This window comes from Dyella sp. AD56, assembly GCF_002878475.1.
In the GTDB taxonomy this organism is placed as follows: Bacteria; Pseudomonadota; Gammaproteobacteria; order Xanthomonadales; family Rhodanobacteraceae; genus Dyella.
This window is the reverse complement of sequence record NZ_NRDP01000017.1, coordinates 1-56251: the sequence shown is the minus strand read 5'-3', so window position 1 is coordinate 56251 and position 56251 is coordinate 1. Positions and strand designations below refer to the sequence as shown.

Below are 56251 nucleotides of genomic sequence, written 5' to 3'. Positions count from 1 at the left end.
GCGCGCTGACCGTCTGCTCCATCAGCACGCCATCGCCAAGGAAGAAGCCGACCGCCAGCAGACCGCCGCACAAAGCGCCAAGGCGCAGGTGGCCTCCACCAACGCCGCGCTCGACGCCGCCAAGCTCAACCTCAACTTCACCGAGATCCGCGCGCCGATCGACGGCCGCGTGAGCAACGCCCTGGTGACGCCGGGCAACCTGGTAACCAGCACTGATGTGCTGACCAGCGTGGTGAGCGTCGACCCGATCTACGCCTACTTCGACGTCGACGAGCACAGCTACCTGAAGTTCGATCGTCAGCGTCGCGAACACGGCAACTCGCCGCAGATCTCGATGGCGCTGGCGGATGAGAAAGGGTTTCCGCACACCGGTCGCGTCGACTTTGTCGACAACCAGCTGCGCGCCGGCAGCGGCACCATCCGCCTGCGCGCCGTGTTCGACAACGCCGACGCCAGCTACACGCCGGGCCTGTACGTCCGCATCCAGCTGCGCAGCGACAGCCGCCAGCCGCGTGCGCTGGTCGACGACCGCGCCATCGGCGCCGACCTGGGCAACAAGTACGTGTACGTGGTCGACAAGGATCGCAAGGTGGAATACCGCCGCGTGGTCACCGGCCCGCTACTGGACGGCCTGCGCGTAGTTACCGAAGGTCTGGACGCCAAGGACACGGTGATCGTCAACGGCCTGCAGCACGTGCGTCCGGGCGTGGAAGTGAACCCGACCAAGGTAGCCATGGAAACGCGCAGCCTGGATCCGAACAAGCAGGTAGCGATGGCAGGCGTCGCCAGCGGCAACAAGGCGGCGCAGCAGCAATAGCGATTCGTCATTCCGGCGCAGGCCGGAATCCAGTAGCGACAACGCATGAAGGTGCTCGCACGTATGAGCACCATCGCTACTGGATCCCGGCCTGCGCCGGGATGACGGCTTAGATGGTTGGTTAGCAAGAAATGGACGCCCTCTCTCGTTTTGAGCAGAGGGCCAGGGCCGCTTTGTCTCCGCATATAGCGAACAACGCACCCGTTAGTCCCCGCCTCGCGCGGGAATGGTGCTTAAGAGCAACCAGGACGAATGCAATGAAACTCGCCCAATATTTTGTGGACAGGCCAATCCTGGCTGGCGTCCTCTCCGTGCTGATTGTCATCGCGGGCAGCATTGCGCTGTTCAAGTTGCCGATCAGCGAATACCCCGAAGTCGTGCCGCCGACCGTGGTGGTGCGTGCTTCCTATCCCGGCGCCAACCCCAAGGTGATCGCCGAAACCGTCGCTACACCGTTGGAAGAACAGATCAACGGCGTGGAAGGCATGCTCTACACCAGCTCGCAGTCCACCAGCGACGGCCAGATGACGCTTACCGTCACCTTTGCGCTGGGCACGGATCTGGACAACGCACAGGTGCAGGTACAGAACCGCGTCGCGCAGGCGCAGCCGCGCTTGCCTGAGGAAGTGCAACGCCTTGGCGTGACCACGCAGAAGAGCTCGCCCGATCTCACCATGGTGGTGCACCTGATTTCGCCGGATCAGCGCTACGACATGCTGTACCTGTCGAACTATGCGCGCCTGCACATCAAGGATCAGCTCGCCCGCCTTGATGGCGTGGGCGATGTGCAGATCTTCGGTGCTGGCGAGTACAGCATGCGCGTTTGGCTCGATCCGGATCGCCTGGCGACACGTCAGCTGACCACGGGTGACGTGGTGCATGCGATCCAGGAGCAGAACATCACCGTGGCGGCGGGTGCGCTGAATGCGCCTCCTGGGCCGACCAATGCGGCGTTCCAGCTCAACATCAACACGCAAGGCCGACTGATCACCGAGGAAGACTTCCTCAACATCATCGTGCGCAAGGCCGCCGACGGCTCCTTCGTGCATCTGCGCGATGTGGCCCGTGTCGAACTGGGTGCCAACAGCTATGCGCTGCGCAGCCTGCTCAACAACCAGCCGGCCGTCGCACTGCCAATCTTCCAGCGTCCAGGCTCCAACGCCATCCAGATCTCCGACGAAGTCCGCGGCCTGATGGCGGACCTGAAGAAGGATTTCCCGCAGGGCGTCGACTACAAGATCGTCTACGACCCGACCGTGTTCGTGCGCGGTTCGATCGAGGCGGTGGTGCATACGCTGTTCGAAGCCATCCTGCTCGTCGTGCTGGTGGTGATCCTGTTCCTGCAGACGTGGCGCGCATCGATCATCCCGCTGGTCGCCGTACCGGTGTCGCTGATTGGTACGTTCGCGGTGATGTTGATGGCGGGCTTCTCGCTCAACGCGTTGTCGTTGTTCGGCCTGGTGCTGGCCATCGGTATCGTGGTGGATGACGCCATCGTGGTGGTGGAGAACGTCGAGCGTCATATCGAGCATGGCCTGTCGCCGAAGGAAGCCACACGCAAGGCGATGAACGAAGTGACCGGGCCCATCGTGGCCACGGCGCTGGTGCTGTGTGCGGTGTTTGTGCCGGCGGCGTTTATCAGCGGCCTGACGGGTCAGTTCTATCGCCAGTTCGCGTTGACCATCGCTATCTCCACGGTGATCTCGGCCTTCAACTCGCTCACGCTAAGCCCGGCGCTGTCGGCCCTGCTGCTGCAGGAACACGGTGCACCGAAGGACAAGCTGAGCCGGTTTATCGATCGTGCGTTCGGCTGGTTGTTCCGTCCGTTCAACCGCCTGTTCGTCACCAGCGCAAACCGTTATGTGGGTGGCGTGAAGCGCATTCTGCGTTCGAGCGGCATTGCACTGGTCATCTATGGCGGCCTGGTGGTGCTCGGCCTGTTCGGCTTTGCTCACGTACCGACCGGCTTCGTGCCGCCGCAGGACAAGCAGTACCTGGTGTCGTTCGCACAGTTGCCGGATGCCGCTTCGCTGGATCGTTCGGAAGACGTGATCCGCCGCATGAGCGATATCGCACTCAAGCAGCCGGGCGTGGAGAGTGCCGTCGCGTTCCCGGGCTTGTCGATCAACGGTTTCACCAACAGCACCAACTCCGGCATCGTGTTCGTGACGCTCAAGCCGTTCGAGGAACGTCGCGATGCATCGCTGTCGGCCGGTGCGATTACCGCGGCCCTGCAGCAGAAGTACGCATCCATCCAGGATGCCTACATCGCGATCTTCCCGCCCCCGCCGGTCAATGGCCTGGGCACCATCGGCGGTTTCCGCCTGCAGGTGGAAGATCGTTCGGACGCAGGTTTCGAGGAGTTGTACAAGCAGACCCAGGGCTTGATCCAGGCGAGCGCGAAGGTACCGACGCTGGCAGGGCTGTTCTCCAGCTATCAGGTGAGCGTGCCGCAGATCGATGCGGACGTGGATCGCGAAAAGGCGAAGGCAGAAGGCGTGGATCTGGCCGATGTCTACCAGACCATGCAGGCCTACCTCGGTTCGCTCTACGTAAACGACTTCAACCGCTTTGGCCGTACCTATCAGGTGAACGTGTCCGCCGAACCTGGCTATCGCCATGAAGCGAAGGACATCCTGCAACTGAAGACGCGCAGTGCCACCGGTGAAATGATTCCGCTGGGATCATTCCTCACCGTGAACCAGACCGTGGGCCCGGATCGCGTGCAGCACTACAACGGCTACCCGACCGCCGAGATCAATGGTGGACCGGCACCGGGCTTCAGCAGTGGCCAGGCACAGGAAGCGATCGAGAAGCTGGCGGCGGAGAACCTGCCGAATGGCATGACCTTCGAATGGACCGAGCTGACCTATCAGCAGATCCTTGCCGGCAATACCGCGGTGCTCGTGTTCCCCTTGTGCGTGCTGTTGGTGTTCCTGGTGCTGGCCTCGCTGTATGAAAGCCTGCTGCTGCCGCTCGCGGTGATCCTGATCGTGCCGATGGTGCTGCTGTCTGCCATCTCCGGTGTGTGGATGTCCGGTGGCGACAACAACATCTTCACCCAGATCGGCCTGATCGTTCTCGTTGGCCTGGCGTGCAAGAACGCGATCCTGATCGTGGAGTTCGCTCGCGAAGCGCAGATCATCGAAGGCATGGACCGTACACAGGCCGTGCTGGAAGCGGCTCGCCTGCGACTGCGCCCGATCCTGATGACGTCGTTCGCTTTCATAATGGGTGTAGTGCCGCTGGTGACGTCGCATGGTGCCGGTGCGGAGATGCGCCACGCGATGGGTGTGGCGGTGTTCTCAGGCATGTTGGGTGTCACTTTCTTCGGCCTGATCTTCACCCCGCTGTTCTACGTGATGGTGCGCGGCTGGAGCGAACGCATAAGCGAACGCCGCCGCGCCCGCAAAGCCACCCGCGACGTGCAGGCCGGCAACCTCATCGAGGAGCACTGATATGTCTTTCTTCAAGAACCTCAGAACCTCACTTCTCCCTCTCCCCACCGGGGAGAGGGCTGGGGTGAGGGGCCAATCCGGCGATAACCTCGCAACGGGCGTTGGCTTCATGGACCTCGCTGCTGGCACAACTGCCGCCTGCCGCCCGGCTTCACATCGCTCGGCAGCCAAGAAAGTGACCGCCATAGCCGCCGCCATCATGCTTTCCGGTTGCGTCAGCGTGGGCCCGGACTACCACGCACCGCAGGAAAAGCCGGTGGCACTGCAAGGCGTCAACACGCAGGAGTCCACGCAGACCTTCCAGGCGCAGTGGTGGAAGCAGTTCAACGACCCGACGCTGGATGCCCTTATCCAGCGCGCGGCGGCGAACAGCCCTGACCTGAAGATCGCTTTTGCACGCCTGCGTGAATCACGTGCGCTGCTTGGCGTGGCCAAGTCGCAGCAGATACCGGACGTGGAAACGGTCGCGAACTATTCGCGCAGCCGCCAGCAGCAGCCGGGTTTCACCGACAACCGCGTCACCGCCACCAGCTATCAGGCCGGTTTCGATGCGAGCTGGGAGATCGACCTGTTCGGTGGTGTGCGTCGCTCGGTGGAAGCCGCTCGCGCGGATGCCGGCGCCAGCGAAGCCTCGCTGCAGGATGCACAGGTCACACTGTTCGCTGAGGTTGCCCGCTATTACTTCGACCTGCGTGGCGTGCAGCTACGCATCGACGTTGCCAACCGCGATATTGAAAACCAGCGCGAGACGTTGCGTCTCATCCACGCCCGTAATGACATCGGCACGGTGTCGGAGCAGGACGTGGCCAGCGCCACAGCGCGACTGAACTTCGTGGAAGCGCAGTTGCCTACGCTGCAGACGCTAGCGCAGAACGACACGTCGCGGCTTGCGGTATTGCTGGGCGAGCGCCCGGGCGAATTGGATGTCGACCTGTCGCCGCAGGGCTTCAAGCCGATCGACGTGGCGCTGGATATCGGCAACGCAGGTGACGTGCTGCAGCGTCGTCCAGACGTGCGCGTGGCCGAGCGCGAGCTTGCCGCTACCAATGCACGCATTGGCGTAGCCAAGGCTGACTACTACCCGCACATCACGCTGGGTGGCTTCCTCGGCTTCCTCGCCGGTCGCAGCAACGACTTCGGTGGACCGCAGTCGCGTGCATGGTCGATTGCGCCGAGCATCTCGTGGTCTGGCCTGAACGTGCAGCGCGTGCGCTCCAACGTGAAGGCGAGCGAAGCGCGTTCGGATGCTGCGCTGGCGAACTACCAGCGCACCGTGTTGCAAGCAGTGGAAGACGTGGACAACGCTATTGTTGGCTACAACCTGCAGCGCGATCGCGTGATCAAGTTGCAGGATCAGGTGACCAACAGCCGTCATGCCGCCGATCTGGCGCGCATCCGCTACAACGAAGGTGCCGCCGACTTCCTGCAATTGCTCGACGCAGAGCGCACGCAGCTGGAAGCGGAGGACTCGCTCGCCGATGCACAGGCGTCGATCAACCTGCGCGCGGTATCGGTGTACAAGGCGCTGGGCGGTGGCTGGCAGGCTTGCACCACCGAGCGTTGCGACCAGCTGGCCGCGACGCCATGAGCGCAGTGGCGTTTCCGGGGAGGCTATCGCGACGCCGCACGCTCGCACCCGAACCGGAACCGTCACAACGCGTGGCGCTAGTGAGCGGCGGGAATCGCGGATTGGGCTTTGAAATCTCGCGGCAACTCGCTGCCGCTGGTGTCACGGTGCTGCTTGGTGCGCGCAAACCGCTGCTCGGCGAGAAGGCGGCACGGCAACTACGACGCGAAGGCGGCACCGTGGTATCGGTGCCGCTGGATGTTACGTCCGCCGAGAGCGTCCGCGAACTCGCCGCTCGCATCGACGGTGAACATGGCCGCCTCGACATTCTGGTTAACAACGCTGGCGCGTATTTCGACGTCGACAACCAGGCCTCGTCCGTGGACATCGATCTCGTGCGGCAGGCACTGGAAACCAATCTGCTCGGGGCGTGGCGACTCACGGAAGCCATGCTTCCGCTGATGCAACGCCACGGCTACGGACGTGTCGTGAACGTCTCCAGCGGCTGCGGTGCCGCCGACAGCGACGGCACCAGTTGCCCCGCCTACCGCGTATCGAAAGCGGCGCTCAACAGCCACACGCGCATGCTCGCGACAGAGCTCGCCGGCAGCGGCATCCTGGTGAACGCGGTGTGCCCGGGTTGGGTCGCAACGGATATGGGTGGCCATGGCGGCCGCCCTGTCGCCGACGGCGCCGCGGGTATCGTATGGGCAGCCATGCTGCCATCGCGCCCTGCGATCAATGGCGGTTTCTTTCGCGATCGTCAGCGCATCGATTGGTAAAACCACACCCGCGCGGCCCACGACTGACTATCCGCCGACCGCCACGAGCAACCGCTCGTGGCGCGGTGGATACCGGTTGTCACAGAAGTGGCGACGACACATGAGGCCAGCTCTACCTTGATGCACGGTTCCAGATTCGTGCGCGTCCGGGAGAGTGACTGTCATGTGGCAACAAATGATTTGCGTGGTGTTGTTGGCGATCTCGCCGCTGATGGCGCCTCTGCCCGCTGATCCACCCGTGCCAGCCCTCTTCCTGGCGGGTGATCTCGGTGACAGCGCTTCGCCTGCGTTTACGCCGGACGGCGGTACGGTCTATTTCATGCGTGGCACGGACAAAGGCGCGGCGGTGATGGTCTCGCACCGCATCAACGGCCAATGGTCGGCGCCCATGCCGGCCCCTTTTTCCGGACATTGGCGTGACGGCGATCCGTCCATGGCGCCCGATGGCTCCTATCTGCTGTTCACCTCCAATCGGCCAGCAGCCCCGGATGGCCAGCCCATCGATGCAGTGCATAACGGAAAGGTACTGACAGGCCAGGGCTTGAACCTATGGCGCGTCGACCGGAAGGGTGATGGCTGGAGCGAACCCGTACGGCTCCCCGCTACCGTGAACACCTGCAACAGCAGTTTCGCCCCCAGCATCGCGGCAGATGACAGCATCTACTACATCGGCTGCGCGCCCGACGGTGTGATCCGTCCGCTTCGCGCCACCCATGAGAACGGCCAGTACCAAGCGTCGTACGCGGTCGCAGTGGGTGACAAGGACGCGCAGGTCCGCGATGTCGCCATCGCGCCGGATCGCTCGTTTATGGTCTTCAGCATCCGACACGATCCCAAGCAGCCGTATCGGCTGGCCATTGCGTTCCATACCGCGCACAACTGGAGCGAGCCGCAGGACCTGGGCGACACCGTCAACGGTGGCACTCACAGCATGGGCTCGCAGCTGGGCTGCGATCATCGGACACTGTATTTCTCGAGCGATCGCGCCCTGCCAGCGTCGGAGCCCGCGCACGGTGTGACCAGCGACGACCACATCTGGCGCGTCTCACTGACACCGTGGCTCGCCGCGCACGGCCTGCCGTCACCCAGCGTGCCACCGTCCTGCGTCATCGGCTGATGGCCGGGCACGCCTTCAGGCACTGTTGCCGTGGCGATACCGCGTTCCACACTGTGGCGGTTTGTTGCTGCGGCCTGCGCCGGTGAGGCTTCCATGTCCGACCTGATGACTGCGCCACGCTGGAAGATCTGGGGACTGGTCTTCGCCTTCTGGACCCTGCTGGGCTTGTCCTATACAGCCAGCTCGGTCATGTCCATGATCAGCGAAGGCGAGACATTCAACTGGATTCGCCCGCTTACCTGGAACCTCACCAACGCCTATCTATGGATGCTGCTCACGCCAGTAGTGGCATGGTTGGGGCATCAGGGTAGCCGGAGCTGGGGCCGCTTCTGGGCCGTGCATGCACCCGCCAGCATCTTGCTCGCAGCGGCCGAGGTAGCGCTGGTGCTGTCCATTTACTGGACCCTATGCGGGCCGCCGATGTCGCAGCCTCATATGACCTTCAGCGCCTTCGCGCGCATTCAGTTTGCCTATAACTTCCACCTGAGTTTGCTCACTTACGGCGTGATGCTGGTGGTGCTTCGCGCCATCGATTCGCAACGGCGACTACGCGATGAGCGGGTGCGCAACGCGCAGTTGGAAACGCAACTGGTGCAATCGCAGCTGCAAACCTTGCGCGTGCAGTTGCAACCCCATTTCCTGTTCAACACGCTCAATGCCATCTCCGCTCTGGCGCTGGCCGACCCGGTGCAAGCGCGGCAGATGATCGCCCGCCTGAGCGACTTTCTCCGGCTCACGCTGGAAGAACGTCACGCACAGCAGGTGCCGCTTTCGCGGGAGATGGAATTTCTCGACTGCTATCTCGGCATCCAGCAAGTGCGCTTCCAGGATCGCCTGACCACGCATCTGGACGTATCCGTCGACACGATGCGGGCCATGGTTCCCAACATGATCCTGCAGCCCCTGGTGGAGAATGCACTCCGCCATGGTCTGCTCGACAAAACGGAACGCGGCACCCTGCAGATCGCCACGCGGCGCGACGGTGACGCACTAGTGCTGCGCGTGGACGACGATGGCATCGGCCTGCCGCCTGATGGCGCGAAGGAAGGCATCGGAATCGGCAGCACGCGTGCGCGGCTGGATATGCTATTCGGTGACGCTGCCACCGTGGACATGCGACGCAGGGAAGAAGGCGGCACGCGCGTCGAGCTGCGTTTTCCGTTCCGGGAGTGTGCAGCATGAACAGTCCCGCCATCCGAACGCTGCTCGTCGATGACGAGATGCTGGCCCGCCTGGCGATACGGCAGGCGTTGGCGTCCCACACCGATGTCGCCATCGTCGGCGAATGCGCCAATGCGACGGAGGCTCGGCAGGCCATTGAGGCGCTTGATCCCGACCTGCTGTTTCTGGATATTCGGATGCCAGGCGTGGATGGCTTCCGGCTTCTTCAAGGGTTGAAGCGCGATCACCCACCGATGGTGGTGTTCGCTACGGCGTTTGGCCAACACGCCTTGCGCGCTTTCGACGCAAATGCGATCGACTATGTGCTCAAGCCCATCGATCAGGAACGTTTCGATCAGGCCATGGCGCGCGTACGTCGCCATTGGCGAGGGCTGCACACGAGCGAAGCCGCGGCTACCGCAGCGCCCGCACCAGCGTCGCCTTACCTGCAACGACTTAGCGTGCAGCAGGGTGAACACATTCGCGTCGTCGCAGCCCAGGACATCGACTGGATGCGGGCGGACGGCAACTACGTGCATATCCATGCGGGAACTACGCACTATCTTCATCGCGAGTCGTTGCGGCATTTGCTCGGGGTGCTCGATCCGGGTCGATTTCTGCGCATCCATCGCGGTACCGCGGTGAACGTGGACCGTATCCGTGAGGTGCATCCGCTATTCCAAGGCAATGCCGAGGTGGTGTTGCAGGACGGTACCCGGCTCAACCTCAGCCGACGCTTCCGCATACAGGCCCGCCGCGCACTCGGCATGGCCTAACCGCCGATACGCGAGCCTCGACCGCTTATCACCGCCCGCCAGCCGCTGGTCACAGGTCTGCTGCGTTGCGCGGAATCGTGATGCACTCTGATGTCGCTTCACCGTCCCCAGCTCGAAGGAGTGCCGTGCATGCTTTCCAAGTCGTTCGCCCTGATAACGTCCATAACTCTCGCACTCACAGCCACCCGTGCGGTGGCCGGTGAACTCGTGGGGGCCGGCGTTATCTCCACCGGACTACAAGAGACGTCAGCAGCACTGAGTTCCGATAACAACACGCTGTATTTCATGCGCTCGGATTTCGCCGAGAAGGACGACACCATCCTGCTCACCCATCGTCGTGGTGATGGATGGAGCACGCCCGAAGTGGCGTCGTTCTCCGGCCAATGGCACGACTCCGAACCGGCCATGTCGCCCGATGGCAAGCGCCTGTACTTCGTTTCCAACCGACCACCACACGCGGGCGGCACGCCGGTGATAGCCGAGATGGGCGGGCACACCTTCATCGGTACCAATCTTTGGTACGTCCCGCAGCAGTCGGACGGTCGCTGGGGCATGCCCATGCACGTCGATGGTGCGCTCAATGATGGTGCGATGATTTATAACCCGTCGATCGCGGCCAATGGCGATATCTACTTCTCCGCGCATCGACCTGATTCGGGCCAGGCGTACCAGATCTATGTCGCACGACGGACGGCAAACGGTTACGCCGACCCGGAGCGGGTCGACCTGGGCAGTGTTGATCACAATCGCATGGATCCTAGCGTCGATCCGCAGCAGCGTTTCCTCGTCTATGCAGGCAACGAGGGCGATTCGCTCGGCAGCGCGGATATCTACATCGCCTTCCGCGATAAGAGCGGGCACTGGAGCAAGCCAGAGCACCTTCCTGGAGACGTCAACAGCGCGTCGCTGGAGAACGCGCCTTCGCTCGGTCGCCGCTTTGGGGAGCTGTACGTCTCCAGCAATCGGCAAGGCGAGGTTCATTTCCCCAAGACGCAGGACGACGCCACATCGCTCCAGCAACGACTGCAGGAGCCACTCAACGGCTCACGCAATCTCTGGCTGTTCGATATCAGTGATGTGCTGCGGGCGCATGGCATCGATCAATAGAACGAGCTTGCATCACAACCCAAGCAGCTAGGGATGCTGGCCAGCAAGCCAATCGCTTGCGGTCTTCCGCACTTCGGCCAGTGCGGCAGGATCGGCGGCCCATTGATGGGTCATCCCGGCAGGTCGTACAAGCTGTATTTGTTGCAAGTGTTCGCCATAGAACGGCTTGAGGTGATCCACCAGTTGGTTTGCCGCGCTCGAATCGATAACCGAGTCATCGGTTCCCTGCAGAAAAAGCAGTGCCGGTCGATGTGCGGCTATCTCCGCCACATGGTCAACGGCGTCCGTTTCGTGCGCCAGCTCCCGCGATGCGGGCGACCACGCATAGGTCTTGCCGGTCGCCTTCTCATAAGCCTGTATCGACGCGCTCAAACCGGTCGATGCATTGATGAATACCGCTGCGTCGATAGCGACTTTGCTTTGCGAAAGCGCATCGAGCGCCGCCGCGCCACCAGCAGAGAAACCGACCAGCGCAACCGGAGCGCCTCGTTGCACGCACCCGTTCTTCTGCAGCGCAGTCACCACGTGCGGCAGCTCATCCGCGGCACCGACCACCACGGGTTTAAAGACCAGCAGGCCCACATCTTCCGCCTGGCGTCGCCCGACTTCCTTCATGCCACCGTCGGGTGTACGCGCGCCAAACAACGGCAGCCCCAAATAGACCTTCACCGCGCCCACGTCATCGAGTGGCAGGGCGTCCATCATCGCCCGCTCGCTCGCAGGCGGACCGAAACCATGCCAGAGGATGATCGGTGGTCTGCTGATATGCGTAGGTATGCGGAGTATCGCGGGCACGCCGGCCAGCGTCGTTTCCTGCACCAGCGGGCCATCGTTATTCGTTGGAAGGGAACAAAGTGGCCGCGGTTCAGCGGCGGATACTTCAGCGAGTACGGCTGGGCTGACACACGCCAGCAGCAACGCAACGGCCCTCGCTCCCATCGTCCACGGCTGCATGGCGTTGACCTATCCCGAACATGATGTGCCGCGAGACTACAGCGGTTGGCGATACACGATAAACCCCGACTTCTGGGCTACTTTGTCGTAGAGCTGCATCGCCGTTGCATTGGTTTCGTGTGTTTGCCAGTACACGCGCGACGCGCCGGATTCGCGCGCCCGCGCGTAGACTGCTTCGATCAATGCGCGACCCACGCCCAGACCGCGGGCTTCAGGCACAGTGAAAAGGTCTTGCAGGTAGCAACTGTCCGCGGGATTCGTCGTACTTCGATGGAACAGGTAGTGCGCGAGGCCGAGTAGCTGGCCATCTCGTTCGGCCACCAGAGCATGCATGGCTTCACCGGGATCAAGGAAGCGCAGCCACGTGGTGCACGTGACGGCCTCCGGCAAAGCGGTGTCGCCGCTACGGCCATAGAAGGCGTTATAGCCATCCCACAATGGCCTCCAGGCAGCGAAATCCTGCTCGGTCACAAAGCGGATGGCCAACGGCGTGTTCAGCGCTGCACCATGCGGGCGAACCAACGCCAGCCGCGCACGCGTTCGGCTACGAGCTTGGCGCTGGTGAGCATGGGCACGGCGAGCAAAGCGCCAGGAATGCCCCACAGCCATCCCCAAACGAGTAGCCACAACAGGATCGCGATGGGGCTGAGCCGCATGCGATGCCCCTGGATAAACGGCGTAACGAGGTTGCCTTCGAAGGCGGTGATCCCAGCGAATGTAAGTGCCGGCAGCAAGGCGGCGCCCGCCTGGTTGAAGTTGAGTAGCCCCACCACTGCAAGCACAGCGGTGGTGCTGATCGCCCCGACGTACGGAATGAAGTTGGCAAGCATGGCCACGGTGCCCCACAGCAGCGGATCGGGCATGTGGTACAGCCACAACATGCCAGCAGTTACTGCGCCGAGGGCCACGTTGATCAGCGTGGCGGTGAGAATGTAGCGCGAGACTTCGTACTGGATGCCGCGCACCACCGATACGGCGTGCCGCTTGTAGCCGAAGCTGGGTGAAGCCTCGACCAGTCGCCGCAACATCAGGTCGCCGTAGACGAGGAAGAAGAACACCAGCAGCACCACCGTGAGTACGCCCGCCAGCACTTTAGGCGTGGTGGCCACTACGTCCCAGATGGTGATGGAGAGGGGCGATTGCGCCGTGCCCTGCACGCGTGTCGGGCCGGTAAGCCCCTGCGTGGCTCGATTGGCGGCCTCCAGTGGCTGCAGCGCGTTGTGCAACTTCGGCATGAAGCTGCGAATGGCCGTTGGCGCCTCATGCACCCAGCCCAAGGCGGGCTGGGTGAGCATGCCCACGCCCGCGCCGATGGCCGCGATCAGGCCCACCATCAGCACGCTTGCGCCGAGCCAGCGTGGAATGCCGAGATGCGCGCAGCGCGCGACGACGGGATTCAGCGCAAGGCCGATGAATGAGGCCAGCACCAGGGGGATCAGCAACTGGCTGGTGATCGTCACCGTGTAGAGCAACGCCAGCGCCAGAAAGATATTGAGCACGATGCGGATGCCCCGCAGATGCCGGCGCGCGCTCTGTGTTCGTTGCACGCGCAGCAGGTTCAGCCGCGGCTCGCGAGGGGGCACCATGGCTTGCACGGGCAGATCCCGCTGCGCCGCGTCGCCTTCGGCGACCGGCGGCATTGGCGTGTTCATGTGGGCTCGCCGGTGTCCTGCATGAACTCGGCCACCATGCGCATGGCCTGTCCGGCGACCTCGGCAGCGGTGCCGCTCAATAGCGCGCCCAAGCCCGGCACACGCAGTGGATGCACGTTGAGCTGGCCGAGCACGAAGCCCGCGCCCGCCGCCACGCTCACGGTGGCGAGGGGATAGCGCTGACCGCGCGACAGCAGCGCCTGCGCCGGCTTGGCCAGTTCCTCGCGAGCTTCCTGCACGCGGCCTTGCGCATGGCGTACGGCGTGCAATTGCTTGATGAGGCTCATGGCTGGTCCTTCGGGCGGGACTCGCCCTGCGGATCGGGACGACGCAGGGTCTGCTGCATCATCGCATTCCATTCGCCCCGCGTCGCCGGCAAGGTCATCCAGTGCATGCACCGGCGGAACAACAGTAACGCGCCGCCGAGGAAAGCCAGCTCCACCACCGCCAACGATGCCAGCGCCCAGGTCCAGGAACCAAACCATTGCGCCAGCAACCAGCCAATCAGACCCAACAGGGTCAAACCCAGGCCCACGCCCGCTACGGTGGCGACAAGCCCCGCAACGAGCAGCCAATGGACAGCGCTGCGCGCCAGCCCCAGTTCCGCTGACAACAGTTTGAGCTGAGCCCCGAACAGCTTCTGGAAAGCACGGCCGAGGCGGCCGATGTCGTCCAGCAGGCCGGGGGGCGCAGGGGGTGGCGTCTCGTCAGGCGAGGCGGGCGCGTCATCGCGTCCGGTCTGGTCCATCCGCTGTCCTCGGCTTCGCTAGGGGTATCAGCGGCGAAGTATGCGGCCAAGCAGCCAGCCGGCGCCAAGGGCGATAGCTACCGACTGCACGGGTTTCTCACGCACGTAGTCGCGCGCAAGCTCCAGCCATTCGTCGGCGCGATCGACGGCACCGTCGTAGGCGTCGCGACTGCGCTGGCGATACTCATCGGCCTTCTCGGACGCACGCGAGGCGGCGTCAGCGGCCTTGTCCGTCGCGCGGTGCAGGCCTTCCTCGACATGGTCGGCCGCGCGTTCAACGGCCTCCTTGGTGTTCGTCACGGCATGGGTAGTGGCCTGCTTGATGCGCTCGGCACGTTCCTCGATGCGATCGGCGGGCGTGCCATCTTCGTGCGCCTGGACTTGCTTGTTCATGACGTTCTCCGTTGAAGCGGACATTCACTGTAGCCAAAGTAGTCAGCCGAGCGCATCGGGCAATGCCGCTCTGTTGCGCCAGCGCTCAGCTTGCGCGACGAAAGAACGCAATGATGGCCAGGATCAGGAAGACGACGAAAAGGATTTTCGCAATGCTCGCGGCCGCGCCGGCAATGCCGGTGAAACCAAACAGGGCAGCAATGATGGCGATGACCAGAAATACCAGGGCGTAGTGGAGCATGATGCGATCCTCTCAGCGGACATGACATCGTCCGACCATCATTCATCCACAGCGCATGCCTCGCGAGCGTGAAAATGACCTGAGTCCGGGCTGGCCTTTGGTCACTGTTCACGCTCGCGCCAGCGCCGTTCAGGCCGCTGCCGGATTTATCGCATAGGTCCCCATGATCTCTGCTTCGGCCAGTACATGACCGTCCATCGCCGCACGCAATTCGTTTACGGTGAAACCATCGGCAAGTCGGAGACTGTCCACATCGAGCGCGTAAATGCGGAAGTGGTAGTGATGAATGATGGAGTCGTTCCACGGCGGGCACGGGCCATCGTAGCCAAGGTATTCACCACCCATGTCGGTGTCGCCCGCGAACCAGCCGGTGTAGTCGTTCTTGCCTTGCACGCTACCGGGCGGCCCATACGGCGCGCGCTTGCCGCGCGGCACGATACCGTCGCTACACGCGCCTTCGGCCAGCTCGCCGCACTCCACCGGGATGTTGGCCATCAGCCAATGGACGAACTCCACGCGCGGCAGATCGGCCGGCACGATGCGCCCTTCCTTGTTCACGTCGTCGGGCTTACTGGGCACATCGAAATCGAGGCAGATAAGCACGAACGAACGCGTGGCGTGCGGCGCATCTTTCCACGCAAGGTGCGGGCTGAGATTGTCCGACAGAGCAAACGGTTCGCCGCGCTTGCCGAAGGCGAGTCGCGCTGGCATCGGCTGCCCATGTTCGAAACTATCGCTACGCAGTTGCAAGGTCGTTCTCCTGGATAAATGTCGATGAATTCAGCGGCAGCATGGTGCCGCCGCGTCAGGGCTTTTCGTAGGTGACGCGATACACCGCGCCGGCGAGATCGTCGCTTACCAGCAGACTGCCATCGGGCAATGGCTGCACGTCGGCCGGACGGCCCCACGCCTGTTCGTTCTGCTGGAAGCCGTCCAACAGTGGTTCGTAGGCGGTGACCTTGTCGCCGTTGAGGTGCACGGTCATCACGCGATAACCGGATTTCTTGGTGCGGTTCCACGAGCCGTGCTCGGCGATGATGATCGCGCCCTTGTAGCTGGCCGGAAACTGCGAACCTTCATAGAAGCGCATACCGAGCGAGGCGACGTGTGCGCCCAGCTTGTAGACAGGCGGGGTGTAGTCCTTGCAGTTCTTGCCCTGGCCAAATTCCGGGTCGAGCGTGTCGCCCTGGTGGCAATACGGAAAGCCGAAGTGTTCCCCGGTATGCGACAGGCGGTTCAGCTCATCGCTGGGCATGTCGTCGCCCATGAGATCGCGACCGTTGTCGGTGAACCACAATTGCTTCGTCTTGGGTTGCCAGTCGAAGCCAACGGTATTGCGGATGCCGTAGGCGACGTCTTCCAGCCCGCTGCCATCGGCGTTCATGCGCGTGATCTTGGCGTAGTCCTTACCCTTGTCGCAGACGTTGCATGGCGCGCCAATGGGCACGTAGAGCTTGCCGTCCGGACCGAAGGCGATGAACTTCCAGCCATGATGAGTTTCAGTGGGAAACTTGTCGTAGATCACTTCCGGCTTCGGCGGATTGTCGAGATGGTTCTCGATGTCGCGCAACACCAGGATCTTGCTCACTGCCGAGATGTACAGGTCGCCGTTCTTGAATGCCACGCCCACGGGCAGTTGCAGGCCGCTGGCGATCACCCGCACCTTGTCGGCGTGACCGTCGCCCTTGCTGTCAGTGAGCGCATAAACCTTGCCGGCGCTGTTGGAGCCGACGAATACCGTGCCCTTGGCACCTAGCGTGATCTCACGCGCATTGGGTACCTGGTCGGAATACACCGCGACATGGAAACCCGGTGGCAACGTGAGCTTGTCCAGTTGCGGTGAGGCCAGCGCCGCCTGGGCGATGAACAATCCAAACAAACTAAGGATCAACTTACGCATGGAAGGCACTCCATGGAGGGAGTTCTGAAGCGTAGCGCCATGGCGGCTACGGCGAAACGTTCTAGGGCAGATCCGGCAACGTGTAATGCAAATCGTACGAATGCACACCGTTGGCGATATTGACCGAAAGCGTGCCCGCGATACCGGCCAGTTCCCCGGCACCCGAGTCTGGCACGATGGCGATGGTCAGCGCGGGCGTGCCCCGGTGCATGGTGCCGCAATGTTGCAGCGCGAAACTGCCCTGACGTCCGTGCACGCTGGCATTGACCCGCTCCATCGCCACGTAACCCACCGAACCGTCGACAGCCGTACCCATAGCAAGCATCTGTCCTTTGCCGTGTCCCTGAATATCGCCGTGGAACTGCTTGTCGATGGCCATGCGGCCCACGCTGGGATCGCCCACGCCCTCCTGTGTTGGCTGCGGCGTGATCTTCACGTCGAAGGTGCCTTTGGCGTGCATGGGCATGTCTCTTTTCCTTCGGGCAAGGTAAGCGCTGGGCCGGATGATGCGATACTGGCATGACAGCCGGCGCGTCCCGATACACGATGGGCGCGTGTCGGTGAAAGCGTGGTGCATTCCCGGCGGGAACGTCTGTTGTCTACGACTGCGCAGCGATGACGTTGAAACGCGCCGCGATGTACTCGTCGGTGAAGCTGCTCATGTCCCAGCCGCGGATAAAACCGCAATGGCCGCCATAGGGGGAAATATCCAGCTCGATATTGGCGGGCAATTGCAGCTTTTCGAACGCGTCCACAGGAATGACAGGATCGTCGCGCGCGGTGAGGATGGTGCACGGTACGTGCATGTTTTCCAGCGCGCGGCCAGCCACGGAATAGCCGTCCAGATAGGCTTCGAGCGAGCTGAAATCGGTATGCCGTGCCACCAGCGCCGCAGTGAGCCCACGCAGGTTCTGCTTGAGCTCGGCAAGCTCGAAATACTGCCGCTGTGGGAACGCTGCCTGCTTGGCCTGCAGGGAACGCCGCCACTTATGCATGAAATACGCCTGGTAGAACCACGGCGCCGAAGCTTCCAGCGAGAACAGGCCCTCGCCCGGATCAACGATCGGGCACACTGCCAGCGCGTAGCTCAACGGCAAGCCCACCGCCGGTGCGCGCATGGCCGCGCGCAGCGCGAAGTTGCCGCCCAGCGAAAAACCTGCCAGCGCCATGGTCCGCGCAGGGAAACGCTGCGCGATGTCGCCTAGCGCATGCACCACCTCGTCGATGCGGCATGAATGGAACAGCGCCTCGTTGAGGTGGTGGCTGTCGCCGTGATCGCGGAAGTTCAGGCGGAAGATGTCCCACCCGTCGGCCAGCAGGCGACTGCCGGTCTGCAGGACATAGGTGGAATCGACGCTGCCTTCCCAGCCATGGAACAGTACGGCCAGGCCACGCGATTCTGGCTGCGCCTTTTGCGCGGTGTAGGCACCGGTGAGCCGCACGCCATCACCGCCATCCACCGTTACAGGCTGTGAATCCTGCAGCACCGTCTGTGCAGCCTTGGGCAGCAACAGGCGACGCACGCCGCTGGACGACAGCATGGTCTGGATATGACCACTGCGCAGCGGCCTTGGCGGCAGAAAATCCTTTCCACTGGGTAGCATCATGCTTGGCTGTTGTTGCTCGGCTTGTCTTCCAGCGCCATTGCAATGCGCTCACGCGCGGTTTCCGCCATGCGGCGGCGCGCATCCGGCGTGGACGGCACGGGCTCGAGGAAATGCACCTCGGCATCCAGCGGTGCCTCGCCCAGCAGGCGGAGGAAGTTCTGCATGAAGTTTTCGTGGTCGCGGAAACCGGCGTCGATCACCCGACGGCCATCCCGCGCAAAGCGCAGCGCCACCGGCTGAGCAGGCACTTCGGCATCGAGCGCTGCCTGGAAAATGCGCGCATGGAAGACGCGCAACACACCGTTGTGACCGGTGCCGCCCTCCGGAAACACCGCCACCGAACGGCCACCGCGCAGGCGGTCCACCATGACCTGCATCACCGCCGCCAGCGAATGATTGTTGCCGCGACGATGAAAGATGGTGCCGCCCGACGCAGCCAGCCAGCCCACTAGCGGCCAACTGGCGATTTCCGCCTTGGCGACGAAGCAGGCAGCGCGCTGGCTGTGCAGCAGCTCGATATCGATCCAGGAGGTGTGATTGGCGACGAACAGCACCGGGTCGGCCAACGGTTTACCGACTCGAACCGAACGCAGTCCGAAGATGCGCAGCAACGCGGTAGACCACCAACGGATGGTGCGATGCGCAAAGGGCTCGCGACCGTTCTTCATCACCTCGTCACGGCGCCAGGTCAGCACCAGTGAACAGAGCACGATGCCCAGCACTATGTGCAGCAGCAGCAAGGGCACTCGCCAGAAGTAGCGCAAGGGTCGCATCAGATCTCGGCGGGCGGGGGCGGTGAGGGAATGGCTATTCATCAGTACCGGTTAGTTTAGCGTTAGTCGCCGCCTGCGTCCCCGCGCCACAGGGTCAACGTTCCAACTGGCCCAACGGCAACGCCGAGGAGTGCTTTACCGTGCGGAGTACAAAGCTGGAATTGACGTCCGCTACGCCTGAGGCGTTGAGCAGCCGATCCAGCAGAAAGCGGGAAAAGTCCTGAAGATCAGCCACATAGACGTGAATCAGGTAATCCATGTCGCCAGTCAGCGCATAACAGGACACCACTTCGGGCCAGCCGTTCACCAGTTCCACGAAACGCTCGACGGCAACGCTCTCGTGCTTGGTCAGCTGCACGCGGACGAAAGCCTGCAGGCCCAGGCCCACGGCCTGGGGGTCCACCTGCGCGGTGTACCCCACAAGGACGCCGTCCCCCTCCAGCTTCTGAAGCCGGCGCAGGCACGCCGAGGGGGAGAGGCTGACTTTGTCCGCCAGCTCCGCGTTGGTGATGCGCCCGTCCGACTGGAGGACGGTCAGAATCCGTAGATCAGTACGATCCAGAGTAACCATGGCAATAAATCTCCATAGATACGTAGAGAGGAACAAGATTATTGCGCAACAAGCCTGAATTGATGCAACAAAACAAGCATCGTGCGCAGCAATCAGCCTATGCTGACCTGGTCCAAGCAAGCCGGCTTACGCCAGGAGCACGCCATGAGCACCACACCACGCCGCGTAGAACATCAGCAAACCGATCGTGGCTATGTGCCGGTGTATGCCACGGGCGTCGTGGACCAACCGTGGGCGAACTACTCCGCCACCGATCACGAAGTGTGGGACACCCTCTATAAACGCCAACGCGACCTGCTGCCGGGCCGCGCCTGCCAGGAGTTCATGGACGGCGTGGAGCGCTTCGGTCTTGGCGATGGCGGCATCCCGAAATTTGCCGACCTGAACAAGGTGCTGGGCGCCACCACGGGCTGGGAACTGGTCGCCGTGGAAGGCCTGCTGCCGGATGAGGTGTTCTTCGACCACCTCGCGCATCGCCGCTTCCCAGTGAGCTGGTGGATCCGCAAGCCGGACCAGCTCGACTACCTCAGCGAGCCCGACCTCTTTCACGACCTGTTCGGCCATGTACCGCTGCTGCTCAACCCCGTTTTTGCCGACTACATGCAGGCCTATGGCCGCGGCGGCATGAAGGCGTTCGCGATCGGCCCCGAAGCGCTGATGAATCTGACGCGCCTGTACTGGTACACGGTGGAGTTTGGCCTGATCAACACCAAGGACGGCATGCGCATCTATGGCGCAGGCATCGTGAGCTCCAAGGGCGAGTCGATCTACTCACTGGATTCGGCGTCACCCAACCGTATCGGCTTCGGCCTGGAGCGCGTGATGAGCGCACGCTACCGCATCGACACGTTCCAGCAGACTTATTTCGTGATCGATAGCTTCGAACAGTTGTTCGAGGCGACGCGGCCAGACTTCACACCGATCTACGCGACGCTCCGCGAGACGACCGCGCACGCAGCCGGCGACGTGCTAGACAGTGACCGCGTGTTTACGCGAGGCAATCGCGAAGGCTGGGCGACCAACGCCGACACGTGATCGCCATAGATCCACGATACGAAACGAAGAAAAGCCCGCCACCGTGCGGGCTTTTTCTTTCTTGCGTGTACGCCTGCGTCCGAATGCCCTACGACGGCATGATCTGGATCAAAAGCCAACAACGACTTCCTAACGACCATGACGCTGTCCCCAACGAAAACACGATGGAACAATGTCATGAAAGCCCTGCTTCCCTTCGCTCTTGCTGCCACGCTCGGTGCACTCGCCGTTCCTGCTGCCCATGCGGACAGCAACGACTCCTGGGTCGTACGCATCGGTGGCGCCGTCGTCGCGCCCAAGAGCAATAACGGCACCATCGCCGGCGCACGCGCGGACGTGAGCAGCAGTACGCGGCCCACCATCGACCTTGAATACATGTTCACCCCGAACTGGGGTGTGGACGTGCTCGGTGCCTCGCCGTTCCTGCATGACATCAGCCTCGCCGGCCTGGGCACGGTGGCTCGCACCAAACAACTTCCGCCCACCTTCGGCATCAATTACCACTTCATGCCGAACGCAGCTTGGTCGCCGTTCCTGGGCGCAGGCGTCAACTACACCAACTTCTTCAGCACGCACGCCACCGGCGCGCTCTACGGCAACAGCGTGAGCATCGCCAACAGTTGGGGCCCCGCTGTGCGCGCTGGCTTCGATCTGAAGATCTCGGAGAAGTGGCTCGCCACGGTGGATGTGCGCTGGGCGTACATCGAGAGCGACGTAAAGGTCGACAACACCAAGGTGGGTACCGCCAAGATCGACCCGATCGTGTTCGGCGCCAGCATCGGCTACCGCTTCTAATAAAGGGGAGACCCGTCGGCAGGGAAGCCGCAGGGCCCTTCGCGAGAAGGGCCCTTTTTCATGGCGTTGATGGCGGGCTAGCCGCGCTTCCACTCGTCGACGGTCAGCACCTGTGCGATGCACTTGCCGTCCCACCGATACATCAGGTGTTGCGCCTGCACGCAGGGCGCGACGCGATCGGGATAGAACACGGCCACGCATTCGCCATTGGCATGACGCACGCTGTCATAGACGAGTCCATCCGAGCCTTCCTTGCGCAACTTGCGCGCGAGCGCGACACCGGCAGCGTAATCATCCGGATCGTGCTCGGCTTTCCATCCCCCACGAAGATCGTGCAGCTTCGCCTGGATGCTGGTGCTGTAGCAGCGCATCTCGATATCGCACGGTGGTTCGGCGGTGGCCGCGAGGAACAGCTCGCGGTGGTAGACGGTTTCCTCCACCGCCGTCGCTACGCTGTGAGCGGCGTAGAACACGCCCCACGTACCATCGGAAAAGCGGCTGCCCTCGGGATTGAGATGGGTGAACGCGGCCATCACCGGCGTTGTGCCCGGGCCGCTGATGCGCCGATCCGGCGGCACCAGATGCAGGTCGCCGATCTCAGTACGCAGGCGCGGATTGGTCATCGCCTCGATGGCATACAACGCTTCGAGATCGCCCGGTTCAGCGATGCGATCGAACACGCCGATAGGCGGAAAACGGCTGGGAACAATGCGATAGGCATGGCTCCAGCGGATGCGTTTGAGCGGTGGAATGTCGGCCATGACGTGGATCTCTCACGCGATCTGCCAGAAGGAGCAAGTATGGCGGAGAGGCGTATCGTGGGTTGCGACGTGGGGCGCAGGGCCATTGGCCAGCGCGGTGATTGAGTGGCGAGCATAGACGCGGCGCCGCCGTCGCGCACAAGGTGCGCTCCTGCGAAACGGGTGATCAGCCGCGTTGCGCGTCGAGGTACTGACGTACGACGTAAAGGTCGGCGACATTACCGGAAAGCATGCGTTCCAGCGCCGAGCTTCCGCTGAACAATGTGGCCTTGTTCGCGCGGTGCACCCAGCCATCGGCCTGACCGGGATCGGGAAACAGAATCTGCAGATCCTTGAAGATACCTAGCAGGTAGCTGATGCGCTCCAGTGTGTCGCGCCCCAGCGTGCCGCTCTGCAGCCGCTTCCACTTATAGAACGTCGACTCCGGCGGGTCGCCCAGCAGACGGCGCTGGTCGGCAATCCGCAGGTTCCATCGCTCGGCGATGTTGAAGAAGGCACGCAGCGCCGGGCCGCCGAGATCGGTGGCGGGATGGCTTTCGGGCTGGAGATGAGCCGCCATGATTCGACTCTCCCTATGAAGTTGGGATCAACTTTACTTCATTGGTGCATTTTTAGCCAGTGGGCTGGTTATCAGCCGTTCGGCCAGTACAGACCCCATTTTCACCGCCGCATACTCCGCCCTACCCTAGCCGGGAGGAAACGCCATGCGTCGCCGAGCCATTGCCGCCTCGATCCTGTTGTCGCTGGTCACCCTGAGCGCATATGCCGAGGTGAAGGAAGCCACATCCGACCACCTGCTGATCCTGGACAGCCGCACCATCCACGCGCCTCCAGACAAGCTATACGCAGCCCTGACCGACGTCGGCCACTGGTGGAACAGTGAGCACACCTATTCCGGCGACGCCTCGCACCTCAGCCTGAAGGCCGAAGCGGAAGGCTGCTTCTGCGAGCGCTGGGATGGCCAGAGCGTGGAGCATGGGCGGGTGATCTGGGCGGCGCCCGGGCACGTGCTGCGGCTGGATACGGCACTCGGTCCGCTGCAGTCGATGGCGGTCACGGGCGTGATGACCTTCACCCTGAAATCCACGCCCGGCGGAACGACGCTGCAGTTCGAATACCGCGTCAACGGCGCCAGCGGAAGCGCGCTGGACAAGGTAGCTCCCGTCGTCAACGAGGTGCTGACGGATCAGCTACAGCGCTTGCAACGCTATGCCGAGACCGGCGCGAAGCCCTGACGCGCCGGCCGACATCATTCCGGCTCAGGTCCGGAATGATGTCGTGATCAGATGGAGTTACTTCTTGCCACCCTTATCTTTCCCACAGTCACACCCGTAATCCGGCTCCGGGCCACCATCGGCGATAAAGCGCTCAACGCGCTTCTCCAGCACCGGCAGCGGCACGGAGCCGATCTGCAGCACGGTGTCGTGGAAGTGGCGGATGTCGAACTTCGGGCCCAGTGCCTGCTCGGCCTTCTGACGCAGCTCCAGGATCTTCAGGTAACCCAGCTCATACGACAGCGCTTGCCCCGGCCAGCTGATGTAGCGATCGACTTCGTTGGCGATCTCGCGATCGGATAGCGCGGTGTTCTGCGTCATGAAGTCGATCGCCTGCTGACGCGTCCAACCGAGATGATGGATGCCGGTGTCGACCACCAGCCGGCACGCGCGCCACATTTGGTAGGTGAGGTAACCAAAGCGCTCGTAGGGCGTCTTGTAGATGCCCATCTCGTTGCCGAGGTATTCCGAGTACAGGCCCCAGCCCTCGCCGTAGGCGGAGATGTAGCCCTCACGGCGGAAATCTGGCTGGCCGTGCTGCTCGGCCGCCAGCGACAGCTGCAACGAATGACCCGGCATCGACTCATGCAGGGTCAGCGCGGGCATGTTGTAGAGCGGACGCGACGGTAGGTCGTACGTGTTCACCAGATAGGTGCCCGGACCACCACGGCCGGAGGTGTAGTACGGCGCAATATCGTCCGGCACCGGCACGATGGCGAAGCGCTGGCGCGGCAGGCGGCCGAACTCCTTGCCCAGTTGCGCGTCCACTTGCTTGGCCACCCAGGCGGTGCGCATCAGCAGCTCATCCGGTGTCTTGGCGTAGAACTGCGGGTCGGTACGCAGGAAATGCAGGAAGTCGGCGAAGCTTCCCTTGAAGCCCGTCTCCTGCATGGTCTTGACCATCTCGGCGTGGATCTTCGCCACTTGCTCCTGGCCCACCTTCTGGATGGTGTCCGGGTCGAGATCGAGCGTGGTGTATTCGATGATCTGCTGGCGATACCACGCCTTGCCATCGGGCATGGCTTCAGCGGCGAGCGTGGTGCGCGCCTTGGGCACGTATTCGTTGCGAAAGAAGGTGAGCAGGTTGGCGTAGGCCGGGATCACCTTGCCGCTGATGGCCTGCTTCGCCTGCTGTTGCAGCTTGGCGGCATCGGCGGCGGGCATGGTGCTCGGCATCTTCTTGAAGGGCTCGTAGAAGCTGCTTTGTGTGGGGTCCTTCAGTTCCGACACGGAGGCGATGGAGACATCGCGTCCCTTCAACACTTCCTTGGGCACGGTGAAGCCGCGCGCCAGACCGTCGCGCATGTTGTCGATCTGTTGTTGGAAATACGCCGGCACTTCGTTGAGGCGGTCGAGGTAACGCTGATAATCCTGCACGGTGCGCAGCTTGTCGCTATCCAGCACATAGCCAAGCTCGCTCCAGAACGCGGAGTCACTGTTGAACGGCATCTGCCACTGCTTGAACTTCTGCGCCGCCAACTGATTCTGGATCTGCGCGCGATACACCGCGTAGTTCACCTGCTCTTCGGGCGACAGCTGCTTTACGTCGATGCCGTCGAGCTCGTTGGAGACCTTCTGCCAGTAGTCCTGACGCTTCTGCTGGTTAGCGGCATCCACGTTGTCCAGGCGCGAACCGTTGGGCTGCGCTTCGCCCGAGGACGAAATGCCGGACTGGCCATTGCGCCACGCCCACTCCTGCTCGTAGATCTGCTTGAAGCGTGCATCGGCGCTGGAATCGGCCCAGGCCGGGGCGGCAAGGGACAGCGTCACGGCTGCGGCGAGCCAGGTCGTGCGGAGAGCGTTCTTCACTGCGGGTTTCCCTTTGGCAACGAGGTCATCGGCGATGCCGACACGGCATCCTCCACGCTCCAGTCTTCCAGCGCCTGTGGCGGAAGCTGGGGCAGCGCCATGCGCGACAGGGCGTCGCGAGCGTCGTCCTTCAATCGTGCCACGCGCAGCTCAATGCTGCGCGCAGCCAACCAGGTGGCGAAATCAGCGATGGCTTCGAGCGAGGTGCCGTCCAGATCAGGGCTGACTTCCAGACTCAGCACCACCCGCTTGAGCCCCTGGCAGGCCTCTACCCGCTGGCGTGCCTGCGCCAGCATGGCTTCGGCGTTGACGAAGAACAGGGGTTCTTCCGGCCGCACGATCAACATGCCCGGCACCTGCAACGCGCCGGGATGCTGCCCGATATCGATGAAATCATGGCCATCGGCAAGCCGCCCCAACACGCTGAGCCGTGGCATGGCCAACTGGCGCAGCAACATCACCAGGCTGAAGGCGATGGCGCATAGCAAGCCGTTGAGGATGCCCAGCGACAACACCGCCACCACCGCCGCGAGCAGCACCAACCGGTCGCGATGCCAGCGCAGGTAGGGCGTGAACACGGAGAGGCGCAATGACTTGCTCACTGCGTGGATCACGATGGCCGCCAGCACCGGCTGGGGGATGCGCTCGATCCACGGCAACGCGAGTAACACCAGCACCAGCACACTGCCCGCACCAATCAGCCCCGCCCACCGCGACTGCGCGCCCGCCGCCTCGTTCGCCGAGGTGCCCGAATAACCCGCACCCACCGGCATGCCATGCAGCGCACCGGAGACGACATTGGCCACGCCGAGCACCAGCAGGTCACGGTTTGGATTCACCGTGTCGCCATGCTTGAGTGCGAACCCGCGGATGGAGCTGTACGACTCCGCGTAGAGGATCAGCAACAACGCGGCTGCCAGTTCCACACTCGGCAACCACTGGCCGCTCTGCGGCCATGTCGGCCAACCCAGATCAACAGCCAGCCGGATCGAACCCGTCAACGCCACGCCATGCGCTGCCAGCCAGCCCGACGACGCCACACCCAACGCAATGGCGACCAGACTGCCCGGCAACCGGCGAAACCGCTCACACACAAACAGCAACGCCAGCGCGACGACACCCGCGCCAATCGCTGCCACATTCACTTGCGGCAACACCTTGGCCAGCTGCAGCAGCAACGCCGGCACGAAATCACCATGCACGTCCGCCACGCCCATCAGATGCGGCAGCTGCTTCAGTGCGATGACGCAAGCCAACCCGAAGGTATAACCCCGCAGCACAGGGCGGGCGATCAGATGCGACAGCCCACCTAGCCGCGCCGCACCCGCGATAAGAAAACAGACACCCGCCATCAGGATCAGCGTGGCCGCCATCGCCACGCGGGATACGTTGTCACCCCCTCCCAGCGCCAGCGTTCCCGCCGCCAGCACCGCCGCGGATGAGGATGTGGCGGAGACGATGGCATAGCGGCTTTGCCCAAGCAGACCATACGTCGCCAAACCCACGAACAAAGCAATGACGCCCGCCTGCGGTGGGAGGTTGGCGATACCGGAATAAGCCACCGCCTCTGGGATCAACAGGCCAGCAATGGAAAGCCCTGCCACCAGATCGAGATGCCAGGTGGGCGGGGCCTTGGCGGCGGGACTGGCAGTGGATGTCATGTGTGGCTCCGGCTTGGGTGCGCGGAGTGAGGGTAGCGGATTGGTGAGGGGGCGTTCTCTGAGTTTTTAGGGGGCGGTGTTTGGGGTGTTGAGCGATGCGCGCAGAACGCCCCAGTTCTGCTCCCTCTCCCCGAAGGGGCGAGGGAGCGAAAACACCTAACTGTCCATCCCTTCGTAATACCCCCGCATCGCCTCCAGATAAGCATCCAGATTGCGCCCCTTCATATCCCCAAACCGCTCCCCCGTCACCGCACAATCAGCAATCCGATCCGGCCTGAAATTGCGGAAGCCCACGCGCAAACGACACCACGTACCGAGCGTCCACTTGCCACCCCAGAACGCCAGACACAGCGGCTCAACCTCGCGCGAAGAAGTTCGGCCCGCTTCATCGCTGTAATCCAGCCGCAGCACCTGACCATCCGTAATGGCCGCGTTGAGACGGTCAATCAGCGCAGCGAATTCCGTCTTGCTCTGGTCACGCCAGATCGGCGCATAGATACGGGTGCGCGTGGCGCGCTCGCGCAAGTCGGCGGGTAGCACGGCTTCAATCTTGAGCAACGCCGCCTGCGCGCTTTCGGCGAGCTTTTGACCGGCAAAGGCGCGCACGAAACGCGTACCTACCACCAGCGATTCGAGTTCGTCGGCGGTGAACATCAGCGGCGGGATGTCCGAACCCTTGCGCAGCAGATAACCCACGCCCGCCTCGCCCTCAATGGGTACGCCGGAGAGCTGGAGATCGGCCACGTCGCGATAGACGGTGCGCAAGGAGACACCGAGCGTGCCAGCAAGCTGACGCGCCTGCAGCGCGGTACGACGCCCGCGCAGGGCGTGGATGATGAGGAAAAGCCGGTCGGCGCGACGCATCCGTGGATGATGGCGGAGTGGCGAGCGCAGGGCCAGCGCCGTGAGTCATGGATGGCTATATGCATGGCGAAACTGGCGAATCGTTCACGCGCCGCAGGGACACCGTCACTCCCGCGTAAGCGGGGAGAACGACGACGGTAGCCTGCGCACGGCGACATCGTTCACGCCGCCTGCGACGCCGCCAGCTGTTCGTCGAGCGCCGCAGCCCTTTGCATGGCAGGCCGCGACGTGACGCGTTCAACATAGGCCACGATGACAGGGAGCTCCGGCACCAGCTTGAACATCGTCATCCACTTCAGCGCCGTACCCCACAGCACGTCGACGGCCGTAAAGCGTTCGCCCAGCATGTACGGTCCGCGCTCCAGTTGCGCCACGAGCGTGTTGAACATGGTGTCCCAATCGCCATACGGACTCGTCGACAGTGGCACAGGTTCGCGCTTCATCGCACGATCCACTGCGGCAGGTTCAAAGCACGAACCGTAGAACACCATCCATCGCAGATACGGCCCACGCAATGGATCGTCAAGCGCAGGCGCCAACCCCCTGTCGGCGTACAGATCGGCGAGATAGAGAAAAACCGCCGGTTGCTCGGTGACGAGTTCACCGCGATAAGCAATCGCGGGCACCTTGCCCATCGGGTTGATGGCTGTATACGGCTCCGCGCGTTGCTCGTTCTTCTTGAAGTTGAGCACGTGCAGGTCGTAGTCCACACCAAGCTCTTCGAGCAACGCGCGGGTACCGCCTGAGCGGCTGTTTGGTGCGTGATAGAACGTGATGCGTGATGTGGTCATGACGTGGTTCCTGTCGAGTTATTCACAGGTTGACTGAGTTATTCACAGGTAGCTGGTGACGGCTGGCTTGTTCCACCAGTTGTTGTCGCGTCCATCCGAAAAATTCACCGGTGCGGCGGCCCAATCTTCATCGCTTACGTCGTCCAGGCAGGTGACGTTGACGGCAACGTACGCGCCGCCAATCTGTTCCACGTAGCCATGATGGAACGAGTGCGTACCGCAGTGGCGACAGAACAGGTTGTGTGTGCTGTCCGTGCCAAACTGGTAGTCGACCAGTGCGTCCTCTCCACTCAGCAGGCGAAAACTTTCCGGCTTGGTCCTGGCACCCCAGAAGCGCAGCTTGCGGCAGATGGAGCAATTGCAGCGGCCGGTGCCTGCAGACAAGTCCAATTCGGCCTCGTAGCGGACGGCGCCACAATGGCAACTGCCCTGGTGGATGCGAGTCATGCGCGAACTCCTCGTAGTGTCGTTGGTGCGGCGGGCACACGCTGTGCCGCCACTTCCTTCCTTGCTTTGACTTTGGTGCCCTGCGTGGCCTCCGGCGTACTGGCCGGCAAGCGGTATTGCCCATCCATCAACAGGCCGCGCATGTACAGGGGCCGATAAGCCATCAGGATCTTTCCAAGCGGGAATGCCATGACGTCCTCCTCGTCACTCGTTACGCTGCCACGGCTGTGGCAGCTTCGCCCGCGCACCACGGCGGCGGCAGGGCGTGCTTGAACAAACGAAACCAATGCTCCCGATCGCTCGGGTTGTAGAGGTCCAGCGTGCGGATCACTTCGCGGGCGAACTCCACGCTGCCGAGCTGACTAGCGGTGATCACCCCGCCGTCGCTCACCGCGAGCACGTTGGCGTCGTATTGATCGGCGCCCGCATACCCAGGCACGTGAGTGCCGATGTGGCCCGGATAGCTACCGGTATGACGGCAGGCATCCAGTAGCCCGGCCCGGGCCAACACCAGCACACCACTGTCGACGGCGGCCACCGGCGCTCCGGCCGCGTGAATGCGTCGCGCCGCGGCCACCGCTTCCTCGCCATGTCCGTGTTCCCACAGATAGCCGCCGGGCACGATCAACAGCGCCGCGCGCTTGAGGTCCAGCTGATCCAGGGTCAACTCGGGCGCCACGCGCAGGCCGCCCATCGAGAGCGCCGGCTGCATGGAAAAGCCCACCGTCTTCAACTGCCATTCGCCCGGACGGCGGATCTCGCAGAGCGCATGCGCCGCATGCCAGTCCGCATAGCCGTCGAACACCAGGAAATACACCGTATCGCGCATGAGACTCCCTCCTTAACTGACAGGAAGGAGTGTGAGCACCCCCTACTGCCAACGTGTTGTCAGCAGGGGTGACCATGAGCCGCTCCGAATGATCCCGTATGGGTCGCGCTCCTACACGGGGCTGACGCGGGTGGCTTGCCAGAAAAGGTTTTCTGTACCGTTAGATGAACTAACTGGTCACACTTTGTACTGACAAGCGGCGGGGTCCCCCGGACAATAGGGGTCCCTTTGTTTGCGGGTTTGCCATGAAGTCCATCTCGCTCATCCAGTTCCTCATTGAGGAACGCCGCGCCGGCCGCATCAACGCCGAGCTCTCCCTCCTGATCGAAGTCGTGGCGCGCGCCTGCAAGCGCATCGCCGTGGCCACCAACAAGGGCGCCCTGGGCGGCGTGCTGGGCGAGGCCGGCACCGGCAACATCCAAGGCGAGGCGCAAAAGAAGCTGGACGTGATCTCTAACGAGATCCTGCTGGAAGCCAACGCCTGGGGCGGTCAGCTCGCCGCCTGCGCCTCGGAGGAAATGGAAGACCCGCAGCCCATCCCCGACATGTACCCCAAGGGCCATCACCTGCTGCTGTTCGATCCCCTGGACGGCAGCTCCAATATCGATGTGAACATCTCCGTCGGCACCATCTTCTCCGTGCTGCGCTGCCCGGACGGCGTCACCGAGCCGAAGGCCGAGCACTTCCTGCAGGAAGGCACCACACAGCTCGCCGCCGGTTACGTGGTCTACGGCCCGGCCACCGTGTTCGTGCTTACCTTTGGCCACGGTACGCACGAGTTCACGCTGGAGCGCGAAGTGGGCAGCTTCGTCCTGAGCCGCCGTGACATCCGCATTCCGGAAGAGACCGCCGAGTTCGCCATCAACATGTCGAACCAGCGCCACTGGGAAGCACCGATGCAGCGCTACATCGGCGAACTGCTCGCCGGCCAGGACGGCCCACGCGGCAAGGATTTCAACATGCGCTGGGTGGCCTCGATGGTGGCCGACGTGCATCGCATCATCACCCGCGGCGGCGTGTTCTTTTATCCGCTGGACGCCAAGATCAAGTCCAAGGGCGGCAAGCTACGCCTGATGTACGAAGCCAACCCGATGGCCTTCATCATCGAGCAGGCAGGCGGTGCAGCCACCACCGGTCGCCAGCGCATCATGGAGATCCAGCCCAGCGGCCTGCACCAGCGCGTGCCGGTGTTCCTGGGTTCGAAGAAGGAAGTAGAAGTGGCGACGCATTACCACGTTGAAGCAGACGGCGCGCAGGTGTGACACCCGCAAATATTTTCGCTCGATCGGAGCGACGCACAGAAACCGCATAGAAACCGCGTCGGACTGGCAGCGGCACGAGCAAGAAAATACGCCCGCTTCGAAGTCCCGTTCGAAGTGGGCTTTTTATTTGCCCTGCATCAGGCAACCAAGCAAGATCACGTCCGACACGCCGCCCCCACATCGGCGGCACCCTCCTACGGATGTCTTATATGGCCGACGCATCACGCTACGAGTTCAACTGGGAAGAGGTCGCCACGGCGCTGGTGAGGCAACAGGGCATCAGCGACGGCTTGTGGACGATCAGCGTCAACTTCCAGTTCACTGGAAAGAACATCAACGTCGACGGCAAGCCGTTCCGACCGGGTTTTGTCGGCTCGCTGAGCAATGTGAGTCTGATGCGCGTCACCCAAGCTGTCCCCGGTCTTACCGTCGACGCTGCGAAGGTGAATCCGCGGCTCACCACATCGACCGAATCGCGTCGCCGTACGAACTAACAGGTGCCCGCGGCACCGGCTCGAACACGCCAACCGGGCGAGCAAGACAAGGGATCTATGGGGAACGATAAGGTCACTCCGCGACGAGGCACGCCCGCCTTGACGGACGTCCACAGCCGACCGAGACGCACGCTGCCACTGCTCGCCAAGGCGCTACTGCCGACGGTGTTACTTGTGGCCATGGTGGCAGCCAGTAGTTTGGCCTTGTCCGATGGCTGGGTACGGCTGGGCGATGACGTATCACCCGCACAGGCGCAGATGCGCCTGGAAGCATTCCATACGCTCGACTCGCTGGTGGCATCAAAAGTGGCACCGGCAGACATCGAGCGTGCGCTCGACGGCATGCAACTGAGTACGGTAGCCAGACAATCGCTGCGTGGAGAACTTCAACCGGAGACGGCAACGCTCGCGACGGCGCTTGACGCGAGCCCAACGACACCGGCGATACAGCCCGCACCGCAGCCGCAAACCAGCACGCAGCGCCCGCAACTCGTGTGGATCCGCCTGTGGGATACCGATGCGGAGGACGGTGACGTCGTTCGCATAGACAGTGGCGGTTACAGCCGCACGGTGCGACTGACCAAACACGGCGATACGTTCGCGGTGCCCGTTTCGCCTGACGGAATGGTGCGCGTCACCGGTATCAAGGACGGCGACGGCGGCGGCATTACCGTGGGATTAGCGTCAGGTTCGTCGCAAGCGGTGTTTCCTATCATGAGCGAAGGCCAAGTGCTCGGCCTTCGGGTGAGGATGGAATAATGCGCTGGCTCAGCTCGCTCGCCACACGGTTGATGCCAGTGGCTTTCCTTGTCATTGCGGCGATCGCTGTGGCGCAATTCTGGCTACAGCACGCGCCCAGCGGTCACGCACTGGATGCTTACGTGGACAAGACCACGGGCTTTCTGCACGCGTACGCCTGGTGGGCGCTGGGTTTGTCGGTTCCGTTGTGGCTATTGTTCTTTCTGGGCTATTTCCGCGAGCGCCAACGGCTCGCCCAGCCCAACGCCGTGGATGGAGGCTACTTCATGGATATTCTCGATCGCCTTACCAACCGCACCGCACTGGAGGCGCGTCTCGCCCAACAGCCCGACGCGGTCTTCATCGATGCCGAACAACTGGCGACCACGCTCAAGAGCCAAGTGATCGGTCAGGATGCCGTGTGCGACGACATGGCCGCGCAGATACGCCGTCGCCTTGCGCTCAAGCAGCGTGGCAAGCCAGTGGGCGTTTTCCTGCTCGCCGGGCCGCCGGGTACCGGCAAGACCTACTTGGCCAAATGTCTCAGCGCGTGCCTGCAGCGCAAACTCCTGCATTTCGACATGACCCAGTTCGCCAGCGGCGGGCACGGCGCTACGCAGCTATTCGGCTCGTCCAAGGGTTACGTCGGTTCCGACAACTACGGCAAGCTTACCGCCGGGCTGCGTGACGCACCCAATGCAGTCGTATTGCTGGACGAGATAGAGAAGGCCCACTCGGACGTCCAGAAAAACTTTCTCACGGCCTGGAATGACGGCTTCATCACCGAAGCGTCGGACGGCAAGCAGATATCCACCACGCAGGCGATATTCGTCCTCACCACGAATGCGGCAACCGATTCGCTGCAGGCAATGATCGAGCAGCATCGCAACGACGCTGACGAGTTGCGCCGCACGTCCACCAACGCGTTGCGTGAATCAGGTTTCGCGCCGGAGATCATCAACCGTCTTGATCGCATCTTCATTTTTCGACCGCTGTCCGGACTGGACATCGCGCGCGTTACCGCGCTGGAGATCGAAGCGATGATCAAAGGTTATGGACTAGATGTAGCACTGGGTGGCATCGACGCGGAACTGCTGCTGGACATGATGCATCGCCAGGGCCGACTGGGTTCGGCCGCGTCTGCGCGTGACCTGGTGCGCATCGCGGAAGAATCCATCGCCGACACATTGATCGAAGCCAAGCAGAAGGGGCACACCAGGGTGTCGCTGGTAGCCGTGGACGGTCGTGTCGTGGCGAGGCCCGCTTCGTGAGCGTTGGCGGTCCGGAGTCGCCCATTCGTACATTTCGCCAACTATGGCAGCGCGCACCCGCGTGGCGACTACTGGGCCTTCTCGCCACGTTGCTGACGGTGCTTTGCGTAGTGTTCCCGCCGCGCCCGAAGACCGTGACACCTGCGCCGGCGTCGCTGCCACAGGCTTCTTATGCAGCCCCAGCCCAACCCTTGGCTCCGCTTCCGGTTGCGCCCAAGCCGGCTGCACAGGCACTCGCCGTGACCCCGCCGGCTCCGACAAGCCCAACCCGGGTTCAAACGGCCCGCCTTTCGCTGGCCGCGCCCGGTGAATCGCACAGCGCCGATGGACTGAACGATGCGCTGGCGGGTCGCCGTTTCAGTGGCTCATTGCGCGTGGACGGCTTCGACGTGCCGCTTCCTCCGGGCGACTGGCTTCAACTGGCCAGCACGCATTTCGACCAGAAGACGACCGCCGGCGAACTGCTCATGCTTGGTCGCGTCAAGAACCAGCGCTTGATGGGCTATGTCCGCATTACGGCAGGTCGAAGCACCAGCGAACCCGAAACCGGATTTCGAACCAGTCCGGGATGTGATCAGCAGAACGAAAACACCAACGTTTTCGTCCGAGAAGCACTGGAGCCCTTCGGACACCAGGCGTGTTGGATCATGGATCATTCTTTCCTCGCGCCTCTCCAGGCCTGGGCCGACCGCGCTAACAAACTGCCAGCACTGGAACGCGCTGCGGCCGGTGATCTTGCTGCGAAGGGGGTGAGTTATCCACAGGAAATGGTGGGAATTCGTTTTACCCGTGCCGAGCGTTGGGGTTTGCTGGAAGTGCGCTACGTCTTCAACCCGGAGGAGGATCACATTGCTTCGGCGAATGTGGCCACATATACGGATAGCGACTGGCAGCCTGCGAATATCCATCGTCACCCGGAAAAGGTCGCCTACGTGAACAAGCTTACGCATTGGAGCGGTGACTTCTGGCCCCGATTCAAGGCCGCCTTCGACGCAGGGCAACCAACAATTTCACGCTGAGCGCCGGCTATTTTCGTTGGGTACGGCCCGGTCGCGGGCCATTCGCGGCTGACCGATTGCCCAACAACCCACCCCATTCCGCCATCATCACGCCCCCCCACCAGTCGTACACTCGCCCGCCAACCACCCACCGGCGATGGAATAGCCGGCAGGTCACACCACCCAACGGTCCCACCTCCGACATGACGTCCACCCGCCGCATCCGCTCGCTCCTCCCCCTGCTCGCCACGCTGGCGCTCTGTGCCTGCTTCGGTGACACCAAGCCCACTCCGCCTGCTCCTATCGCGCCGCCGCCGGTGGTGAAGCTGCGTATTGGGTTGGCGCTGGGCGGTGGTGCGGCCAAGGGTTTTGCACATATCGGCGTGATCAAGATGCTGGAGGCCAACGGGATCCATCCCGATGTGGTTTCCGGCACCAGTGCGGGTAGCGTGGTGGGCGCGCTCTATGCCAGCGGCATGGACGCGTTCCAGTTACAGGAAACTGCCGTTGCGCTCGATCAGGCGAGCATCCGCGACGTACGGCTGTTTTCCGGTGGCGTGGTGCAGGGACAGAAGCTGCAGGACTACGTGAACCAGCAGGTGAAGAACCGCCCGCTGGACAAGCTCAACGTGCCGTTCGCCGCTGTGGCGACGCAGTTGGAGACCGGCCAGCGCACCGTGTTCGTACGCGGCAACACTGGGCAGGCGGTGCGCGCATCCAGCAGCGTCCCGGGCGTATTCGAGCCCGTGGAGATCAACGGCAAGCATTACGTCGACGGCGGCGTGGTCAGCCCGGTGCCGGTCGATGCAGCACGCCAGCTCGGCGCGGATGTGGTGATCGCTGTGGATATCTCCAGCAAGGCCAGCGGCACCAACCCTCAGGGCATGCTGGGCATCGTGGGGCAGTCCATCAGCATCATGGGCCAGAAGCTGGGCGAGCAGGAGCTGGCGCGGGCCGATGTCGTCATCCGCCCGAAGGTGAACCAGATCGGTGCCGCGGACTTTGAGCAGCGTGATCAGGCCATCCTGGAGGGCGAACGCGCTGCACTGGCGGCCATTCCGGCAATCAAAGCCAAGATCGCCGCGGTACAGGTGGCGCGCCAACAAGCTGCGTTGCACCCGCAGCCTGCGGCGACGACCGCCGCTCACTAAGGCCGAAGCAGTTTCTTTTCCCGCTGTCCATACAGCCGTCCGGATGATGTGATCCCGGGCGCTCGCGCGGTAGCTTGCCCGCCGGAAACTTCGGGGGAAAGCCATGAGTTCATGCGATCAGTGCGGCAAGTCAATCCTGTTTGGCGGCCGCAAGCTTGATGGACGCCGTTACTGCAGCGCCGCCTGTGCTCGGGCCCATCCATTACTCGAGATGGCCGACCGGGTTCCGTCTGACATCCTCCAGCGCCATGTCGACGAATGGCGCCGGTCAGCCTGCCCGAAGTGCAAACGGAACCATGGCACCATCGATGTACATGAGCATCATCGCGTGCATTCGCTGGTGCTGATGACGCAGTGGAGCACGCGACGCAACGTATGCTGCCGGCGCTGCGGCCGCCGCGAACAGTTGTTGAGTACGTTGTATTGCGCCACCTTAGGTTGGTGGGGCTTTCCATGGGGGTTGCTGGTTACGCCGGTGCAGATCGCCCGCAACGTTGCCGGCCTGTGCAAAAGCGAATCGGATCAGCCGTCGCTCCGATTCGAGCAGATCGTGCGACGCCAGATTGCACGCCGTTACCTGGAAACGCAGGTGGCAACACCGGTCGTAAGATAAGGCGCGTTGGCGGAAGGTGGCGGCGCCTGTTAGCGTGGAGTTTTCCACCGTTCTCCAGGCTCCGCCATGCAACACCCTGCCCGTTTGCTGCTTCCACTCCTGGCCATCGCCTTCGTCCCTGCGCTGCATGCCGCACCCGCCGTCGATCCGCGTATCGACGCGCTGCTAACCGACCTGGGCAAGGTCCGGGCCATCAGCGCCGTACAACTGTCACCCGACGGCACTCAACTCGCGTGGGTCGTGCGTACCGACGGCAAGGACAACATCGAAGTCGCCAAGGCCGATGGCAGCGACGCGCATCGCGTGGGCACCAAGACCGGGGACTGCAACGAAACCGAACCCGCGTGGTCACCGGACTCGCATCATCTCGCCTTCCTGGCGAACTGCGTTAGCGGCAGCAGCCGGCAGAAGGACCTGCTCATCGTCGACACGCTGGCCAAGGAATCGCCGCACCATATGGCCACGCTGCCAGGCGTCGCCCAGGACCTCAGCTGGTCGCCCGACGGCAAGTCCTTGGGCTTTCTCTACGTGCCCAACGGTACGCGCCGCGCCAGCGCGGTGTACGCGGCAAAGCCCGCGTCAGGAGAGATCGGCGTGGACGGACTGGAAGTGCAACGCGTGGCGGCCGTAGACGCGACAGGCGGAGCGGTGCGGCTGCTCTCACCGGAAAGTGTCTACGCCTATGAGTTTGCCTGGTCACCGGACAGCCGGCTGATCGCCTACACCGGTGCGCCACCGCCGGGCGACAACAACTGGTGGCTGGCCAAACTTTACGTGCAGAACGCTGAGTCCGGTGCAAAGGGCTCAGCCATCCTCGATCCTTCTACCGTGAAAGGCTCGTTGCATGGCTTGCAGATCGCTCTGCCTCGCTGGTCGCCAGACGGTAAGCGCATCGCCTTCATCGGCGGTTTGATGAGTGATCAGGGTGCAACCGGCGGTGATCTGTATGCGGTCTCGGTCACCGGCGGCGAACCGACTAACCTCACGCCGGGTACGCGCGTGACGCCTTCCTGGTTCGCATGGACTGGCTCACAGCAGATGGTGGTGGCACAAGTCACCAACGGCCAGAGCCAGGTCGCCCAGTACGATGTGGACGCCGGCAAGGCCACACAGTCGCGCGCGCTGTTTACCCTGCCCACCAGCATCGGTGACGGCAGTGCGGAAATGGCTTTGTCGCTGTCGGCCGATCACACCAAGGTGGCCTTCGTGCAGAGTTCCTATGCCGAGGCGCCGGAAGTGCGTGCCGGCGCGCTCAGTAACGATGCACCGCCAGCAGTCAGCCACATCAACACCGTGCTCAAGCCCCGTTGGGGCAAGGCCGAATCGGTGGAGTGGGACAACGAAGGCCACCACGTGCAGGGTTGGCTGCTGTACCCCGCCGACTACGACCCGAAGAAGTCGTACCCGATGATCGTCACTGTGCATGGCGGACCGTCGAGCGCCGTGATTCCGCGCTGGCCCAGCGTGGGCTTTGGTGGCGTACCGTTCTCGGCGCTGGGCTACTTCGTGTTCATGCCCAACCCGCGCGGCAGCTTTGGCCAAGGTGAAGCCTACGTACAAGCCAACCGCAAGGACTTCGGCCATGGCGACCTGCGCGACATCCTCACTGGCATCGACACGATCGAGAAGAAACTGCCGGTAGACGACAAGCGCCTGGGGCTCACCGGTTGGAGCTACGGTGGCTTCATGAGCATGTTCATTCCCACGCAAACGCAGCGCTTCCACGCCGTGGTGGCAGGCGCAGGCATCGCCAACTGGCAGAGCTACTACGGCCAAAACCTGATCGACCAGTGGATGATTCCGTTCTTTGGCACGTCGGTATACGACGACCCGCAGGCCTATGCCAAAAGTTCGGCGATCAACTTCATCAAACAGACCAAGTCGCCCACGCTGGTCGTGGTGGGTGATCGCGATGCGGAATGTCCGGCGCCGCAATCATTCGAGTACTGGCATGCATTGCGTGCGCTCGGCGTGCCGACGTCGCTGGTGGTGTATCCGAACGAAGGCCATCACTTCGTCGATCCCGACCATCAGCGCGATGTGTTGCAGCGCGCGCTGATGTGGTTCGAGAAGTACCTGCCTGCGTCGAAGTGACCATGGGTGGGCAGTTCATTTTTAAACTGCCCGCCATAACGAATCGCGTGCTTTAGGTGATGAACACCTGATCGCAGGACACCTCAGAACAATTGCCCTTGCGGCGACGGTTTGCGCGGCGGCGTGAACTTGGTGGTGTCCAGCGACAACTCCCGCGTACGACCCAAGCCATGCTTGCGGCAAGCCACATCGAATCGGCGGCGGATGAGCTCCGCGAACACGCCATGCCCACGCATGCGCGTGGAGAAGCCGCTATCGTAATCGCGGCCACCGTGCATCTGCTGCACGAGGCTCATCACATGGGCGGCGCGTTGCGGCACGTGTAGCGCCAGCCACTCACGGAACAGTGCCTTTAACTCATAAGGGAGGCGCAACGTGGTGAAGCCGGCGCACGTGGCACCGGCATCGGCGGCCTGCTCCAGTACAGCTTCCAGGTCGCCGTCGTTGAGTGCGGGAATAATGGGCGCGACAAGCACGCCGACCGGTACGCCGGCGTCACGCAAGGTGCGAATCGCCTTGATGCGTCGATGCGGTGCGCTTGCGCGTGGTTCCAGTTTTGCGGCCAGGTGGTTGTCGAGTGAGTTCACCGACACGAACACCTGCACAAGGTTTTCCCGCGCCATCGACACAAGGATGTCCAGGTCGCGTTCGACCATCGAGTTCTTGGTGACGATGGTGCATGGATGTTTGCACTCCGCGAGCACTTCCAGTGCGGCGCGCGTGAGCTTCCAACGGCTTTCGATCGGCTGGTAGGGATCGGTGTTGCTGCCGATATTGATCGGGCTGACGGTGTAGGAAGGACGCGCCAGCTCATGGCGCAACACTTCGGCCAGATTGCTCTTCGCGCGAAGCTTGGTTTCGAAGTCGAGGCCGGGCGATAGATTGAGATAGCTGTGCGAAGGCCGCGCGAAGCAGTAGATGCAACCGTGCTCGCAGCCGCGATACGGATTCAACGCCTGGTTGAAATGGATATCGGGCGAATCGTTGCGGGTGATGACGCTGCGTGCCTTCTCTTCCGTCACCTCGGTCCGCGGGCGTGGGGCCTGCTCGTCGAGCACAAGGCTTTGCCAGCCGTCGTCTTCCGCGTGATGGCGGATGGACTCGAAGCGGCCTTCCGGGTTGGAGGCAGCGCCACGGCCCTTGAGGGCTTGCAGGGGGAGAAAGGATTCAGCCATGTCAGCAGTTTGCGCTGGCGATGTCTCAGGTGGCGCGACACCTCGCCCCGGCCTTTAGTCAGGACGCCTGACCTTATTTCGCCGGCACCAGCTGGGTTCTCAGCGCATCGCCCATGGCCTCCAGCGGATCGCGCCCCAATTGCCTGCTCAGCTCGTTGAACACGGGCTCGGATATCGTCCATCCCATAGGGATGGGGTAGTCCCCCGGACACAGCCGGAAGTGCCACAGGATGTCCCCGTTCTCAGGGTGGGCAGCATCGGGCCGGAGCGCGTTCAACAATTGCACGCGTGCGTATTCACCCCGTGCACTGCGGGTATCCAGCAAGGCGTAGAGCGGCGCTGTGGCCTCACCGCTGACATGGCCGTGGATATGGCCGGGTGCTGCCAGGCATGCGGTGGAATAGAACGGCAGTGGATGGTGCGCATCGTGCTGATCGATGAAGTCGGTCATCAATGGATCGTTGCTGATATGGATGACGATGAAGCGCAGCGGTATGCCACGCGCTTTCGCCTTCCCGCGCAGCAAATGCATCACCTCAAGCAAGGTGGTGGCGCCGGAATTCTCGAAGTAACCACCATCCACAAGTTGCAGCCGATCCGGCACGGGAGGATTGGCCAGATTGGCCTCCAACGTGCCGGCCGGGCTCACGTAGGTGAAGCGTGCGCTGTTGAGCACTACCTCACTGAGGGGCACGCGGGGATCAAGCCAACTCGAGCCGTCGAGCCCGGCTGTCCAGGGCTGACGTTGTGGCGTTGCCAGCGGCTGGAACGGGTGTTGGATGAAACGTTTGCCTTCGGCCACCGTCGTGCTGTTGAGGAACAACGCCGGAAGCGTGGGCGATGTACCAGCTTGCTTGTAAAGCGCCGAGAACGGTTGCGCAAATGCAGGCATTCCTTCTTGGTTGGCGGCAGCCTCCCACGCGCGGGTCAACGCGCGGGAGCGGTCGTCCATCCAGGCACCGGGCAGCCAGCGCTGGGTGAAATCCACGAAGAAGGCATTGGCCAGGGTGGGCGCGAGAAAGTCGTGGCTCAACATGCGCCGCGATCGTGGTTCCAGCGTCGAGATATCCACAGGCTGCGGTGACGCCAGCGACGCGGTATAGACCGCCAGCCCCAAGCCACCACCCGAAACACCACTGGTCGCCAGCAGGTGACGAGCGAACAAAGGTTCACCCTCCACAGGCTGCCCCTGTTGGGTGACGGCGGTGAGCCGGCTGAGCACTTCACTCGTCCACGCTGCACCGCGAATGCCGCCACCTTCCGATGCCACCAGGATCACCGGGCAAGGACTCCGTTCCGCGCAACGGTCCGTGAGCCAGGTATCCACATAGACGTCGAAGGTCGGGCGTGTATCTGCCGGTTGCCGTTCCGGATGCACGTGCGTGCTCATCGCAGGGTATTGGCGCACCTTGTGGTTATCGTTGAGGTGTAACGCGTGCAGCGATGCACTGACCAGCAGCAGAATGGTGAGCAGCGGCAATCCACGCCGGTCGCCGGCCATGCACAGTAAGCCCCCGTTGTAACAAAGGAAGGCCTCGGCAATGAGCAGGATCGCCAGCGGGCCGATGCCATCCAGCAGTTCCGGCTTGAGGGCGATCAGCACCGTGGCGAGCACGTTGAGCGTTATCACGATCGCATAAGTCGCCATGGCCCTTTGACCGAGATCGCGCACGCGCCATACGCGTTTTTCTTCTCTCGGTCGCAGGCAGGGCTCGCTTATCCCCGCGACGCGACGCGATAGCACATGCCACACACGGCGCCGCATGATGAAGAACACGACGAGTGCTGCCGACTCCGCCAACAGCCCAAGCGCCCTCCAACTGCGTTGCATGCACTGGTCAGTGATGCCACATGGGCCATGCGGCAGCTTGGTCAACGCGAGCACGTAGCCCAAGCAGACCAGCAAGGGCACCGACGCGCCGAGCAGGCGCGGTAACCAGTCGCGCAAGACGGCAGCGCGCTCATCCTGCAACGATGGCCAGCGTGGATAGCGAAGACGGTATGCGTTGCGTGCGGCATGCCATATCGAGAGGCCGGTCAGTGCGCTTGTCGCCAGCAACGCGAGATAGCGCGCCCGATTGGGATCCGTCCATAAGGCGATGAGGAAGAGTTCTGCCGCCTGATCCACCGCAATGGCGACAACGGCCACCACCGCCAGCACCAGCAGCGATACGCGCACGGGCTTGAGGTGATCGAGCACCAGCGCAGTCCAGCCCAGCATGCGTCGCCAGCGATGGCGGATGCTGGGGCGTCGCGTTCCCTTTGCGCGTTGGACATCGGGCATGCGGCTCCCTCCTGGCGCCGTGTTTCGCCATGGCCGGCTCCATAGTAGAGCGGCTCGGGTCTGTCACCCGTGATGGGGTTCGCGTGCACGTTTCGCACACATCGCCAACTCGGCGCTGAAGGCGCCAACCTGCGTTGCGCTGGCGCTCACCCTGCCTGTGGATACTTCGTAAGCCTGTGGATACTTTGTGGATCGACTCACCGGGAGCATGCGATGACCACCGAAGGCTTGTTGGTTTTCCTGTTGATCGGCGCCATTGCCGGCTGGGTTGCCGGCCTGATCGTGCGGGGCTTCGGCTTCGGACTGATCGGCAACATCGTGGTCGGCATCATCGGCGCATTCTTTGCCGGATGGCTGCTGCCCCGACTGGGCGTGCATTTCGCTGTGGCCGGCCCGTTCGTGAACAGCATTCTGCATGCGCTGATCGGCGCGGTGGTGCTGTTGGCAATCGTTGGCGTGATACGCAGTGTGTGAATCGCGTGTATTGAAAAGGCGCGGCGGTTGCCCGTCGCGCCTTCTCCTTGCATTGCCGAACATCAGTAGCGGATATCGACGTCCTTGGTCTCACGCAGGAACAGCAAGCCGATGAAGAACGTGGCGATGGCCACGATGATCGGATACCACAGGCCGTAGTAGATATCGCCCTTCCACGCCACCAGCATGAAGCCGATGGTGGGCACGAAGCCACCGAACCAGCCGTTACCGATGTGATACGGCAAGCTCATCGAGGTATAGCGGATGCGTGTGGGGAACATCTCCACCAGCCATGCCGCAATGGGCCCGTACACCATGGTCACGTAGATCACCAGGATCGCCAGCAAGACGATCAGCATCACGTAGTTGCTCTGCGCGGGATCGGCTTTTTCCGGATAGCCGGCCGCTTTCAGTGCGGCGCCTAGTTGCGTACCGAATGCCTTGCCCTGATCTGCAAACGCCTTGCTGTCGAGCGAAGCGCCTTCGAACGATGTGATGGTGCGATCACCGATCTTCACCTCGGCCACGCTGCCCGGCTCAGCGGTGATGTTGGAGTACGGAATGCCCTTCTTCGCCAATGCACTCTTGGCCACGTCGCACGAACTGGTGAACTTGGTCTTGCCCACCGGATCGAACTGGAAGCTGCATGCCTTTGGATCGGCCACCACTTTCACCGGCGATGTCGCCGCAGCAATTTCGATGGCCGGATTGCCGAAGTGCGTAAGTCCCTTGAAGATCGGGAAGTAGGTGAGTGCAGCTATCAGACAGCCGGCAAGCACGATGGTCTTGCGGCCAATACGGTCCGACAGCCAACCGAACAGCACAAAGAACGGTGTACCGATGGCGAGTGCCGCGGCGATCAACAAGTTCGCAGTGGTGCCGTCGATCTTCAGGCTTTGGGTAAGGAAGTACAGCGCGTAGAACTGGCCCGTGTACCACACCACCGCTTGACCGGCTGTTGCGCCGAGCAGCGCGAGGATCACCAGCTTGAGGTTCTTCCAGTGGCCGAATGCCTCGGTAAGCGGCGCCTTGGACTGCTTGCCCTCGGCCTTCATCTGCTTGAACACCGGCGATTCCTGCAACTGCATGCGGATGTACACCGACACCGCCAGCAGCAAGGAGGACACCAGGAACGGAATGCGCCAGCCCCAGTCGTCGAACTTGGTGTCGCCCAATCCCAAGCGTGTGCCGAGAATGACAAGCAGCGATAGGAACAGGCCGAAGGTGGCGGTGATCTGGATGAAGCTGGTGTACAAGCCGCGTTTGCCGTTGGGCGCATGCTCAGCGACATAGGTGGCAGCACCACCGTATTCGCCACCCAGCGCAAGGCCCTGCAGCAAGCGCAATGCGATCAGCAAGGTGGGGGCGGCGACGCCGATCTGTGCATAACCAGGCAGCACGCCGACGAAGAACGTCGACAAGCCCATGATGATGATGGTGATGAGGAAGGTGTGCTTGCGGCCAATCATGTCGCCCAGCCGGCCAAACACGATGGCACCGAACGGACGCACTGCAAAGCCAGCAGCGAAGGCGAGCAGCGCGAAGATGAACTGGCTGGTTTCGTTGAGTCCGGTGAAGAAGTGCTTGCCAATCAGCGCGGCGAGCGAACCGTAGAGATAGAAGTCGTACCACTCGAACACGGTGCCCAGGCTGGAAGCCAGGATGACGCGGCGGTGGCCGGTGTCGAGCGGCCCCCGCATATCGACGGCGGTCGTAGCCATGATGTAACCCTCAGTTGTGACGCTCAATTGGATCAATGGATGCGTACTTCAGGGTGCAGATCGCTGAAGCGGCTTCGGCCGCCTTGCGCGTTCCACTTCTTTTCCGGTTCGGGCACCTCCTATCGCCCCGCCCGGTTATGACCGAGACGACGCCCCTCCGCGTCGTCTCGTTGGGGGTGTTTAGAACTTGTATAGGCCGCTCAGGCTGACCTGGTTACCGTTGGTGTTCTGGCGCGGACCGTCAGCACCGACTTGATAACGCAGCTTGTCGTACATCCACTCCACGCCCAGCTCGTAGTTGCCCGAGGCGTACTGCAGGCTCAACGCCGACTGGTTGCTGCGCAACAGCGCGGTACCGGCGGTAGCGCTGGTGGTAGTCCAGTGGATCACCTGGTCGTTGTTCGGGCGCACCATGCCGTAGAACGCGTTGACGCTCCACTTCGGCGTGAAGTTGTAACCCGCCTGCACGTAGCCGCCCGATTCGTTGATGTTGCCGAACTGCGACATCGAGCCGAACAACTCGCCCAGTGCCCTGCCGCTGTAGATCAAACCCTTGAGGGTCCATACGCCCGGCTTCCACTGTGCACCCAATTCGTAGCCAATGCTGTTGAGGGTGTCACGCAGCGGCTTGGGATTGATGTCGCCCACGCCGTTGAGCTTGACCTCCGAATAGTGCGCCGTGAAATACGCCAGCCAGTCGCTGCCTTGCGCATGCAGGCGTGCTTCCACTTGCGGGCGGAAATTCGCGTTGCCCGCCGTGAGGTAGTTGACGGTGCTGGTGCCCGCCTCGTTGGCTGGACCATTCCAGTTACCTTCGAACACGCCCAGATCAAGGCGCCACTTGATGCCGTCCGAACCGTGGTTCAGATCCTGCATCCACACCACACCGGGATAGCGCCAGCCGACGAAACCGGTGCCGTAGCCCAGCGGGAATGCAATGTGCGTGAGCGAGGTGGCCGTGTTCTCCAGCGGGAACATCAACTCCCACTGCTGACCGATGCGGATGGTGCTACCCCAATCGGGATTGGTGATGTCCATGTAGGCCTGGCGCAAGCGCGGGATCGGCTGCTGTTGCGCATAGGCGCCGGTGCCGTTGTTGCCGCCGAAGAAGTCCATCTCGATACGACCGCCACCGGTCCAGTTTTCGGTGAGCTTGGCGCCGGTGATGTCGAGCCAGAAGCGGGTATTGCGGATGTCGAAGCCGCTGAGCGAGCCGTCATAGCCATTGGCTTTGTTGGCTGCGGTCGGTGGGGCCGGGATCTCGGCGTTCTGACCATTGCCGTAGTTGGAGAAGGTCCGGTCCTGGCCAAAGGCCGTCGCGCTGATGAAGCCATGCAGCGCCACCTTGAGGCCGGGCGCGGTGCTGAACTGCGGCGGCGGTGTCGCTTCTACCTTGGTCGACGTGGCCTGCGCAGTGGACTGCGCCTGCACCGCCGTGGCCTGGGCCTGCTGGGCAGTCTGCGCGGCCTGCGTGGTGGCTGCCTTCTGCTCCTGGATCATGGCCTTCAGTTCGGCCAGTTCCTGCTCCAACTGGTTGACTCGCTGTTCGAGCTGCTGCTCGTGGGTGGTGCTCTTGCTGCTCTTGGTTGTTGTGCTCTGCGCATGGGCTCCCAGCGGCAGGCTCAGCGCGCAAGCGATGCTGAGCGCCAGCAAGCCATGGCGACGTGCGGTCGTAGGCAGTGTCATAACAAGCCTCCCCAGGTCGATGACCCCCCGAGCATGTCCATGCTGCATTGCGGACGCCTATTCACCATTGGTCGAACCTCGACCAAAGTCGAAAGCGGCTGTGCTAACGCGGAAACGTACCGATCACCGGCCAGCCGCTACACTCGGAGGGCTTACTGCCGTGGCAAGCGGCGACATTCAACACATGAGGAGGCCGGCTTGGCCGGCCGCAGGAGCCCCACGATGTCCAAGCTCTACCCCGTCAAGCCCGATTTCGCCGCCAAGGCCCGGGTCCGCAAGGACGATTACGAGCGGCTCTACGCCGAGTCGGTGCAAGACCCGGAGGGCTTTTGGGGCAAGATCGGCCAGCGCCTGCAGTGGACCAAGGCGCCCAGCAAGATCAAGAACGTCTCCTACGACCCGAAGAACCTGCATATCCGTTGGTACGAGGATGGCGAGCTGAACGTCTCGGCCAACTGCCTGGACCGCCATCTCGCCGAGCGCGGCGACAAGACGGCCATCATCTTCGAGGGCGACGACCCGAACGAGTCGCGCCATATCACCTATAAGGAACTGCACGCCGAGGTGTGCAAGTTCGCCAACACGCTCAAGCACCTTGGCGTGGTCAAGGGCGACCGTGTGGCCATCTATATGCCGATGATCCCGGAAGCCGCCGTGGCTATGCTGGCCTGCGCGCGTCTGGGCGCCGTCCACTCGGTGGTGTTCGGTGGCTTCTCGCCTGATTCGCTGGCCGGCCGCATCGCCGACTCGACCTGCAAGGTCGTGGTCACCGCCGACGAGGGTGTGCGTGGCGGCAAGAAGATCCCGTTGAAGACCAACGTGGATGCCGCGCTCGAGCGCCCGGGCACCAACAGCGTGGAAACCGTGATCGTGGTGCGCCGTACCGGCAGCGCCGTGCCGATGCAGTCGCCGCGCGACCGCTACTACCACACACTGATGGAAGGCCAATCTGCCGACTGTCCGCCGGTGTCGGTGGAAGCAGAACACCCGCTGTTCATCCTTTACACCTCCGGCTCCACCGGCAAACCCAAGGGCGTACTGCACACATCGGGCGGCTACTTGGTCTACGCCGGATACACGCATGAGTTCGTGTTTGACCTGCGCGAAGACGATGTCTACTGGTGCACCGCAGACGTGGGCTGGGTCACGGGCCATAGCTACGTGGTGTACGGCCCGCTCGCCAACGGCGCCACCACGGTGATGTTCGATGGTGTGCCCAACTATCCCGATACCAGCCGTTTCTGGAACGTGGTGGACAAGCACAAGGTCACGCTGTTCTACACCGCGCCGACCGCCATCCGCGCACTGATGCGCGAAGGCGAAGGCCCGGTGAAGAAGGCATCGCGCGCCTCGCTGCGCCTGCTGGGCTCTGTGGGTGAACCGATCAATCCGGAAGCCTGGGAGTGGTACTACCGCGTGGTGGGCGACGAGCGCTGCCCGATCGTGGACACCTGGTGGCAGACCGAAACCGGCGGCATCCTGATCACGCCGCTGGCGGGTGCCATCGACGCTAAGCCGGGTTCGGCCACGCTGCCGTTCTTCGGTATTAAGCCGGCCATCGTGGACGCTGGCGGCGCGGTGCTTGAAGGCGCCACCGAAGGCAATCTGGTCATCACCGATTCCTGGCCGGGCCAGATGCGCACGGTGTACGGCGACCACCAGCGCTTCATCGACACGTATTTCAGCGCGTATCCAGGCAACTATTTCACCGGCGACGGCGTGCGCCGCGATGACGACGGCTACTACTGGATCACCGGCCGCGTCGACGACGTGATCAATGTCAGCGGCCACCGCATCGGCACCGCTGAAGTGGAAAGTGCACTGGTGGCGCACCCCAAGGTGGCGGAAGCCGCCGTGGTCGGCGCACCGCACGACATCAAGGGACAGGGCATCTATGCCTTCGTCACACTGGTGGCCGGTGAGCAAGGCAACGACGAACTGCGCAAGGAGCTCGTCGCCTGGGTGCGCAAGGAAATCGGCCCCATCGCCACGCCGGATTTCCTGCAATGGGCACCGGGCCTGCCGAAGACGCGCTCGGGCAAGATCATGCGCCGCATTCTGCGCAAGATCGGCGAGAACCAGCCTGATCAGCTCGGTGACATCTCCACGCTGGCCGATCCGGGTGTGGTGAAGAACCTGGTGGAAGAACGCCTCATCAAGTGACGATGTAAAGGAAGCTAGGAGCGCACCTATGTGCGACCGCGGAGCGGGCAGTGTCATCCCCCGGATGGGAGCTTCGCGACGCGGTCGTTACGGCGTCATCGCTCCGCGGTATCCCCTTAGGTACATGCCAGTCGCGCACAACGTGCGCTCCTATAGAAAAGCTGAAAGACCATGCCTGACGTACTGATCGCTGACGATCACCCGCTGTTCCGCGATGCATTGCAACGCGCCGTGGTCGCTGCCATTCCCGACGCCAACGTGTACAGCGCCGACAGCGTCTATTCCCTGCTCAGCTTGATCGAGCAATACCCCGATGCCGAGCTGTTGTTGCTCGACCTGCACATGCCGGGTGCCCGCGGCTACTCTGCGCTTGCGCACATTCGCGGACAGTTTCCCGGCCTGCCGACCATCGTCGTGTCCGGACACGAGGACGTACAGGTCGCGCGTCGCGCACTCGCGCACGGCGCTTCCGCCTACATTCCCAAATCGACGCCGGGTGAAGACATCATCACCGCGATCCGCAAAGTGCTGGACGGCGACGTATGGCTGCCGCACCAGCTAGTCGGCGGCGGCATGGAGCTGAAGCCTGACGAAGCAGCCGTGGCCGACCGCATCGCCACGCTGACACCGCAGCAGTTCCGCGTACTCACCATGATCGCCGAAGGTCTGCTCAACAAGCAGATTGCGTACGACCTTGGCGTTTCCGAGGCCACCGTGAAAGCGCACATGACGGCGATTATGCGCAAGCTCGGCGTGAACAACCGCACACAGGTGGCGATAGCCGCCAGCCATCTGGCGATCGATCAGGAAGCGATGCCGTCGTTACCGGATGATGATGAGTGATGAAGATGAAGCCACCGCGTTGCCTTCTGGCAAAACCCGCATGGGCTCCTATGCCGTCGTCTGACGTCTGACCAGCGCGCTCAGCAACGCGCGAAGTGCTGCCGGCCTGACCGGTTTGTGCAGGATGGGGTAACCCAGCGACCGCGCGCGCTGCTTGAGTTCGCTGCTGCCATCCGCGGTGATCATCGCTATCGGTGGCAAGTCGCCAATCACATCACGGAGTTCTTCCAGCGCCTGCAGGCCGTCCAGGTCATCGGTCAAGTGGTAGTCGGCGAGGATCAAATCGATGCCGCCGCGACGAAGCTCCTGTTCGGCCTGCGCTACGTCGAGCGCCGTGCGGCAGTCCACACCCCAGCGCTGCAACAGCGCGCGCATGCCGTCCAGAATGGCTGGATCGTTATCCAGGCAAAGCACGGTGAGTGGCAACTGTTCGTTAGACACCGGGTGCACGTTGGTACGGCGCCGAGGGATCGCATTTTCCGCACGCGGCACGCGCACCGCGAAGCAACTACCCTTGCCTTCCCGTGACTCCAGCTCGAGCTTGTGATGGAGAATGCCGGCAATGCGTTCGCAGATGGAAAGGCCCAGGCCGAGCCCCTTCTCACCCCACGGGGAAGGTCGATCCAGCCGTTGGAATTCACCGAAGATGCGCGCGCGCTGTTCCTCCGCGATACCTGGGCCCGTGTCCCAGACCTCAAGGCGCACCTCGTCACCCATGCGTCGCGCGCCAACCAGAATGTTTCCCTCGCGGGTGTAGCGCAATGCGTTGGAGATGAAATTCTGCAGGATGCGACGCAGCAACTGCGGATCGCTGCGCACTGCGAGTTTCGTCGGCACTACGCGCAGACGCAGTCCGCGCTGCTGAGCCAGCACGGCGAACTGCGCCTTGAGCGACTCGAACAGATCGGACAGCGCCACATTGCTCACATCGGCGCGGTAGCTGCCCGCATCGAGGCGCGAGGTATCAAGCAAGGCATCGAGCAGATCTTCCGCCGCGCGAAATGATGCGTCGATGCGCTCAGCGAGCAGGCTTGCCTCACCGTCGAGTCCCGGGTGTTGACGCAATGCCGCCGTGAATAGGCGCGCTGCATTCAAGGGCTGCAACAAGTCGTGGCTGGCGGCAGCGAGGAATCGCGTCTTTGAAGCGTTGGCCATTTCCGCTTCGCGGCGCGCGTGCGCAGCGGAGTTAAGCGCCTCGCTCAATTCAGCGGTGCGTTGGTCGACGCGTTGTTCCAGGTTTTCGTTCGCTTCGATCAAAGCCTGTTCGGCGTTTTTGTATGCAGTGACGTCGGTGTAGGTGGTGACGTAGCCACCACCGGGGAGCGCGCGGCCACGCATCTCAATCACCGAACCGTCCGGGCGAATACGTTGGAATACGTGCGGCGAACCGGCATGCATGTGCGCGATGCGCTTGGCCACGTGCGCCTCCACTTCACCTGGGCCGCATTCGCCGTGGTCCGCGTTCCAGCGAATCAGATCCGCCACTGGTACGCCGACGTAAACCATGCCATCGGGATAGTCGAATAATTCGAGGTAACGACGGTTCCACGCCACCAGTCGCATAGTCGCATCGATCACGCTGATGCCTTGCGACACGTTCTCCAGCGTCGTCGAAAGCAATTCACGGTTGAAGCGCAATTCTTGCGATGCTTCGTCCATCAGTGCCATGGCCTCGGCAATGTCCAGGCCGGAACCCGACAAGGCACCCATCAGGATGCGGCGCGCGCTGGCCGCGCCTACCGCCGATGCCAGCAGGCGTTCGGTGTACTGAATCAAAGCGCGATCCGCGGCCTCGCCCGATTGCAGCGCTTTGCCGCGCCGTTCGGCGTATTCCTCAAACGCGCGCTGGCTGGTGCGCTCACCCACGATGCGCTCGGCAATGGTGCGTAGATCAGCGACGGCGACGCGGCCACGCCAGTCGCCGGCGCCACGGCTGTCGATGGCGTAGGGATCGAGGAACATCGCAGCGTGCAGGCGTTCCTCCAGGTTCGGTCGGAAGCGCAACGAGACGAAGATGAGGCAGGCCACGTTCACCAGCAGCGACCAGAACGTGCCGTGCATGACCGGATCCCAGCCACTCAAATGAAACAGCGCTTGCGGCTGCAACCAGCTGAGATTCATCGGGCCCGTATCCAACCAACTGGCAGAACGGTTCATGGCGGGAAGCAGCAAGGTATACGCCCACACCAGGAAGCCCATCGCCAACCCCGTGGCCACGCCTTTGCGGCTCGCACCGCCCCAGTAGAGTGCCGCGATCATGCCCGGCGCGAACTGAGCGACCGCGGCGAACGCGAGCAGTCCGGTTGCCGCGAGATTGGTCGTGTCGGCCACCACGCGGTAGTAGACGTAGGCCATCGCGGCAAGCGCAATGATCGCGATACGACGCACAAGCAGCACCAGCTGCGATAGATCGGCGCGCTGCTCCAACTTCAACGCGTGAATGCGCAACAGCATGGGCATGACGATGTCGTTGCTGATCATCGTGGACAACGCCACGCACGCCACGATCACCATACCCGTCGCCGCAGAGAAGCCACCGATAAAGGCGAGCAGCGCCATGCCACGGTCACCGTAGGCCATGGGGAGCGTGAGTACCCAGGCATCCTTATTGCCCTGCTGCAGTTGGGGCAGATGCAGCCCGGCCGCCACGATGGGCAGCACCGCTAAGCTGATGATCACCATGTAGGCTGGGAACATCCAGCGCGCGCGCGAAACGTCGTGCGGGTCTTCGCATTCCACCACGCCGATCTGGAACTGCCGCGGCAGGCAAAACATCGCGCAAAAAGCGAGCAGCGTCTGTGCGAGAAAACCCGGCGATACGCCCTCAGCCAACTGCTGCGCCGGAAGTTGCATGGTGGCTGCGAGCCCAGGACCACGCCAGAGTGCATAACCCGCCAGGGCAATGAACACCACTAGCTTGATCAGTGATTCGACCGCAATGGCGAGCATCATGCCGTGATGGTGTTCGGTGGCATCGATGGTGCGCGTGCCGAAGAGGATCGCGAAGGTGGCCAGCAGGATCGCGCACCAGAGTGCGCTGTCACTGAACTGCGAAGTGCCCGGCGGAACCGCGCTACCAAGCACGGCATAAGACATCGCGACGGCTTTGAACTGCAGTGCCAGATACGGCACGACGGCAATGACGGCGATGACTGCCACCAGCGCGGCGAGTCCGTGCGACTTGCCGAAACGTGCGCCGATGAAGTCCGCGATCGAGGTGATGTTGCGCTGGCGCGCCAGCAACACGAGCCGGCGCAGCAGGCCGAAACCGAATACGAACAGCAGGATTGGCCCGAGATAGATCGGCAGGTAGGCCAGACCGTCGCGCGCCGCTGTGCCCACCGCGCCATAGAAGGTCCACGACGAGCAGTACACCGCGAGTGCAAGGCTATAGACGAGCGGGCGAAGGCGCGGCTGGCGCGGGTAGAGCGGGCGACGATCGCCCACGTAAGCCACGACGAACAGCAGTCCGACGTACAGCAGGGAAGCCAGTAGCAGTAGCCATCCGGCAATCAAGCGGTGTTCTCCGACATGAGCGCTTCCCTTCGGTGGGTACAACCGGCCGGTGCGCCTTTCCTCTGCGCCTGCCGTGCTTGTAAGTATCGCCTCTTGGACGGCAACATGCGCGGATGATCACGACCGATGGCCAGTCCCCGGCCCAGTTGGCGGCGGAGCTGGGGGATGAAGAGATCCACGTCTGGCGCCTTGCGTACGACCACCACGAGGGCCGCAAGCCCTTGTTGGCCATGCTCGGCGCCTATTTGGGCGTGTCGCCAGCCGACATTGCTTTGGAAACCTCGGAGCATGGCCGCCCGGCGTTGACAGGAAGCCAGCGCGACACTCTTTCCTTCAACTGGTCGCATAGCCATGACCAGGCGTTGATTGCCATCGCACGCGGCGTGCTGCCCGGCGTGGACCTCGAACGTATGCGCGCCCACCCCAAGGCCGTTCCCATCGCTCAGCGCTATTTCAGCCCGGACGAGACAGCTGCCCTGGAAGCCTTGCCAGCCGGACAACGCGATCGCGCCTTTCTGGAACTTTGGACGGCCAAGGAAGCGGTGCTCAAGGCATTGGGTCGCGGACTCGCGTTTGGATTGCACCGCCTGAGCATTGCTGCATACGGCGACTTGCCAGTGCTTCATCGACTGGATGGCGACGAAGCCAACCAGTGGCAATTGCATCGCCTGATCCTCGACGACGCGCACGTCGGCAGCCTGGCCTGGCGCGGAACGCCCCGTCGAATCCGACAGTGGACACTTGCCGGCACCGATTGATCGGCGCAATGTGTCCAACCCGCCGCCGCGAGTGGCGTCTTGCTACGTCTTAGTCCGCGAGTATTGAACACTCTATGACCCTGCTCAGCGTCAACGTCAACAAAATTGCCGTGCTGCGCAATTCGCGCGGCGGCATCGAGCCCGATGTGCTTCGTGCGGCCCACACCTGCATTGATGCGGGTTGCGGTGGTATCACTGTGCATCCGCGTCCCGATCAGCGTCACATCCGTCCTGACGATGTACGCGCGCTCGCGGCGATTACACGCGGTCGGGTCGAGTACAACATCGAAGGCAACCCCTTTGCACCGGCGCGCGGGAGTTATCCCGGCCTCATCGAGCTGGCGCGCGAAGTGCGCCCGACGCAGGTGACGCTGGTGCCCGACGGCGACGGCCAGATCACCTCCGATCACGGTTTTGATCTGACCCGAGACATCGACACACTGAAGCCCCTGGTCGCTGCGCTACGCGACATCGGTTGCCGCGTGAGCCTTTTCGTGGATTCAGGAGCTACCGGCTTCGACGCGGCCTTGGCCATTGGTGTCCAGCGAATCGAGATCTACACCGGTCCCTATGCCGAGGCCTTCGAAGAAGGGCATGTACAGGAGGAGCTCGATCGGTGTGCTGAAACCGCACGCCGCGCGCAACAAGCGGGCCTGGCAGTCAACGCCGGACATGACTTGAGCCAAGCCAACCTGGGCACGTTCAAGGCAGCCATCCCTGGGCTTGCCGAAGTGTCGATCGGGCACGCGTTGGTAGGTGAGGCGCTTTACGAAGGCCTGACAACCACGGTGCGGAAGTACCTGCAGATCCTGCGCTAATAGGGTGCTCGTCGCGAGCAGGTTCGCAATCGATGCAATCTGTGCGCGCCTGGTCCTGTAATCCTTTCGTGCAAGCGCTGGCAAGTCCGGCGCTCAGGTGCTCGGGGATCGTCTGGATTGTTTGGACGTCTATACGTCTTTACGCAAACGATGGGCGAAGCCGCTTACTTTTTTCCAGCCCAAAAAAGAACCCCCGCTTGAGGCGGGGGTTCTAAGGGTAGTGTTGCTGAATTCCTTTCGGAATTACTGACCTTCAGTGAAACCGATCTTCGTGAGGCCGTAGCTCTTGGCGTCGGCCAACACGCGGGCGACGTGCTCGTAAGCGACGCCGTCATCGGCATTGATCTGCACTTCCGGCTGCTTGGCCGGATCGCCCAGACCACCGATCACCGCGAGCTGTGCCTTCAGGCCAAGCTCGTCCACCGGGGTATCGTTCCAGTACAGCGCGCCGGACTGGTCGATCTTGAGGCGGACGGGTTCCGGCGGATTTTCCGGCTGAACCACGTTCGGGTTCGGCTGCGGAAGATCGATCTTCACCTTATGAGTCAGCATCGGAGCCGTGATCATGAAGATGATCAGGAGCACCAGCATCACGTCGACGAGCGGCGTGACGTTGATGTCGGCCATGGGACCCTTGCCACTTCCAGAACTGAATGCCATGGCTTGTTACTCCTTGCCTGTCGTCATGAAGCCGACATGCACCATGCCAGCGTCCTTGGCGTCGGCGAGGACCTTCTTCACGATCTTGTATTCCGTGGTCTTGTCCGCACGGATCTGTAGTTCGGGCTGCGGCGACTGCTGCGCCGCAACCGCGAACTTTGCCTTCAGCTCGCCCTCGCTGACTTCAATGTCATCGAGGTAATACGTGCCATCCGGCTTCACGGCCAAGTCCATCGGCGTAACCTGCTCCGTATCCGAAACCTTCGGATTAGCGGTCGGCAGTTCCACCGTGATTCGATGGGACATCAGCGGCGCCGTGATCATGAAGATGATCAGCAGCACCAACATCACGTCGACGAGCGGCGTAACGTTGATCTCCGACATCGGACCGCCGGCATTGCCTCCGGTACTCATTGCCATGGGTCAGATCCTCACTTGCCTTCGACGCGAGCGCCGGTGGCGAAGAAGTCGTGCAGGTCGTGCGCAAACTCGTCGAACTGAGCGTAGGTCAGACGGTTAGAGCGGTTGAAGAAGTTGTACGCAAGCACGGCCGGGATGGCGGTGAACAGACCGAAGGCGGTCATGATCAGAGCTTCACCCACCGGACCAGCCACAGCTTCCATCGAAGCGTTACCGGAGGCCGAGATCGAGATCAGGGCGTGGTAGATGCCCCACACGGTACCGAGCAGACCGATGAACGGTGCCGACGAACCGACCGTGGCGAGCAGGGTCAGGCCGCCTTCCAGACGGAGGCTCTCACGAGCAACTGCCTGGCGCAGGGCGCGATCGATGAACTCGGAGCGGCTCAGCGACTCGGCGAGGCGACCACCGCCGGCCGAAGCCTGCTGATGGTGAGCGACGGCCGAAGCAGCGTCGAGAGCGATCTTCGAGAACGGTTCGCCCTTGGGCTGAGCTTCGAGTTCGCGGATAGCATCCTGGGTCGAACCATTGGCCCAGAAGCCGTTGATGACCTTGTCTGCGCGGCCACGAACCATGGCGTTGCGGATGGCATTGGCGATGATGAAGTACCAGGAGGAGAAGGACATCACCACCAGCACCACGAACACGATCCAGCCAAGGAAATCGAAGTTGTGGATAAGGTGGTCGAAGCCCATCGACTTCATGGCTTCGGCGTTGGTGGTACCGCCCGCGGGGGCCGGAGAAGTTTGCAGGAACATAACGCTACCCTTGGAAAGTCAAGCGTGAACTGATTAACCGTAACCGAAGTTACAGCTGATTGAGATTGAAGTTGATCGGGACGCGGACATAGCCTTCCGTCTTTTGCCCGTTCCTTATGTTCGGATTGAAGCGCCACTTGCGTGCCGTTTCAATCGCGGCCTGATCCAGCTCGCGATAACCGCTGGACGCTTCCACCTTGATGTCCTTCGGCGAACCATCCACCCCCACCAAGATCATCAGCGTGACCGTGCCCTCGTGACGCTGGCGAATAGCCTGCGGCGGATACTTGGGCTGAATACGGCTGTTATAGCTGATGTCCTGACTTGCGGTGATATCCGCAGGCGGTGCCGGAGGAGCAGGCGGTGCCGGCGGTGCTGCTGCAACCGCGTTAGCCGAATGCTCTTCAACGCTCGGCGGCGGTGCCGGCGGCGGCGGAGTCGGCGGCGGCTTAACCTGCTGAATG

General features: G+C 62.7%; 55 protein-coding genes (1 of these 55 cut by a window edge). 24 read left to right on the top strand and 31 right to left on the bottom strand.

The window, feature by feature from the left end; translation table 11 throughout:
• The 8 genes from DyAD56_RS12960 to DyAD56_RS12925 form a co-directional block, all read left to right on the top strand.
• Positions 1–817: the 3' portion of an efflux RND transporter periplasmic adaptor subunit gene (locus tag DyAD56_RS12960; protein ID WP_102303188.1), read on the top strand. 380 nt of this gene lie to the left of the window's left edge; the window shows 817 of its 1197 coding nt (coding positions 381–1197); the start codon falls outside the window, past its left edge; the stop codon is at positions 815–817.
• A 257-nt stretch (positions 818–1074) separates the two neighbouring features.
• Positions 1075–4275: an efflux RND transporter permease subunit gene (locus DyAD56_RS12955; RefSeq protein WP_102303187.1), complete on the top strand. Its 3201-nt coding sequence runs from the start codon at positions 1075–1077 to the stop codon at positions 4273–4275.
• Between the two features lie 109 nt (positions 4276–4384).
• The gene (locus DyAD56_RS12950; protein ID WP_102303186.1) at positions 4385–5863 is read left to right on the top strand and encodes an efflux transporter outer membrane subunit; all 1479 of its coding nucleotides are present in this window, start codon (positions 4385–4387) and stop codon (positions 5861–5863) included.
• Complete coding sequence (locus DyAD56_RS12945) at positions 5860–6624, top strand: SDR family oxidoreductase (RefSeq protein WP_233202409.1); 765 nt, start codon at positions 5860–5862, stop codon at positions 6622–6624. The genes DyAD56_RS12950 and DyAD56_RS12945 overlap by 4 nt, the downstream gene beginning before the upstream one ends.
• Before the next feature lie 163 nt (positions 6625–6787).
• Entirely contained in the window at positions 6788–7741 is a 954-nt protein-coding gene (locus DyAD56_RS12940; protein WP_102303185.1) for a PD40 domain-containing protein, read from the top strand.
• A 93-nt stretch (positions 7742–7834) separates the two neighbouring features.
• Positions 7835–8923, top strand: a complete 1089-nt coding sequence (locus DyAD56_RS12935; protein ID WP_233202408.1) for a histidine kinase — start codon at positions 7835–7837, stop codon at positions 8921–8923.
• Positions 8920–9678, top strand: coding sequence for a response regulator (locus tag DyAD56_RS12930; RefSeq protein ID WP_102303184.1), 759 nt, complete (start codon positions 8920–8922; stop codon positions 9676–9678). The genes DyAD56_RS12935 and DyAD56_RS12930 overlap by 4 nt, the downstream gene beginning before the upstream one ends.
• A 129-nt stretch (positions 9679–9807) precedes the next feature.
• On the top strand, positions 9808–10785 hold the full coding sequence (locus DyAD56_RS12925) for a PD40 domain-containing protein (protein ID WP_102303183.1): 978 nt from the start codon (positions 9808–9810) through the stop codon (positions 10783–10785).
• Between the two features lie 27 nt (positions 10786–10812).
• Here the strand turns inward: DyAD56_RS12925 and DyAD56_RS12920 are convergent, their stop codons facing one another.
• The 13 genes from DyAD56_RS12920 to DyAD56_RS12860 all read right to left on the bottom strand — a co-directional run bounded on the left by DyAD56_RS12920 (position 10813) and on the right by DyAD56_RS12860 (position 19624).
• Positions 10813–11739: a prolyl oligopeptidase family serine peptidase gene (locus tag DyAD56_RS12920; protein WP_146010500.1), complete on the bottom strand. Its 927-nt coding sequence runs from the start codon at positions 11737–11739 to the stop codon at positions 10813–10815.
• Between the two features lie 36 nt (positions 11740–11775).
• Positions 11776–12225 carry a GNAT family N-acetyltransferase gene (locus tag DyAD56_RS12915; protein ID WP_233202407.1) on the bottom strand — a complete coding sequence of 150 codons (450 nt, stop codon included), beginning with the start codon at positions 12223–12225 and terminating at the stop codon, positions 11776–11778.
• Between the two features lie 8 nt (positions 12226–12233).
• Complete coding sequence (locus DyAD56_RS12910; protein ID WP_102303203.1) at positions 12234–13325, bottom strand: AI-2E family transporter; 1092 nt, start codon at positions 13323–13325, stop codon at positions 12234–12236.
• Between the two features lie 62 nt (positions 13326–13387).
• Positions 13388–13678 carry a hypothetical protein gene (locus DyAD56_RS12905; protein ID WP_102303181.1) on the bottom strand — a complete coding sequence of 97 codons (291 nt, stop codon included), beginning with the start codon at positions 13676–13678 and terminating at the stop codon, positions 13388–13390.
• Positions 13675–14139, bottom strand: a complete 465-nt coding sequence (locus DyAD56_RS12900; RefSeq protein WP_102303180.1) for a hypothetical protein — start codon at positions 14137–14139, stop codon at positions 13675–13677. Before DyAD56_RS12900 ends, DyAD56_RS12905 begins: the two co-directional genes overlap by 4 nt.
• A 27-nt stretch (positions 14140–14166) precedes the next feature.
• Complete coding sequence (locus DyAD56_RS12895) at positions 14167–14532, bottom strand: DUF883 family protein (protein ID WP_102303179.1); 366 nt, start codon at positions 14530–14532, stop codon at positions 14167–14169.
• Between the two features lie 85 nt (positions 14533–14617).
• The gene (locus DyAD56_RS12890; protein WP_102303178.1) at positions 14618–14773 is read right to left on the bottom strand and encodes a DUF1328 domain-containing protein; all 156 of its coding nucleotides are present in this window, start codon (positions 14771–14773) and stop codon (positions 14618–14620) included.
• 129 nt (positions 14774–14902) lie between these two features.
• Positions 14903–15523, bottom strand: a complete 621-nt coding sequence (locus DyAD56_RS12885) for a YbhB/YbcL family Raf kinase inhibitor-like protein (protein ID WP_102303177.1) — start codon at positions 15521–15523, stop codon at positions 14903–14905.
• Positions 15524–15578: 55 nt separating this feature from the next.
• On the bottom strand, positions 15579–16673 hold the full coding sequence (locus DyAD56_RS12880) for a PQQ-dependent sugar dehydrogenase (protein ID WP_102303176.1): 1095 nt from the start codon (positions 16671–16673) through the stop codon (positions 15579–15581).
• A gap of 61 nt (positions 16674–16734) precedes the next feature.
• Positions 16735–17139: a DUF3224 domain-containing protein gene (locus DyAD56_RS12875; RefSeq protein ID WP_102303175.1), complete on the bottom strand. Its 405-nt coding sequence runs from the start codon at positions 17137–17139 to the stop codon at positions 16735–16737.
• A 133-nt stretch (positions 17140–17272) separates the two neighbouring features.
• Positions 17273–18280: an alpha/beta fold hydrolase gene (locus DyAD56_RS12870; RefSeq protein ID WP_102303174.1), complete on the bottom strand. Its 1008-nt coding sequence runs from the start codon at positions 18278–18280 to the stop codon at positions 17273–17275.
• Positions 18277–19053 carry a lysophospholipid acyltransferase family protein gene (locus DyAD56_RS12865; RefSeq protein WP_233202406.1) on the bottom strand — a complete coding sequence of 259 codons (777 nt, stop codon included), beginning with the start codon at positions 19051–19053 and terminating at the stop codon, positions 18277–18279. Before DyAD56_RS12865 ends, DyAD56_RS12870 begins: the two co-directional genes overlap by 4 nt.
• Before the next feature lie 94 nt (positions 19054–19147).
• The gene (locus DyAD56_RS12860; RefSeq protein ID WP_102303172.1) at positions 19148–19624 is read right to left on the bottom strand and encodes an Lrp/AsnC family transcriptional regulator; all 477 of its coding nucleotides are present in this window, start codon (positions 19622–19624) and stop codon (positions 19148–19150) included.
• A gap of 144 nt (positions 19625–19768) precedes the next feature.
• Here DyAD56_RS12860 and phhA point away from each other — a divergent pair, with 144 nt between their 5' ends.
• Both phhA and DyAD56_RS12850 read left to right on the top strand, forming a co-directional pair.
• On the top strand, positions 19769–20659 hold the full coding sequence (gene phhA, locus DyAD56_RS12855) for a phenylalanine 4-monooxygenase (RefSeq protein ID WP_102303171.1): 891 nt from the start codon (positions 19769–19771) through the stop codon (positions 20657–20659).
• 177 nt (positions 20660–20836) lie between these two features.
• Entirely contained in the window at positions 20837–21454 is a 618-nt protein-coding gene (locus DyAD56_RS12850; protein ID WP_102303170.1) for an OmpW family outer membrane protein, read from the top strand.
• Between the two features lie 77 nt (positions 21455–21531).
• Here the strand turns inward: DyAD56_RS12850 and DyAD56_RS12845 are convergent, their stop codons facing one another.
• Positions 21532–22215: an RES family NAD+ phosphorylase gene (locus DyAD56_RS12845; protein WP_102303169.1), complete on the bottom strand. Its 684-nt coding sequence runs from the start codon at positions 22213–22215 to the stop codon at positions 21532–21534.
• A 166-nt stretch (positions 22216–22381) separates the two neighbouring features.
• The gene (locus DyAD56_RS12840) at positions 22382–22774 is read right to left on the bottom strand and encodes an MbcA/ParS/Xre antitoxin family protein (protein ID WP_102303168.1); all 393 of its coding nucleotides are present in this window, start codon (positions 22772–22774) and stop codon (positions 22382–22384) included.
• Positions 22775–22919: 145 nt separating this feature from the next.
• Between DyAD56_RS12840 and DyAD56_RS12835 the strand changes: the two genes are divergently transcribed.
• A complete protein-coding gene (locus tag DyAD56_RS12835; protein ID WP_102303167.1) occupies positions 22920–23450 on the top strand; it encodes an SRPBCC domain-containing protein in 531 nt (176 codons plus the stop codon).
• Positions 23451–23507: 57 nt separating this feature from the next.
• Here DyAD56_RS12835 and DyAD56_RS12830 read toward each other — a convergent pair whose 3' ends face one another.
• The 7 genes from DyAD56_RS12830 to DyAD56_RS12800 all read right to left on the bottom strand — a co-directional run bounded on the left by DyAD56_RS12830 (position 23508) and on the right by DyAD56_RS12800 (position 29890).
• Positions 23508–25259: a DUF885 family protein gene (locus tag DyAD56_RS12830; protein ID WP_233202410.1), complete on the bottom strand. Its 1752-nt coding sequence runs from the start codon at positions 25257–25259 to the stop codon at positions 23508–23510.
• A 35-nt stretch (positions 25260–25294) separates the two neighbouring features.
• Entirely contained in the window at positions 25295–26959 is a 1665-nt protein-coding gene (locus tag DyAD56_RS12825; RefSeq protein ID WP_102303165.1) for a SulP family inorganic anion transporter, read from the bottom strand.
• A gap of 156 nt (positions 26960–27115) precedes the next feature.
• Positions 27116–27823 (bottom strand): YafY family protein, encoded by a 708-nt coding sequence (locus DyAD56_RS12820; RefSeq protein WP_102303164.1) that lies wholly within the window; start codon positions 27821–27823, stop codon positions 27116–27118.
• Between the two features lie 161 nt (positions 27824–27984).
• Positions 27985–28614 (bottom strand): glutathione binding-like protein, encoded by a 630-nt coding sequence (locus tag DyAD56_RS12815; RefSeq protein ID WP_102303163.1) that lies wholly within the window; start codon positions 28612–28614, stop codon positions 27985–27987.
• A gap of 42 nt (positions 28615–28656) precedes the next feature.
• Entirely contained in the window at positions 28657–29061 is a 405-nt protein-coding gene (locus DyAD56_RS12810) for a GFA family protein (RefSeq protein WP_102303162.1), read from the bottom strand.
• On the bottom strand, positions 29058–29252 hold the full coding sequence (locus DyAD56_RS12805) for a hypothetical protein (protein WP_102303161.1): 195 nt from the start codon (positions 29250–29252) through the stop codon (positions 29058–29060). Before DyAD56_RS12805 ends, DyAD56_RS12810 begins: the two co-directional genes overlap by 4 nt.
• Before the next feature lie 20 nt (positions 29253–29272).
• Positions 29273–29890 (bottom strand): DJ-1/PfpI family protein, encoded by a 618-nt coding sequence (locus DyAD56_RS12800; protein ID WP_102303160.1) that lies wholly within the window; start codon positions 29888–29890, stop codon positions 29273–29275.
• Between the two features lie 245 nt (positions 29891–30135).
• On the opposite strand from DyAD56_RS12800, the gene DyAD56_RS12795 reads away from it, so the two are divergent.
• From DyAD56_RS12795 to DyAD56_RS12760, 8 genes are all read left to right on the top strand, one after another.
• The gene (locus tag DyAD56_RS12795; protein WP_102303159.1) at positions 30136–31152 is read left to right on the top strand and encodes a class 1 fructose-bisphosphatase; all 1017 of its coding nucleotides are present in this window, start codon (positions 30136–30138) and stop codon (positions 31150–31152) included.
• A gap of 209 nt (positions 31153–31361) precedes the next feature.
• Positions 31362–31646 (top strand): hypothetical protein, encoded by a 285-nt coding sequence (locus DyAD56_RS12790; RefSeq protein ID WP_102303158.1) that lies wholly within the window; start codon positions 31362–31364, stop codon positions 31644–31646.
• A 99-nt stretch (positions 31647–31745) separates the two neighbouring features.
• A complete protein-coding gene (locus tag DyAD56_RS12785) occupies positions 31746–32405 on the top strand; it encodes a hypothetical protein (protein WP_146010498.1) in 660 nt (219 codons plus the stop codon).
• Positions 32405–33655: an AAA family ATPase gene (locus DyAD56_RS12780; protein WP_199178960.1), complete on the top strand. Its 1251-nt coding sequence runs from the start codon at positions 32405–32407 to the stop codon at positions 33653–33655. Before DyAD56_RS12785 ends, DyAD56_RS12780 begins: the two co-directional genes overlap by 1 nt.
• Before the next feature lie 374 nt (positions 33656–34029).
• Complete coding sequence (locus DyAD56_RS23590) at positions 34030–34674, top strand: hypothetical protein (RefSeq protein ID WP_146010497.1); 645 nt, start codon at positions 34030–34032, stop codon at positions 34672–34674.
• A gap of 182 nt (positions 34675–34856) precedes the next feature.
• On the top strand, positions 34857–35804 hold the full coding sequence (locus tag DyAD56_RS12770; RefSeq protein WP_102303155.1) for a patatin-like phospholipase family protein: 948 nt from the start codon (positions 34857–34859) through the stop codon (positions 35802–35804).
• A 103-nt stretch (positions 35805–35907) separates the two neighbouring features.
• Positions 35908–36417, top strand: coding sequence for a hypothetical protein (locus DyAD56_RS12765; protein WP_102303154.1), 510 nt, complete (start codon positions 35908–35910; stop codon positions 36415–36417).
• A gap of 66 nt (positions 36418–36483) precedes the next feature.
• On the top strand, positions 36484–38511 hold the full coding sequence (locus DyAD56_RS12760; RefSeq protein ID WP_102303153.1) for a S9 family peptidase: 2028 nt from the start codon (positions 36484–36486) through the stop codon (positions 38509–38511).
• 83 nt (positions 38512–38594) lie between these two features.
• On the opposite strand, the gene DyAD56_RS12755 is transcribed toward DyAD56_RS12760, so the two are convergent.
• Both DyAD56_RS12755 and DyAD56_RS12750 read right to left on the bottom strand, forming a co-directional pair.
• On the bottom strand, positions 38595–39686 hold the full coding sequence (locus DyAD56_RS12755; RefSeq protein WP_102303152.1) for a PA0069 family radical SAM protein: 1092 nt from the start codon (positions 39684–39686) through the stop codon (positions 38595–38597).
• 73 nt (positions 39687–39759) lie between these two features.
• Positions 39760–41970, bottom strand: coding sequence for a hypothetical protein (locus tag DyAD56_RS12750; protein WP_102303151.1), 2211 nt, complete (start codon positions 41968–41970; stop codon positions 39760–39762).
• 213 nt (positions 41971–42183) lie between these two features.
• Here DyAD56_RS12750 and DyAD56_RS12745 point away from each other — a divergent pair, with 213 nt between their 5' ends.
• The gene (locus tag DyAD56_RS12745) at positions 42184–42444 is read left to right on the top strand and encodes a GlsB/YeaQ/YmgE family stress response membrane protein (protein WP_102303150.1); all 261 of its coding nucleotides are present in this window, start codon (positions 42184–42186) and stop codon (positions 42442–42444) included.
• Positions 42445–42506: 62 nt separating this feature from the next.
• Here DyAD56_RS12745 and DyAD56_RS12740 read toward each other — a convergent pair whose 3' ends face one another.
• Both DyAD56_RS12740 and DyAD56_RS12735 read right to left on the bottom strand, forming a co-directional pair.
• Complete coding sequence (locus DyAD56_RS12740) at positions 42507–44165, bottom strand: MFS transporter (RefSeq protein ID WP_102303149.1); 1659 nt, start codon at positions 44163–44165, stop codon at positions 42507–42509.
• Between the two features lie 180 nt (positions 44166–44345).
• Positions 44346–45851: a hypothetical protein gene (locus DyAD56_RS12735; RefSeq protein ID WP_102303148.1), complete on the bottom strand. Its 1506-nt coding sequence runs from the start codon at positions 45849–45851 to the stop codon at positions 44346–44348.
• A 222-nt stretch (positions 45852–46073) separates the two neighbouring features.
• Between DyAD56_RS12735 and acs the strand changes: the two genes are divergently transcribed.
• A complete protein-coding gene (gene acs, locus DyAD56_RS12730; RefSeq protein WP_102303147.1) occupies positions 46074–48014 on the top strand; it encodes an acetate--CoA ligase in 1941 nt (646 codons plus the stop codon).
• A gap of 171 nt (positions 48015–48185) precedes the next feature.
• Positions 48186–48857, top strand: a complete 672-nt coding sequence (locus DyAD56_RS12725) for a response regulator transcription factor (RefSeq protein ID WP_102303146.1) — start codon at positions 48186–48188, stop codon at positions 48855–48857.
• A 48-nt stretch (positions 48858–48905) separates the two neighbouring features.
• On the opposite strand, the gene DyAD56_RS12720 is transcribed toward DyAD56_RS12725, so the two are convergent.
• Positions 48906–52373, bottom strand: a complete 3468-nt coding sequence (locus tag DyAD56_RS12720; protein ID WP_102303145.1) for a NahK/ErcS family hybrid sensor histidine kinase/response regulator — start codon at positions 52371–52373, stop codon at positions 48906–48908.
• Between the two features lie 113 nt (positions 52374–52486).
• Here DyAD56_RS12720 and DyAD56_RS12715 point away from each other — a divergent pair, with 113 nt between their 5' ends.
• A complete protein-coding gene (locus tag DyAD56_RS12715) occupies positions 52487–53131 on the top strand; it encodes a 4'-phosphopantetheinyl transferase superfamily protein (protein WP_102303144.1) in 645 nt (214 codons plus the stop codon).
• A 74-nt stretch (positions 53132–53205) separates the two neighbouring features.
• On the top strand, positions 53206–53949 hold the full coding sequence (locus DyAD56_RS12710) for a pyridoxine 5'-phosphate synthase (RefSeq protein ID WP_102303143.1): 744 nt from the start codon (positions 53206–53208) through the stop codon (positions 53947–53949).
• Between the two features lie 243 nt (positions 53950–54192).
• Here the strand turns inward: DyAD56_RS12710 and DyAD56_RS12705 are convergent, their stop codons facing one another.
• The 4 genes from DyAD56_RS12705 to DyAD56_RS12690 all read right to left on the bottom strand — a co-directional run.
• Positions 54193–54609 carry a biopolymer transporter ExbD gene (locus tag DyAD56_RS12705; protein ID WP_038622740.1) on the bottom strand — a complete coding sequence of 139 codons (417 nt, stop codon included), beginning with the start codon at positions 54607–54609 and terminating at the stop codon, positions 54193–54195.
• A 6-nt stretch (positions 54610–54615) separates the two neighbouring features.
• Positions 54616–55029, bottom strand: coding sequence for a biopolymer transporter ExbD (locus tag DyAD56_RS12700; RefSeq protein WP_102303142.1), 414 nt, complete (start codon positions 55027–55029; stop codon positions 54616–54618).
• A gap of 11 nt (positions 55030–55040) precedes the next feature.
• Positions 55041–55787 carry a MotA/TolQ/ExbB proton channel family protein gene (locus tag DyAD56_RS12695; protein ID WP_102303141.1) on the bottom strand — a complete coding sequence of 249 codons (747 nt, stop codon included), beginning with the start codon at positions 55785–55787 and terminating at the stop codon, positions 55041–55043.
• A gap of 49 nt (positions 55788–55836) precedes the next feature.
• Positions 55837–56251 (bottom strand): energy transducer TonB (locus DyAD56_RS12690; RefSeq protein ID WP_102303140.1); only part of this gene is annotated, 415 nt, incomplete at its 5' end.

What these genes read in the sequence shown, in the direction of transcription:
- DyAD56_RS12795 (WP_102303159.1), top strand. Translation starts at nt 30,136, where the DNA reads ATGAAGTCCATCTCGCTCATCCAGTTCCTCATTGAGGAACGCCGCGCC.
- DyAD56_RS12805 (WP_102303161.1), bottom strand. Translation starts at nt 29,252, where the DNA reads ATGGCATTCCCGCTTGGAAAGATCCTGATGGCTTATCGGCCCCTGTAC.
- DyAD56_RS12920 (WP_146010500.1), bottom strand. Translation starts at nt 11,739, where the DNA reads ATGCAGCCGTGGACGATGGGAGCGAGGGCCGTTGCGTTGCTGCTGGCG.
- DyAD56_RS12715 (WP_102303144.1), top strand. Translation starts at nt 52,487, where the DNA reads ATGATCACGACCGATGGCCAGTCCCCGGCCCAGTTGGCGGCGGAGCTG.
- DyAD56_RS12875 (WP_102303175.1), bottom strand. Translation starts at nt 17,139, where the DNA reads ATGCCCATGCACGCCAAAGGCACCTTCGACGTGAAGATCACGCCGCAG.
- DyAD56_RS12745 (WP_102303150.1), top strand. Translation starts at nt 42,184, where the DNA reads ATGACCACCGAAGGCTTGTTGGTTTTCCTGTTGATCGGCGCCATTGCC.
- DyAD56_RS12815 (WP_102303163.1), bottom strand. Translation starts at nt 28,614, where the DNA reads ATGACCACATCACGCATCACGTTCTATCACGCACCAAACAGCCGCTCA.
- DyAD56_RS12865 (WP_233202406.1), bottom strand. Translation starts at nt 19,053, where the DNA reads ATGCGACCCTTGCGCTACTTCTGGCGAGTGCCCTTGCTGCTGCTGCAC.
- DyAD56_RS12710 (WP_102303143.1), top strand. Translation starts at nt 53,206, where the DNA reads ATGACCCTGCTCAGCGTCAACGTCAACAAAATTGCCGTGCTGCGCAAT.
- DyAD56_RS12910 (WP_102303203.1), bottom strand. Translation starts at nt 13,325, where the DNA reads ATGGTGCCCCCTCGCGAGCCGCGGCTGAACCTGCTGCGCGTGCAACGA.
- DyAD56_RS12870 (WP_102303174.1), bottom strand. Translation starts at nt 18,280, where the DNA reads ATGATGCTACCCAGTGGAAAGGATTTTCTGCCGCCAAGGCCGCTGCGC.
- DyAD56_RS12765 (WP_102303154.1), top strand. Translation starts at nt 35,908, where the DNA reads ATGAGTTCATGCGATCAGTGCGGCAAGTCAATCCTGTTTGGCGGCCGC.
- acs (WP_102303147.1), top strand. Translation starts at nt 46,074, where the DNA reads ATGTCCAAGCTCTACCCCGTCAAGCCCGATTTCGCCGCCAAGGCCCGG.
- DyAD56_RS12845 (WP_102303169.1), bottom strand. Translation starts at nt 22,215, where the DNA reads ATGGCCGACATTCCACCGCTCAAACGCATCCGCTGGAGCCATGCCTAT.
- DyAD56_RS12880 (WP_102303176.1), bottom strand. Translation starts at nt 16,673, where the DNA reads ATGCGTAAGTTGATCCTTAGTTTGTTTGGATTGTTCATCGCCCAGGCG.
- DyAD56_RS12820 (WP_102303164.1), bottom strand. Translation starts at nt 27,823, where the DNA reads ATGCGTCGCGCCGACCGGCTTTTCCTCATCATCCACGCCCTGCGCGGG.
- DyAD56_RS12955 (WP_102303187.1), top strand. Translation starts at nt 1,075, where the DNA reads ATGAAACTCGCCCAATATTTTGTGGACAGGCCAATCCTGGCTGGCGTC.
- DyAD56_RS12840 (WP_102303168.1), bottom strand. Translation starts at nt 22,774, where the DNA reads ATGGCGGCTCATCTCCAGCCCGAAAGCCATCCCGCCACCGATCTCGGC.
- DyAD56_RS12780 (WP_199178960.1), top strand. Translation starts at nt 32,405, where the DNA reads ATGCGCTGGCTCAGCTCGCTCGCCACACGGTTGATGCCAGTGGCTTTC.
- DyAD56_RS12770 (WP_102303155.1), top strand. Translation starts at nt 34,857, where the DNA reads ATGACGTCCACCCGCCGCATCCGCTCGCTCCTCCCCCTGCTCGCCACG.
- DyAD56_RS12725 (WP_102303146.1), top strand. Translation starts at nt 48,186, where the DNA reads ATGCCTGACGTACTGATCGCTGACGATCACCCGCTGTTCCGCGATGCA.
- DyAD56_RS12945 (WP_233202409.1), top strand. Translation starts at nt 5,860, where the DNA reads ATGAGCGCAGTGGCGTTTCCGGGGAGGCTATCGCGACGCCGCACGCTC.
- DyAD56_RS12750 (WP_102303151.1), bottom strand. Translation starts at nt 41,970, where the DNA reads ATGCCCGATGTCCAACGCGCAAAGGGAACGCGACGCCCCAGCATCCGC.
- DyAD56_RS12755 (WP_102303152.1), bottom strand. Translation starts at nt 39,686, where the DNA reads ATGGCTGAATCCTTTCTCCCCCTGCAAGCCCTCAAGGGCCGTGGCGCT.
- DyAD56_RS12895 (WP_102303179.1), bottom strand. Translation starts at nt 14,532, where the DNA reads ATGAACAAGCAAGTCCAGGCGCACGAAGATGGCACGCCCGCCGATCGC.
- phhA (WP_102303171.1), top strand. Translation starts at nt 19,769, where the DNA reads ATGAGCACCACACCACGCCGCGTAGAACATCAGCAAACCGATCGTGGC.
- DyAD56_RS12950 (WP_102303186.1), top strand. Translation starts at nt 4,385, where the DNA reads ATGGACCTCGCTGCTGGCACAACTGCCGCCTGCCGCCCGGCTTCACAT.
- DyAD56_RS12850 (WP_102303170.1), top strand. Translation starts at nt 20,837, where the DNA reads ATGAAAGCCCTGCTTCCCTTCGCTCTTGCTGCCACGCTCGGTGCACTC.
- DyAD56_RS12810 (WP_102303162.1), bottom strand. Translation starts at nt 29,061, where the DNA reads ATGACTCGCATCCACCAGGGCAGTTGCCATTGTGGCGCCGTCCGCTAC.
- DyAD56_RS12740 (WP_102303149.1), bottom strand. Translation starts at nt 44,165, where the DNA reads ATGGCTACGACCGCCGTCGATATGCGGGGGCCGCTCGACACCGGCCAC.
- DyAD56_RS12790 (WP_102303158.1), top strand. Translation starts at nt 31,362, where the DNA reads ATGGCCGACGCATCACGCTACGAGTTCAACTGGGAAGAGGTCGCCACG.
- DyAD56_RS12900 (WP_102303180.1), bottom strand. Translation starts at nt 14,139, where the DNA reads ATGGACCAGACCGGACGCGATGACGCGCCCGCCTCGCCTGACGAGACG.
- DyAD56_RS12940 (WP_102303185.1), top strand. Translation starts at nt 6,788, where the DNA reads ATGTGGCAACAAATGATTTGCGTGGTGTTGTTGGCGATCTCGCCGCTG.
- DyAD56_RS12825 (WP_102303165.1), bottom strand. Translation starts at nt 26,959, where the DNA reads ATGACATCCACTGCCAGTCCCGCCGCCAAGGCCCCGCCCACCTGGCAT.
- DyAD56_RS12905 (WP_102303181.1), bottom strand. Translation starts at nt 13,678, where the DNA reads ATGAGCCTCATCAAGCAATTGCACGCCGTACGCCATGCGCAAGGCCGC.
- DyAD56_RS12705 (WP_038622740.1), bottom strand. Translation starts at nt 54,609, where the DNA reads ATGGCATTCAGTTCTGGAAGTGGCAAGGGTCCCATGGCCGACATCAAC.
- DyAD56_RS12835 (WP_102303167.1), top strand. Translation starts at nt 22,920, where the DNA reads ATGCGTCGCCGAGCCATTGCCGCCTCGATCCTGTTGTCGCTGGTCACC.
- DyAD56_RS12925 (WP_102303183.1), top strand. Translation starts at nt 9,808, where the DNA reads ATGCTTTCCAAGTCGTTCGCCCTGATAACGTCCATAACTCTCGCACTC.
- DyAD56_RS12935 (WP_233202408.1), top strand. Translation starts at nt 7,835, where the DNA reads ATGTCCGACCTGATGACTGCGCCACGCTGGAAGATCTGGGGACTGGTC.
- DyAD56_RS12930 (WP_102303184.1), top strand. Translation starts at nt 8,920, where the DNA reads ATGAACAGTCCCGCCATCCGAACGCTGCTCGTCGATGACGAGATGCTG.
- DyAD56_RS12735 (WP_102303148.1), bottom strand. Translation starts at nt 45,851, where the DNA reads ATGACACTGCCTACGACCGCACGTCGCCATGGCTTGCTGGCGCTCAGC.
- DyAD56_RS12890 (WP_102303178.1), bottom strand. Translation starts at nt 14,773, where the DNA reads ATGCTCCACTACGCCCTGGTATTTCTGGTCATCGCCATCATTGCTGCC.
- DyAD56_RS12760 (WP_102303153.1), top strand. Translation starts at nt 36,484, where the DNA reads ATGCAACACCCTGCCCGTTTGCTGCTTCCACTCCTGGCCATCGCCTTC.
- DyAD56_RS12695 (WP_102303141.1), bottom strand. Translation starts at nt 55,787, where the DNA reads ATGTTCCTGCAAACTTCTCCGGCCCCCGCGGGCGGTACCACCAACGCC.
- DyAD56_RS12860 (WP_102303172.1), bottom strand. Translation starts at nt 19,624, where the DNA reads ATGGTTACTCTGGATCGTACTGATCTACGGATTCTGACCGTCCTCCAG.
- DyAD56_RS12800 (WP_102303160.1), bottom strand. Translation starts at nt 29,890, where the DNA reads ATGCGCGATACGGTGTATTTCCTGGTGTTCGACGGCTATGCGGACTGG.
- DyAD56_RS12700 (WP_102303142.1), bottom strand. Translation starts at nt 55,029, where the DNA reads ATGGCAATGAGTACCGGAGGCAATGCCGGCGGTCCGATGTCGGAGATC.